This window comes from Bacteroidales bacterium (assembly GCA_026418905.1).
In the GTDB taxonomy this organism is placed as follows: domain Bacteria; phylum Bacteroidota; class Bacteroidia; order Bacteroidales; family DTU049; genus JAOAAK01.
On sequence record JAOAAK010000036.1, the window covers coordinates 1 to 57,671 of the forward strand.

53 protein-coding genes and 1 tRNA gene (1 of these 54 running past the window's edge) are annotated in these 57,671 nt (G+C 36.1%); 17 read left to right on the plus strand and 37 right to left on the minus strand.

Features of this window, described 5'->3' with window-relative positions:
• Positions 1-1,559, plus strand: a 1,559-nt coding sequence (locus N2Z72_07140; protein MCX7697450.1) for a C10 family peptidase, incomplete at its 5' end; no start/stop codon positions are given.
• Here the strand turns inward: N2Z72_07140 and N2Z72_07145 are convergent.
• Positions 1,543-2,736: an aminotransferase class I/II-fold pyridoxal phosphate-dependent enzyme gene (locus N2Z72_07145; protein ID MCX7697451.1), complete on the minus strand. Its 1,194-nt coding sequence runs from the start codon at positions 2,734-2,736 to the stop codon at positions 1,543-1,545. The two genes, N2Z72_07140 and N2Z72_07145, sit on opposite strands and share 17 nt — an antisense overlap.
• 61 nt (positions 2,737-2,797) lie before the next feature.
• Between N2Z72_07145 and N2Z72_07150 the strand changes: the two genes are divergently transcribed.
• The 3 genes from N2Z72_07150 to N2Z72_07160 are packed head-to-tail and all read left to right on the plus strand — an operon-like array spanning position 2,798 to position 5,205.
• Positions 2,798-3,265, plus strand: a complete 468-nt coding sequence (locus tag N2Z72_07150; protein MCX7697452.1) for a PaaI family thioesterase — start codon at positions 2,798-2,800, stop codon at positions 3,263-3,265.
• Between the two features lie 12 nt (positions 3,266-3,277).
• A complete protein-coding gene (coaD, locus tag N2Z72_07155; protein ID MCX7697453.1) occupies positions 3,278-3,763 on the plus strand; it encodes a pantetheine-phosphate adenylyltransferase in 486 nt (161 codons plus the stop codon).
• Positions 3,760-5,205: a redoxin domain-containing protein gene (locus tag N2Z72_07160; protein ID MCX7697454.1), complete on the plus strand. Its 1,446-nt coding sequence runs from the start codon at positions 3,760-3,762 to the stop codon at positions 5,203-5,205. The genes coaD and N2Z72_07160 overlap by 4 nt, the downstream gene beginning before the upstream one ends.
• A 3-nt stretch (positions 5,206-5,208) precedes the next feature.
• On the opposite strand, the gene mltG is transcribed toward N2Z72_07160, so the two are convergent.
• From mltG to N2Z72_07175, 3 genes are read right to left on the minus strand one after another with little or no spacing between them, the layout of a single operon-like run.
• Positions 5,209-6,228, minus strand: coding sequence for an endolytic transglycosylase MltG (gene mltG / locus N2Z72_07165; GenBank protein MCX7697455.1), 1,020 nt, complete (start codon positions 6,226-6,228; stop codon positions 5,209-5,211).
• A complete protein-coding gene (gene dapF, locus N2Z72_07170) occupies positions 6,225-7,022 on the minus strand; it encodes a diaminopimelate epimerase (GenBank protein ID MCX7697456.1) in 798 nt (265 codons plus the stop codon). The genes mltG and dapF overlap by 4 nt, the downstream gene beginning before the upstream one ends.
• Before the next feature lie 2 nt (positions 7,023-7,024).
• Positions 7,025-7,744, minus strand: coding sequence for a hypothetical protein (locus N2Z72_07175; protein MCX7697457.1), 720 nt, complete (start codon positions 7,742-7,744; stop codon positions 7,025-7,027).
• Between the two features lie 99 nt (positions 7,745-7,843).
• On the opposite strand from N2Z72_07175, the gene N2Z72_07180 reads away from it, so the two are divergent.
• Both N2Z72_07180 and N2Z72_07185 read left to right on the plus strand, forming a co-directional pair.
• Complete coding sequence (locus N2Z72_07180) at positions 7,844-9,289, plus strand: Do family serine endopeptidase (GenBank protein ID MCX7697458.1); 1,446 nt, start codon at positions 7,844-7,846, stop codon at positions 9,287-9,289.
• Between the two features lie 71 nt (positions 9,290-9,360).
• Entirely contained in the window at positions 9,361-10,224 is an 864-nt protein-coding gene (locus N2Z72_07185) for an RNA polymerase sigma factor RpoD/SigA (GenBank protein MCX7697459.1), read from the plus strand.
• On the opposite strand, the gene murB is transcribed toward N2Z72_07185, so the two are convergent.
• The 8 genes from murB to N2Z72_07225 are packed head-to-tail and all read right to left on the minus strand — an operon-like array spanning position 10,216 to position 18,831.
• Positions 10,216-11,232, minus strand: coding sequence for a UDP-N-acetylmuramate dehydrogenase (gene murB / locus N2Z72_07190; protein ID MCX7697460.1), 1,017 nt, complete (start codon positions 11,230-11,232; stop codon positions 10,216-10,218). The two genes, N2Z72_07185 and murB, sit on opposite strands and share 9 nt — an antisense overlap.
• On the minus strand, positions 11,216-11,644 hold the full coding sequence (locus tag N2Z72_07195) for a SoxR reducing system RseC family protein (GenBank protein MCX7697461.1): 429 nt from the start codon (positions 11,642-11,644) through the stop codon (positions 11,216-11,218). Before N2Z72_07195 ends, murB begins: the two co-directional genes overlap by 17 nt.
• On the minus strand, positions 11,637-12,347 hold the full coding sequence (locus tag N2Z72_07200) for an SDR family oxidoreductase (protein MCX7697462.1): 711 nt from the start codon (positions 12,345-12,347) through the stop codon (positions 11,637-11,639). The genes N2Z72_07195 and N2Z72_07200 overlap by 8 nt, the downstream gene beginning before the upstream one ends.
• The gene (locus N2Z72_07205; protein ID MCX7697463.1) at positions 12,347-12,931 is read right to left on the minus strand and encodes a TetR/AcrR family transcriptional regulator; all 585 of its coding nucleotides are present in this window, start codon (positions 12,929-12,931) and stop codon (positions 12,347-12,349) included. The genes N2Z72_07200 and N2Z72_07205 overlap by 1 nt, the downstream gene beginning before the upstream one ends.
• A complete protein-coding gene (locus N2Z72_07210; GenBank protein MCX7697464.1) occupies positions 12,928-13,233 on the minus strand; it encodes a hypothetical protein in 306 nt (101 codons plus the stop codon). Before N2Z72_07210 ends, N2Z72_07205 begins: the two co-directional genes overlap by 4 nt.
• Before the next feature lie 4 nt (positions 13,234-13,237).
• Positions 13,238-16,312: an efflux RND transporter permease subunit gene (locus tag N2Z72_07215; protein MCX7697465.1), complete on the minus strand. Its 3,075-nt coding sequence runs from the start codon at positions 16,310-16,312 to the stop codon at positions 13,238-13,240.
• Positions 16,309-17,361 carry an efflux RND transporter periplasmic adaptor subunit gene (locus tag N2Z72_07220; GenBank protein ID MCX7697466.1) on the minus strand — a complete coding sequence of 351 codons (1,053 nt, stop codon included), beginning with the start codon at positions 17,359-17,361 and terminating at the stop codon, positions 16,309-16,311. Before N2Z72_07220 ends, N2Z72_07215 begins: the two co-directional genes overlap by 4 nt.
• A gap of 3 nt (positions 17,362-17,364) precedes the next feature.
• Positions 17,365-18,831, minus strand: a complete 1,467-nt coding sequence (locus tag N2Z72_07225) for a TolC family protein (GenBank protein MCX7697467.1) — start codon at positions 18,829-18,831, stop codon at positions 17,365-17,367.
• Positions 18,832-18,899: 68 nt separating this feature from the next.
• On the opposite strand from N2Z72_07225, the gene N2Z72_07230 reads away from it, so the two are divergent.
• Complete coding sequence (locus N2Z72_07230) at positions 18,900-19,484, plus strand: gamma-glutamyl-gamma-aminobutyrate hydrolase family protein (GenBank protein MCX7697468.1); 585 nt, start codon at positions 18,900-18,902, stop codon at positions 19,482-19,484.
• Here N2Z72_07230 and N2Z72_07235 read toward each other — a convergent pair.
• From N2Z72_07235 to N2Z72_07245, 3 genes are all read right to left on the minus strand, one after another.
• The gene (locus tag N2Z72_07235; GenBank protein ID MCX7697469.1) at positions 19,462-20,907 is read right to left on the minus strand and encodes a radical SAM protein; all 1,446 of its coding nucleotides are present in this window, start codon (positions 20,905-20,907) and stop codon (positions 19,462-19,464) included. The two genes, N2Z72_07230 and N2Z72_07235, sit on opposite strands and share 23 nt — an antisense overlap.
• A gap of 72 nt (positions 20,908-20,979) precedes the next feature.
• The gene (locus N2Z72_07240; protein MCX7697470.1) at positions 20,980-21,567 is read right to left on the minus strand and encodes a TetR/AcrR family transcriptional regulator; all 588 of its coding nucleotides are present in this window, start codon (positions 21,565-21,567) and stop codon (positions 20,980-20,982) included.
• Positions 21,568-21,591: 24 nt separating this feature from the next.
• Entirely contained in the window at positions 21,592-22,722 is a 1,131-nt protein-coding gene (locus tag N2Z72_07245; GenBank protein ID MCX7697471.1) for an aminotransferase class I/II-fold pyridoxal phosphate-dependent enzyme, read from the minus strand.
• 59 nt (positions 22,723-22,781) lie between these two features.
• Between N2Z72_07245 and rplS the strand changes: the two genes are divergently transcribed.
• The gene (rplS, locus tag N2Z72_07250) at positions 22,782-23,138 is read left to right on the plus strand and encodes a 50S ribosomal protein L19 (protein MCX7697472.1); all 357 of its coding nucleotides are present in this window, start codon (positions 22,782-22,784) and stop codon (positions 23,136-23,138) included.
• Here rplS and N2Z72_07255 read toward each other — a convergent pair.
• The 3 genes from N2Z72_07255 to N2Z72_07265 form a co-directional block, all read right to left on the minus strand.
• Entirely contained in the window at positions 23,135-24,184 is a 1,050-nt protein-coding gene (locus N2Z72_07255) for a DUF6340 family protein (protein ID MCX7697473.1), read from the minus strand. The genes rplS and N2Z72_07255 overlap by 4 nt on opposite strands.
• A gap of 404 nt (positions 24,185-24,588) precedes the next feature.
• The gene (gene priA / locus N2Z72_07260) at positions 24,589-27,027 is read right to left on the minus strand and encodes a primosomal protein N' (GenBank protein MCX7697474.1); all 2,439 of its coding nucleotides are present in this window, start codon (positions 27,025-27,027) and stop codon (positions 24,589-24,591) included.
• Positions 27,027-27,617 (minus strand): TIGR00730 family Rossman fold protein, encoded by a 591-nt coding sequence (locus N2Z72_07265; GenBank protein MCX7697475.1) that lies wholly within the window; start codon positions 27,615-27,617, stop codon positions 27,027-27,029. The genes priA and N2Z72_07265 overlap by 1 nt, the downstream gene beginning before the upstream one ends.
• 94 nt (positions 27,618-27,711) lie before the next feature.
• Between N2Z72_07265 and N2Z72_07270 the strand changes: the two genes are divergently transcribed.
• Positions 27,712-28,443: a class I SAM-dependent methyltransferase gene (locus N2Z72_07270; protein ID MCX7697476.1), complete on the plus strand. Its 732-nt coding sequence runs from the start codon at positions 27,712-27,714 to the stop codon at positions 28,441-28,443.
• A 4-nt stretch (positions 28,444-28,447) separates the two neighbouring features.
• Here N2Z72_07270 and lepB read toward each other — a convergent pair whose 3' ends face one another.
• From lepB to N2Z72_07335, 13 genes are all read right to left on the minus strand, one after another.
• The gene (lepB, locus tag N2Z72_07275) at positions 28,448-30,040 is read right to left on the minus strand and encodes a signal peptidase I (GenBank protein ID MCX7697477.1); all 1,593 of its coding nucleotides are present in this window, start codon (positions 30,038-30,040) and stop codon (positions 28,448-28,450) included.
• A 19-nt stretch (positions 30,041-30,059) separates the two neighbouring features.
• Positions 30,060-30,785, minus strand: coding sequence for a 4-hydroxy-tetrahydrodipicolinate reductase (locus N2Z72_07280; protein MCX7697478.1), 726 nt, complete (start codon positions 30,783-30,785; stop codon positions 30,060-30,062).
• Positions 30,786-30,797: 12 nt separating this feature from the next.
• Positions 30,798-31,235, minus strand: coding sequence for a DUF5683 domain-containing protein (locus N2Z72_07285; protein ID MCX7697479.1), 438 nt, complete (start codon positions 31,233-31,235; stop codon positions 30,798-30,800).
• Between the two features lie 64 nt (positions 31,236-31,299).
• Positions 31,300-32,169, minus strand: a complete 870-nt coding sequence (locus tag N2Z72_07290; protein ID MCX7697480.1) for a ParB/RepB/Spo0J family partition protein — start codon at positions 32,167-32,169, stop codon at positions 31,300-31,302.
• On the minus strand, positions 32,166-32,948 hold the full coding sequence (locus N2Z72_07295) for an AAA family ATPase (protein ID MCX7697481.1): 783 nt from the start codon (positions 32,946-32,948) through the stop codon (positions 32,166-32,168). The genes N2Z72_07290 and N2Z72_07295 overlap by 4 nt, the downstream gene beginning before the upstream one ends.
• Positions 32,949-32,954: 6 nt before the next feature.
• Complete coding sequence (locus N2Z72_07300) at positions 32,955-33,305, minus strand: PUR family DNA/RNA-binding protein (GenBank protein ID MCX7697482.1); 351 nt, start codon at positions 33,303-33,305, stop codon at positions 32,955-32,957.
• 36 nt (positions 33,306-33,341) lie between these two features.
• Positions 33,342-33,815: a nucleoside deaminase gene (locus N2Z72_07305; GenBank protein MCX7697483.1), complete on the minus strand. Its 474-nt coding sequence runs from the start codon at positions 33,813-33,815 to the stop codon at positions 33,342-33,344.
• Entirely contained in the window at positions 33,808-35,004 is a 1,197-nt protein-coding gene (locus tag N2Z72_07310; protein MCX7697484.1) for an aspartate aminotransferase family protein, read from the minus strand. Before N2Z72_07310 ends, N2Z72_07305 begins: the two co-directional genes overlap by 8 nt.
• Before the next feature lie 15 nt (positions 35,005-35,019).
• Positions 35,020-35,092, minus strand: a tRNA-Gln gene (locus tag N2Z72_07315).
• 17 nt (positions 35,093-35,109) lie between these two features.
• Positions 35,110-37,020: a DUF349 domain-containing protein gene (locus N2Z72_07320; protein ID MCX7697485.1), complete on the minus strand. Its 1,911-nt coding sequence runs from the start codon at positions 37,018-37,020 to the stop codon at positions 35,110-35,112.
• A 36-nt stretch (positions 37,021-37,056) separates the two neighbouring features.
• Entirely contained in the window at positions 37,057-37,521 is a 465-nt protein-coding gene (gene smpB, locus N2Z72_07325; protein MCX7697486.1) for an SsrA-binding protein SmpB, read from the minus strand.
• A gap of 44 nt (positions 37,522-37,565) precedes the next feature.
• Positions 37,566-39,509, minus strand: a complete 1,944-nt coding sequence (gene dnaG / locus N2Z72_07330) for a DNA primase (protein MCX7697487.1) — start codon at positions 39,507-39,509, stop codon at positions 37,566-37,568.
• Entirely contained in the window at positions 39,509-40,183 is a 675-nt protein-coding gene (locus N2Z72_07335; GenBank protein ID MCX7697488.1) for a protein-L-isoaspartate(D-aspartate) O-methyltransferase, read from the minus strand. The genes dnaG and N2Z72_07335 overlap by 1 nt, the downstream gene beginning before the upstream one ends.
• Positions 40,184-40,243: 60 nt before the next feature.
• Here N2Z72_07335 and N2Z72_07340 point away from each other — a divergent pair, with 60 nt between their 5' ends.
• Together N2Z72_07340 and sucD are read left to right on the plus strand one after the other, a co-directional pair.
• Positions 40,244-41,230, plus strand: a complete 987-nt coding sequence (locus N2Z72_07340) for an acyltransferase (protein ID MCX7697489.1) — start codon at positions 40,244-40,246, stop codon at positions 41,228-41,230.
• A 37-nt stretch (positions 41,231-41,267) separates the two neighbouring features.
• Complete coding sequence (gene sucD, locus N2Z72_07345; protein ID MCX7697490.1) at positions 41,268-42,143, plus strand: succinate--CoA ligase subunit alpha; 876 nt, start codon at positions 41,268-41,270, stop codon at positions 42,141-42,143.
• A gap of 16 nt (positions 42,144-42,159) precedes the next feature.
• Here sucD and N2Z72_07350 read toward each other — a convergent pair whose 3' ends face one another.
• The 3 genes from N2Z72_07350 to N2Z72_07360 all read right to left on the minus strand — a co-directional run bounded on the left by N2Z72_07350 (position 42,160) and on the right by N2Z72_07360 (position 47,519).
• On the minus strand, positions 42,160-44,592 hold the full coding sequence (locus tag N2Z72_07350; protein MCX7697491.1) for a hypothetical protein: 2,433 nt from the start codon (positions 44,590-44,592) through the stop codon (positions 42,160-42,162).
• Positions 44,593-44,815: 223 nt separating this feature from the next.
• Positions 44,816-46,486 carry a sodium-dependent transporter gene (locus tag N2Z72_07355; protein MCX7697492.1) on the minus strand — a complete coding sequence of 557 codons (1,671 nt, stop codon included), beginning with the start codon at positions 46,484-46,486 and terminating at the stop codon, positions 44,816-44,818.
• Positions 46,470-47,519 carry a DUF2851 family protein gene (locus N2Z72_07360; GenBank protein ID MCX7697493.1) on the minus strand — a complete coding sequence of 350 codons (1,050 nt, stop codon included), beginning with the start codon at positions 47,517-47,519 and terminating at the stop codon, positions 46,470-46,472. Before N2Z72_07360 ends, N2Z72_07355 begins: the two co-directional genes overlap by 17 nt.
• A 63-nt stretch (positions 47,520-47,582) precedes the next feature.
• Here N2Z72_07360 and N2Z72_07365 point away from each other — a divergent pair, with 63 nt between their 5' ends.
• The 3 genes from N2Z72_07365 (at position 47,583) to atpC (ending at position 49,847) form a co-directional block, all read left to right on the plus strand.
• Positions 47,583-47,960, plus strand: coding sequence for a hypothetical protein (locus N2Z72_07365; GenBank protein MCX7697494.1), 378 nt, complete (start codon positions 47,583-47,585; stop codon positions 47,958-47,960).
• Positions 47,961-48,088: 128 nt separating this feature from the next.
• A complete protein-coding gene (gene atpD / locus N2Z72_07370; GenBank protein MCX7697495.1) occupies positions 48,089-49,597 on the plus strand; it encodes a F0F1 ATP synthase subunit beta in 1,509 nt (502 codons plus the stop codon).
• A gap of 4 nt (positions 49,598-49,601) precedes the next feature.
• The gene (atpC, locus tag N2Z72_07375) at positions 49,602-49,847 is read left to right on the plus strand and encodes an ATP synthase F1 subunit epsilon (protein MCX7697496.1); all 246 of its coding nucleotides are present in this window, start codon (positions 49,602-49,604) and stop codon (positions 49,845-49,847) included.
• On the opposite strand, the gene N2Z72_07380 is transcribed toward atpC, so the two are convergent.
• On the minus strand, positions 49,837-50,835 hold the full coding sequence (locus N2Z72_07380; protein MCX7697497.1) for a hypothetical protein: 999 nt from the start codon (positions 50,833-50,835) through the stop codon (positions 49,837-49,839). The genes atpC and N2Z72_07380 overlap by 11 nt on opposite strands.
• The gene (locus tag N2Z72_07385) at positions 50,832-53,165 is read right to left on the minus strand and encodes a TonB-dependent receptor (protein ID MCX7697498.1); all 2,334 of its coding nucleotides are present in this window, start codon (positions 53,163-53,165) and stop codon (positions 50,832-50,834) included. Before N2Z72_07385 ends, N2Z72_07380 begins: the two co-directional genes overlap by 4 nt.
• 34 nt (positions 53,166-53,199) lie before the next feature.
• Here N2Z72_07385 and dprA point away from each other — a divergent pair, with 34 nt between their 5' ends.
• From dprA to N2Z72_07400, 3 genes are read left to right on the plus strand one after another with little or no spacing between them, the layout of a single operon-like run.
• Entirely contained in the window at positions 53,200-54,306 is a 1,107-nt protein-coding gene (gene dprA / locus N2Z72_07390; GenBank protein MCX7697499.1) for a DNA-processing protein DprA, read from the plus strand.
• Between the two features lie 28 nt (positions 54,307-54,334).
• Positions 54,335-56,671 carry a T9SS type A sorting domain-containing protein gene (locus N2Z72_07395; protein MCX7697500.1) on the plus strand — a complete coding sequence of 779 codons (2,337 nt, stop codon included), beginning with the start codon at positions 54,335-54,337 and terminating at the stop codon, positions 56,669-56,671.
• 2 nt (positions 56,672-56,673) lie between these two features.
• The gene (locus tag N2Z72_07400) at positions 56,674-57,387 is read left to right on the plus strand and encodes a recombination protein O N-terminal domain-containing protein (GenBank protein ID MCX7697501.1); all 714 of its coding nucleotides are present in this window, start codon (positions 56,674-56,676) and stop codon (positions 57,385-57,387) included.
• On the opposite strand, the gene N2Z72_07405 is transcribed toward N2Z72_07400, so the two are convergent.
• A protein-coding gene (locus tag N2Z72_07405) for a hypothetical protein (protein ID MCX7697502.1) crosses the window boundary here: on the minus strand, positions 57,358-57,671 show its 3' portion. It continues 1,699 nt past the right edge of the window; the window shows 314 of its 2,013 coding nt (coding positions 1,700-2,013); its start codon lies beyond the right edge, outside the window; it ends in the stop codon at positions 57,358-57,360. The two genes, N2Z72_07400 and N2Z72_07405, sit on opposite strands and share 30 nt — an antisense overlap.

Sequence of the window (57,671 nt, forward strand, 5' to 3'; positions counted from 1 at the left end):
AGATGTGTATAAGAGACAGTGTCTATGCGGGTTGTGTTGCTACGATGATGGGAATGATTATGTATTATTACCGATATCCTACACAACCCACTGGTTTTCATAGCTATCAAAGCCCTTACGGTACACTTTCAATAAATTTCAATCAACATCAATACAAGTACGAAGAAATGCCTTATAAACTGCAAGGTGAAAATTTGATGGTAGCTAAACTCCTTTTCCACTGTGGTGTATCGGTTAACATGAATTACAGTCCACATGGTTCAGGAGCATACATGGACGATGTGGTTGAAGCTATGAAAACCTATTTTGGTTATCATTCAAGCATATATCTAGACTATAAGGACTATTATTCAGACAACGGGTGGATTAACAAGCTTAAAACAGAACTAAATGCTTTTCGCCCCATTCCTTATGCAGGATTTGATACAACTTCAGGTCATGCTTTTGTTTGCGATGGCTACGACGAAATGAATTTATTTCATTTCAACTGGGGGTGGAGTGGTTATTTTAATGGATACTATGCTATTAACAATTTGAACCCTGCTAGTAATTTTAGTTTAGGACAGCAAGCGATTTTTAATTGTTACCCGGCCAGCCAATATAATACTGGAAGTTGTGCTCACTATTCCATGCAGGAAAAATCGGGGAGTCTACAGGTAGGATTCCCTTTTTCTAATTATGGTAATAATTTACAATGTAGCTGGCTCATTGATCCTAATGATACTCTCACGGGAATAGATCTCTATCCTGCCTATTTTGCTACCGAATCGGCCAACGATATTTTGACCATTTACAAAGGTTCAGACGCAAATGCTCCTCTTTTTGCCACTTACAGCGGTAATTCCATGCCATCCCACATCTTCATCCCAACTCAAAAATTGTATGTTACTTTCACATCCAATAGCAGCGTAACAGATAAAGGCTTTCACATTGACTACTATTGTTCTTCTCCACTTTTTTGTACAACGAATAATATTCTTACCCAAGAAAGTGGCTATATTTCCGATGGAAGTGGATCTTACCCATATCGAGAAAATACTAGATGTCGTTGGATTCTCAAACCTATTGGAGCAGATGGAATTTTCTTGCATTTCATTAATTTTAATCTAGATTATCCTAGCGATATTTTGTCTGTATATAAATATCCTGAGAATATTCTATTAGAAACTTTTTCTGGCTACATGCAAAACCAAATTTTTTATTTTCCTTACCCACAATTAAACCTCATCTTTAAAACAAATGATGCAGTTAACAAGGATGGTTTTCTGATATATTATTCTGCTTCCTTCGCTGGAATGAATGAAAAAGAACCTTGGTCCATACGCTATTGGTTTAGTGACCATCAAACAATTGAAGTTTTTTTGAAGAACCTTCCTTCAGGACCATATCAACTTTACATTTGTGATGTTACAGGAAGAACAACAGGCAATTTCTTTCTCCATATAAATTCTCCTGAATCTCATTATAGTTTCCCTTCTAACCTGAAACCAGGAGTTTATTTTATGCGCCTAGAAAATGAAAATTTTAGGTGGGATACAAAAATTATGATTGCACGTTAACTACTGAAAGTGCTTGATCGAGGTCAGAAATTAGGTCGTCCACATCTTCAATACCTACTGAAAGGCGCACTAAGCCATCGGTGATAAAGGCAGCTTTTTTGGCTTCAGGAGAAACAGATGCATGGGTCATCGAAGCAGGATGTTGTATTAGACTTTCTACCCCTCCTAACGACACAGCAAGCAAAATAAGCTTCACAGAGTTCATGAGTTGAACACCAGCCTCGTAGCCTCCTTTTAATTCAAAGCTAATCATACTTCCGGGGCCTTTCATTTGCTTTCTGGCTAGTTCATACTGTGGATGTGAGGTCAAACCTGGATACATAACTTTTTCAACTTTGGGGTGATTGTTAAGATATTCGGCAATTTTGATGGCATTTTCTTGTGCTTTTTCCATGCGTAATTTAAGAGTTTTTAAGCCACGGATGATTAAAAAAGCTTGATGAGGATCCATATTAAAACCGAGAGTTACCATAGTTTTTCGAAGTTTTTCATAGAGTTCTTGGGTCTTTGTTACGATAACTCCTCCCACCACATCGGCATGACCATTAATATATTTGGTTAAAGAGTGTAACACCACATCAGCACCAAGTTCCAAAGGTGTTTGTAAAATTGGGCTGCAAAAAGTATTATCGACCACCAAAATCAATTTTTTCTTTCTAGTGATTTCTGATATTGCTTCAATATCACTTATTTCCATTGTTGGATTTGCTGGGGTTTCAAGATATATGAGCTTTGTGTTAGGTCGAATAGCTTGTTCGATAGCATCCAATTGTGAAGTATTTACAAAAGTGCCTTCAATTCCCCACCTAGAAAGATAACTTTCCATTAAAACACGAGAAGCACCATATAAAGCTGAAGTGCTTACAAAATGATCGCCTTGCGATAACAAACTCAGCATGACAGTTGAAACAGCTCCCATACCAGAACTGCAAGCAATTCCACCATAACCCTTTTCAAGCAAAGCCATCTGTCGCTCAAAAGTCTCTATAGTTGGATTTCCAATTCTAGTATATATAAAACCTTTTTCTTTGCCAGCAAAAAGGTCAGCACCATGCTGGGCATCTCTAAATCGAAAAGTTGATGTCTGATAAATAGGTGTGACAGCACTACCAAAGGTATCATCTAGCTCAGCTCCGTGAATGAGCTGGGTATCAACTTTGAATTTTGCTGCATCCATTTTTTCAACAAAACTACAATTTTACATGGATTCAAATTATGTACCTTTGTAAAAAAACAACATGAAATTTATTCGAAATCCTTTTGTTGAACTAAGCGGATATAACTGTTTTGGCTGCTCACCAACGAATCCGATGGGCTTAAAAATGCAATTCCACTTGGATGGAGATTATGTCATAAGTAAATGGACGCCTCATTCACATTATCAGGGGTGGTACCATATTCTTCACGGAGGCATACAAGCCTCCTTGATGGATGAAATTGCCAGCTGGGTGGTATTTGTCAAAGTAGGCTCCTCAGGAGTTACACAACATATGGAAATAGAATACAAAAAACCTGTGCCGATCAAGCATCCCATTGTTCTTAAAGCCACATTAAAATATTTTGAAAATCCCAGAGCCGTCATCCAAGTTGAGTTATATTCTCAAGAAGAATTGTGTACCACTGGAATTTTTACCTATTTTGTATATCCTTTCGAATTTGCTAAGAAAAAATTTTATTACCCAGGAATAGAAGCTTTTTTCGAATGAAATTTATTTAACATGGATAGAATAGCCGTTTTTCCAGGTACGTTTGATCCCATCACAATTGGCCATGAAGCAACCATTCGTCAGTTTCTGCCCCTCTTTGATAAAATATACGTAGCCATAGGCAATAATCCGGAGAAAAAAACATATTTTCCGTTAAAAAAGCGCCTAGAGTGGCTTAAGATCGTTTTCGAAGACGAACCTAAAATTGAAGTAGACTATTACAACGGACTGACAGTGGATTTTTGCAAACAAAAAAACGCACGTTATATTTTACGTGGTTTACGAACCTCAGAAGACTTTGAATACGAACGAAGAATTGCTCAAGTCAACCGTATGCTTTCCCCTGAAGTGGAAGTCCTTTTTATTCTTACAAAACCCGAACATACATCCATCAATTCAGGTGTTGTTAGGGAAATTCACCGCAGCGGAGGTGATATATCACAATTTGTCCCAGCAAAAATTGTTCATTTAATTCAGACATATAAGGAAGAGAAATGAAAAAACTTTTCAACCTGATTATTTTCTCATTCTTGATTATATCGCATTTGCATGGGGCAAAAACTACCATCGAAGGATATGCCCCAGGGGGTGAAGGCTTGCAAATCCGTCTATATGAATACGAAGACTTGATTTCTTTTAAGGAAAAATTGCTAGGTATCTGCACCATCGACTCGTTGGGAAATTTTTCTTTTTCTGTTCAACTTTTTCAGAACGAAGTCAAGATGGTTTTTTTTCGTATCATGTATTTTCAAACCATTTATTTTTTTATAGAAGCTAACAAAAACTATCAAATAAAATTAGATAGTTTCTATTACCGAGACCCCTTGCGGATTCACATTCCTATACACTCAAAAATTGAATTATCTCTACAAATTGAAAATATTCCAGATACAGACATTAACATTTTGATAGCTTCACTTCAGATGGATTACGAAAAATACGTCGAACAAATTTTATCAGCAGGAAGAGATCTAAAATACAATTATTCATTCAAGCATTCTCAACCTTCAGATGTCAAAAAAATCGCTGATTCACTAATCTATAAATACAGTTCATATGCTAACCCCTATTTCAAAAATTTTCTTACTTATACCATTGCAAATCTCTATCTTGTTTCACGTATATACAATAAAAAATCTCTTTACACTGAATTTCTGTACAACAAACCCTTCCTCTATAACCACCCTGCCTATATGGATTTCTTTTCTAATATGTTTGAAGATTACTTAGTCAATGAATCCAAAAAAGTACGTTTTTCTGATCTCGACAAGCACGTTAACAAAAAAGTAAATTATCTTGCTTTGTTAGATTCGATTGGCCGAGATACTCTTTTAAAAAATGAGATCATCAGGGAGATGGTTCTCATACTTAATTCAAAAAAATGGTATACTTCCCCTGGCCTTTATTTCAAGCAGGATTCCGTATTAAAACTCCTTAAGCTTCAAGCTAAATTAACGAGGTTTGATATTCATACTCGTATTATTCAAAACCTTATTTTTATGCTTACACGCTACAACGAAGGTAAAGACCTACCACCTTTTAAGTTTATGTCACTCAACAAAAAACCATTTACGAATGATTCATTATTGGGAAAATACAATTATTTCATATTCTTTGTTACTTGGAGCAAAGCATGTTTGCAACACTTGAAAGCAGCTGAAGCTATACAAAAAAAATGGCAAGATAGTTTACAAGTCATACCCGTTAGTGTCGATTTGGAACCTATTACCGTACACTTTTTTGCAAAGGATAAAAAATTAAATCTCAATTTTTACCATTTTAATGACGATTATTTAGCCCTTGAACAACTTTCGGTCAAATCTTACCCACAATGCATGTTCATCGATAAAGACGGTAAAATTATTCGTCACGCTGCCCCATGTCCAGGTGATGGTTTTGAATTGTATCTGAATAAATTTTTTGAAAAGAAAAATAAATAAGGATTATTTCTTTTTAAGCACCTGTTTAAGAGCTTGTTGATATTTTCTTGCATTGACGGCATGTTCTGCAGCTGTTCTAGCAAAGCGGTGATAACCCGAAAAATCTTCACGAGCACAGAAAAACAAATAATCATGTTTCTCATAGTTTAATACAGCTTCAATAGCTGAAAATGAAGGCTGACGAATAGGTCCTGGTGGTAATCCGTAATTCAAATATGTGTTGTACGGACTATTAATCTCTAAATGTCTCTTTAAAACACGTTTCATTGAAAAATCTCCCCAAGCATAAACGACAGTTGGATCAGCTTCAAGTTTCATTCCTTTGTGAAGGCGATTGATATAAACGCCAGCAATTTTGGCCATTTCATCGGTTTGTGATGTTTCTGCATCAACAATAGATGCCAAAATCATAACTTCCACAGGACTTAAACCAATTGCTTTGGCTTTGTTAGTTCTTTCTTGATTCCAAAATTGAAAAAATTCTTTTCTTAACCTCTCGAAAAAAGCTTTCACGGATATCGTCCAATAAAATTCATAGGTAAATGGCAAAAAAATAACACGGATGTTTTCAGTCGTGAAACCCAATCTTGTACAAAAAGTATCATTCCTTAACATCAGCAATAATGAATCCTTACCAAAAAGAAATTTATGACCAATTTTAGCAACTAAGTCTTCATTGGTTCTAAAGATTGGTATAGTAAATTGAAATGGTTCTTGATTACCTGACACAAACATGTTTATAAGCTCATTAATGCTCATTCCATTACGAATCGCATACCTACCTACTTTGATCCTAGCAGAAAATTTTTTGTATTTAGCAACCAAATCAAAAATTTGCACATGCTTTAAATGACATTTTTTAATGAGAGTATCTCGAATGGATGAATAATCTTGGCCAGGATAAACGTAAACGATTTTTTTTTCTTCGACGTCAACAGCAGAACTAATAAAAACGATATAATAAGCATAAAAAACAAACCCCATCAAAAGAAAAACAAGAAATAACAAGTAATATCTTTTCATAGGTTATTGCTTTCACTTTCAAATAATTCAATCATTCCAACCAATTCTACAGGACCCTTAAGCATGAGTTTTGTGGGAAAGCAAGTTACTTCAAATTCTCCTCCAGGTGCATGAATCCTTATTTGGTTCTCAGAATACCACCCAAGTTCATGAGCAAGCCATGCAGCAGCTGATACACCCGTCCCACACGAAAGGGTTTCCCCTTCCACACCCCGCTCATAAGTACGTATTCTTATTTTGTCGAACTGAATGTCAACAAAATTGACATTTACACCACCTGGTGCCAAATCCTCTCTAAAACGATACTTCAAAGCTTCTTCTTTAATGTTCACTTTAGAAACATCCTCAACCCTCAAAATTATGTGAGGAACACCAGTATCTATTAACCATGAATTCGAATCAATCTCCCGTATGGAGGAATGAATATAAATATCAACCTCTATTTGATACTCTGGAAAAGTAATTGCTCTCAAAAATCCTTCATGAAGTCCGTCATCGGTCTCGAATGAACACCTTTGTCCATTAAATAATCGGTAATAATGGGCAAAAGCTACTGCGCATCGTGCTCCATTCGCGCACATAATAGCACGACTACCATCAGAATTGAAATATTCCATCTTAAAATCTGCTACTTCTGATGGTCTTATTACAATCAACCCATCTGCACCAACACCCTTATGCCTATCACAAAGTTTTTTAATTGTTTTTTCATCCCACCAAATGCAATTATTCCTATCATCCAACAAAATAAAATCATTTCCTGCCCCATGAGCTTTGATAAGTCTAATCGTCATGATTATTGAATTTCATTAAGCCAATTTGCTTGAAAAGGCAGATCGAAATTTCTAAATTGAGGTGAAGGTTTTACGTAAACCCACTGGTTACTTATCTTAAGTAAGATTCCATTTTCAAAGAAAAACATTTTGTTCACATAATTTTTCTGAATTCCATACAGCATTAAAATTGGTGGAATATACTTATAGCCCGTCAAATTAAAAGGTGATTGCCAAAATTCCAGATAAGTAGCATTCCTGACAGGATCTTTAATGATTTTTACTAGTGTATCTTGAGAACTTTTGACATCTAGAACCAGCGTGGGAGTTTCAACTTTTTCTCTCTCAATCAACTTTTCTTGAAGAATGTGAAAAGTATCCTGTGATGCTATTTTCAATTTTACATATTCCATTTTGATGAGAGAGTCGATCCATCCGGAGTCCATTTCTCTATATGCGGGATTGGAAATGATTCTTTGCCACATTTCCCAATAGAAGGCGGAATCGACTTTTATGTTTTTTGCCAAAATGAGAAGTGAATCCTGATCATATCTTAAGCTATCTTTTGCAACAGGCTTAATAAAATTACCCGATGGATGAGACTTGTTTTCAATCATATAAAAACGCGGGATAAGTTCGATTACCATGTTTTTCTCTTCCACAATCAGCAAATACAAGAATTCGGCTGATAAAACCAATGCTATCCCGAGCACTAGGCCAGCCCAGAATCTACCCTTTTTCATACATCACGACAAAATGTCATTTTTTTCTACAAAAATATCATTTTCACAATTTTTGTAATAAAATACCAATGAAATCGTTAATGAGAAAAAATTATCACTATGAAAGCAGTCAAATTTATTGCATTCAGTATATTGGCTGGCTTCATTGGTGGATTCATCGCATATCATATTTTTACACATCAAAGTAAAATTCCAGCTTTAAATCCCAGCATTCCTGTTCAACCGGTACAATATTCAGAAGAAAGCAGAATTTCTACATTACCAGATTTCACTTATGCAGCCGAAATTGCTTTGCCTGCTGTTGTACACATTAAAACATCATTTACAAAGACATTTACGTTTCAAGATGACTTTTTCTCACCTTTTTTTGATTATTTTGACATATCACCCAAATTACAGAGAGAGTTTCCCGCTCAGGGTACTGGTAGTGGAGTCATCATAACCAATGATGGATACATTCTTACCAATCACCATGTCATCAATAATGCTGAAAAAATTCTTGTCACACTCAATGATAAGAGAGAATTTGAGGCTCGACTAATAGGTTCAGATCCCAATACAGACCTGGCTTTACTAAAGATTGATGCCACCAATCTTCCATTCCTTACGTTCGGCAATTCGGACCATGTGAAAGTTGGTCAATGGGTTTTAGCTGTAGGTAATCCTTTTAATCTTACATCTACCGTAACAGCCGGTATTGTCAGTGCTAAAGCTCGCAATATTAACATTTTAAAATCCGCTTCTGCTATTGAATCATTCATTCAGACTGATGCTGCTGTTAATCCAGGCAACAGTGGTGGAGCCCTAGTAAATCCCAACGGAGAACTTATAGGAATTATTACTGCTATTGCCACTCCTACAGGTGCATACGCTGGTTATTCTTTTGCTATTCCATCGAACATCGCAAGAAAAATTGCCCAAGATTTGATGGAATACGGCGTCGTTCAACGAGCATATTTTGGTGCCTCTATTGTCGAAGTCAACGCCGAATTAGCTAAAAAATTCGGACTTTCTAGCACACAAGGTGTATACATCCAAGAAGTTTTTCCTGATGGTGCCGCTTATGATGCTGGTATAGATGCTGGTGACGTTATTCTGCAGGTCGATTCTGTCCAAATAAATAATACATCTCAATTTCTGGAAATTATAGCCGAAAAAAGACCAGGTGATCGAATCAACGTGACGATATCACGGGGAAACAAAATTCTTCAAAAAAGTGTTACCCTTAAAAACCGTACAGGTCAAACTTCATATCTCAACAAAAATGCTGTCAACTCCATTTCATTGCTTGGAGCCACATTTGAACCAGCATCTCAAGAAGAGCTTAAGAAACTAAGACTCAATCATGGCATTCAGATTACAAAACTCAAGGATGGCATTCTCAAACGTATTGGCATTAAAGAAGGATTTATTATTACTAAAATTAATCAAAAAGATATCATAACACTCGAGGATCTCGAACAATCACTTTCTCGATCTGGCGGTATCTTTATTGAAGGAGTTTATCCAAATGGAATGAGAGCATATTACGGTTTTGGATTATAATATATATCATTACTTTTCTATTAAACTTTTTTCACTTTTTATCGTTTAATGTAATATAAAGCCACCCTGCCATGAGACAATTAAAAATATCACGTTCCATTACCAACCGCGACGCTACGAGCATAGATCTTTATTTACAAGAGATAGGGAAAGAAGAACTTCTTTCTGTCGAAGAAGAAGTTCAACTTGCACAACGTATCCGACAAGGAGATATACAAGCTTTAAACAGACTTGTTAGAGCAAATCTTAGATTTGTAGTCTCCGTAGCAAAGCAATATCAAAATCAGGGTTTAAGTTTACAAGATCTTATTAATGAAGGTAACATTGGCCTAATTAAAGCAGCTTATAAATTTGATGAAACCAGAGGTTTTAAGTTCATTTCTTATGCTGTTTGGTGGATTCGCCAATCTATTCTTCAAGCTCTAGCGGAACAATCACGAATCGTCCGCATACCACTTAATCAAGTAAGTTCACTCAACAAGCTCATTAAAGAAGCTTCTTATCTTGAACAAGCTTTCGAACGAAGTCCTTCAATTTCTGAACTTGCTGAATACCTTAAAATGCCCGAAGAAAGAGTCGCAGAAACAATTCGTTTAAGTGGTAAACATGTTTCTGTCGACGCTCCATTGCCTGAAGATGAAGAAACTACCATGATTGATCTCATGGAAAGCCAAGATTATGCCAAAACTGATCAAAGTCTCGATGAAGAAAGTTTAAAACTTGATATTGAACGGGCCCTTTCTACCTTAACAGAAAAAGAAAAGACGGTAATTAAAATGTTTTACGGAATTGACTATACTCATGCTCATACTCTTGAGGAAATTGCTGTAAAAATGAAAATCACCAAAGAGGGAGTCCGCCAAATTAAAGAACGTGCAATTAAAAGGCTTAAGCAAAATCAACGAAGCAAAATTCTTAAAACATATCTAGGCTAAGTCTCCAATAATTCTAACTTCAGGTTCCAATTCTACCTGAAACATTGTGAAAATTTTTTCTTGTATAAATTTTCCAAGTGAAAGTATTTCGCTTCCTGTAGCTTCGCCCAAATTTACAATCACTAAGGGTTGATCCTGATGAATTTTAGCTCTTCCCATCGTATAGCCTTTTAATCCTGCTTTTTCAATAAGCCATGCAGCAGAAATTTTCACTTGGTTTAGCCTATCGTCGACAAAACCCTGTAAATCAGGGTGTCTTTCCTTAAGCTGTTCAAATTTACTTCTATCAACCATTGGGTTTTTAAAAAAACTTCCAGCATTACCTAACACGTCGGGATCTGGCAATTTATTTTTCCTAATCTCTATTACTGTATTTCTAACATCCATCGGTTCTGGCTTGACGATGTTCCTACGTAATAAAAAAGATTTCAAGGAAGGATAGTCCAAATTGGGATGAAAATTTTTGTTCAGTCGGAAAACAACTTTTGTTATGATCCACTCGGGATGTTGCTGAAAAATACTTTGCCTGTAGGAAAATACAAGTTCATGACTATTCAGTTCCTTAAATGATTTTGAGTATACGTCGAAAAATCTAACCTTATGAATAAAAGGTCCTACTTCTACGCCGTAGGCACCAATGTTCTGAATTGGTGCTGCCCCAACAGTACCAGGAATGAAAGAAAGATTTTCAAGACCATACCATCCAGAATACAGCGAGGTCAAAACCCATTTATCCCAATCATAACCTGCATCTACACTAACTAAAACCTCTTCGTCTAATTCAGCCTCTACCGTATAAGAATTCGTTTTAAAATGAACGATCGTACCATCATAATCACCAACAAAAAGAACATTACTTCCTTTTCCCAAAACCATCCAGCGATCGAACGTTTTTTCGAGTACGTCAGGTAATTCTTGTTCATTTTCAAGGATTATTAATTCTCGTGCTCTGGAAGAAACACGAAAAGTCGTGTATTCCTTTAAATCTACATCATTCAACCGAATCATTCTTTCGTATAGTAAAATGAAATGTTTTCTTCAATCCTGACCTTACAAAGTATAAAAATAAATAATATACTGTTGTAATGCCAACTGCTATTAACGCGGACATACCCTCATTAAAATAAAAGTGTTGCAAGAGGAAAAAAAACAACAATAAGAGCACCACAGGTATAATAAAAGACAAAACGACAGCCAGCAATGCCTTCCCTTCTGAGATAACTACCTCTACCTTATCACCCGTTTTATAATTAACGGGGGCTTGTATTGGTATTTCTATATCCTGAACATTTCCATTCATGTTATGACAAGCATTTTTCACCTGACAGGTACCACAAGCCTCAGTTCTGATTAGGGAAACCACCACTTTTTCCGAGTCAACATATTTTATCACACCCGACTTACAAACTTCATTATTCATCGTCAGGATCATTTAAAGACACAGGTATGATTTTCCCATTAATTACTTGATGGGCGTTTTTAAGAAAATAATAAATGAAATCACCTATTTTGTGGGGAGTAATTTTTGCTTGATAAGCTGGAAAAGCCTGATGAAGCATATCAGTGTCGACAGCACCAGGGCATAAACTATTGACTTTAATACCCTTCTGGGCGAGCTCAACAGACAAAGATTCTACCAAATTTACTATTGCAGCTTTAGAAGCTGTGTATAACGCCATACCTGGAAATTTTTTACTTCCTTGAAAACCTCCCATACTACTTATGAAAACGACATGGGAATTTTCAAGTAAGTAAGGTAAAATCAATTGAGTCAGATGCAAAGGAGACCAAAAATTAACATCAAACACAGTTCGATAATCTTCGTAGGTGTACTCAAACCACTGCTTACAAATAATTGTAGCTGCATTATGTAAGACATGAGTCAAGCCTACGTTTTTCTTAGAAATAACGTCGGCAACTTTCTTTCTACCATCTTCTGTACTTAAATCTGCTTGAATCCATATCCATTCGGAACTATTTTTACTAGCTAATTGTGCTAATTCTTGAGGAGGATGGGATCGACTTACACCGAAAACCATGTTCTCTGACTCAGACAAAGCACGCTCTACCAAAGCCAATCCAATCCCTCGCGAACATCCTGTGATTAAAAAAATATTTTTCATTATTTCCTCAATCCGGCTACAAAAATATCAATTAAAATCATCATCTCTTGCTCCATACTAAAATGTAGATCTTCAATAAAATGAGGAATTTCTATTCCTCTGATCAATTTTGCCAATGCTTCCGTTACTTTCTCCACATCAAAATCTTTAAAAACACCTTGTTTTATGCCCTGGCTGAGAATGGAAGATAAAATTTCCTTTTCTATTTTTTCGTATCTCTCTCTGATTTTTTCAATCAAAGGCAGATGTTCTAGAACGTCTTTTTTTAAAAAAGCATAATACGATGTAGCTTCTTTCAAATGATTAAGTCTAAACTGAAAATAAAATTTAACCTTTTCAATCGGATCATCTATCACCGAAAGTTTTTGTTCCAGATCTTTTATAACCTTCTTAGCTTCTTGTTCTATAATATTTTGAAAAATATCACTCTTACTGCGAAAATAGTAATATATGCCAGTCTTTGCACGTCGAGCAGCTTGGGCTATATCTGCAAGCGATGTTTTTTTATAACCTAAAGAAAAAAAAACTTTCCTTGCTACTTCTAAGTAATATTCTTTGTTTTTATAAGATTTCGCTTTTTTCATGTGCTCACTACCTCCTTTGCATCGATTTCATATACTTCTACTTTTTCCTCTTCAAACGCACATTGCTGGTTATAGCTCGAAATTTCCTGAATAAGCTGACGAATTTTTTCATCGTCAGCCTCAAAAATAAGAAATGAAACATTATATCCTGGCCAAATGGATGTGTCTAATCGTGGATTTAGCTTGGCTGAGTAAAACAATACTTGAGGAATAAGATCATAACGGACATTCCCTATCTTTTCCAATATTTGTTCTATTTCTGATCTTGCAACAACGTTGCATGCAACATACAAAATTTTCATATTTCTATCGATTTCTAAAAAAAATCTCGTACATCATGGGCATGAGAATGAGTGTAATGAAGGTAGAAAAAAGCAAGCCACCAATCATTGTAATTCCAAGTGGTGACCAGACTTCGGATGCCAATCCCTTACTCAATGCCATAGGCAACATACCCAAGATGGTTGTCAGTGAAGTCATCAAAACTGGTCGCAATCGGCTTTTCCCGGCCGAAACAATAGCTTCACGAAGTTTCATCCGTCGAGAGATCAGTAAATTGGTATAGTCGACCAATACGATTCCGTTGTTTACCACAACCCCCAAAAGCATAATAATACCCACAAAAGTAACAAGACTTAAGGTAATTCCCGTCACGAAAAAAGCCCAAATCACACCAACGAGTGCCAATGGAATGGTAAATAAAATAATAAAAGGAGCTTTTAGTGACTTAAACTGAGCCACCATGATCATATAAACCAGCATTATACCAATGAAAAAAATTAATAACAAATTCGAAAAGCTTTCCATTTGTTCGTCACGCTGTCCACTTAAATACACTAATACCCCGGGTATGTGCCGATAAGAACGAATTATTTTATCTACTCTTCTTGTTGCCTCGCTAAGTGAAACATGGGCTTCTATGTCAGCAGTGACTCGGGCTACTCTTTCCTGGCCTAGATGTTCTATTTCAATAGGTGCACTCACTTTTTCTATTCTTGCTATTTCATTGAGAGGAACCATTTTTCCAGTTGGTGTAGATATGTATAAATTCATCAATTGTTCCATGTTAGATCTAAAGGAACTATCATAACGAACGAAAATGTCGTATTCCAGCCCTGATTGCTTAAAAACACCTGCATTAATTCCATAAATAGACTGCCTAAGTTGCATGGCAATTAATAAAGGTGTCAAGCCATGTATGATCGCTTTGTCCTTATCAATAATAATTTGATAAACAGGTCTAGATACACTCATAGAATTGGTTACATTTCTCAAAAAAGGTAGTTGTTTCAAGCTATCTTCTAGTTCATGGGCAATTCGATAAAGTTCTTTCATGTTACTTCCTTTGATAATGATGTCAATTGGTCTGACATTTCCTAGAAGCGCTGTACCAAGAATACTTCCCCCCGAAACATGATACGACTCAATTTGTGGATATTTTTTAAGTTCTTCCGTCAACAGGTGTGCAATTTCATGCGATGATCTTTTACGTTTTTCAGGAGGTAAGAGATGTATGGCAATCGTAGCAATGTTTTTCCCTTCTTTGAATCCCACAGAGCTTAAAATACCTCGTTCTGTCTGACCTATCACTGTGAATCCATAAACCATTTCAGGAACCAATTCTTTCACCCTCTGCTCTAAAAGTATGGCAAGTTTTTCCGTTTCATCTGTTCGCATACCCTCAGGTAAACGTATTTCCATCATAATATCTCCACTGTCAATATCTGGAATGTAGTCCATTCCAATTCTCAATGTTAGCAATATGGTTAAAGCCGACAACAAAGTGACAATTACAAATACAGTTACTTTGTTATTCAAAGCTAGTTCAAGCAATCTACCATAAATGTTCTCTAACCATTGAAATATTTTTTCGGTTTTGGCATAAAGAGGTATTTTTCTTTGTTCATGGACAGGTCTAATCAAAAGAGAAGTCAAAGTAGGAGAAAGAGTAATACTAACCAGAAGCGAAGCTAGTAATGCTGTCGTGGTAACAATCGCCATTTGTTTAAACATTACCCCTACAATACCTCCAGCAAAAACTAGTGGTACAAGGACAACAATGGTTGTAAATGTCGATGCAGTAATGGCCAAACTCATTTCATTCGTTCCAAATAAAGATGCTTCCCTTGGTCGCACACCTCGTTCTATGTGACGTGTTATATTTTCCAAAACTACTATCGTATTATCTACCACCATTCCTATGGCTATGACAAGACTCATTAGCGTAAATATATTGACTGTGTAATCCAGTAAGTATATGACTATGTAAGATATGATGAGTGAAAAAGGAATGGTCATGGCAACAATAAAACTACTTCGCCAGCGCCGAAGAAAAAGCCAAACTACTAGTACAACAAAAATTGCTCCATATAAAAGTGTTTGCTGCAAATTTTTTAGAGATGCATCAATTGCCTCAGTGGTATTGAAAACTTCAGTGATAGTAACATCTTGTGGCAATTGCTTCTGTATGTAGGGGATTGCTTTTTTGACATTTTGATAAACTTGTAGAGAATTAGCATCGGACTGTTTTTGAATCATGAGAGCTACAGCTCGTCTTCCTTCTGTGCGAGTGATTTCATCTTTATCCTTATACTTCCACCTAATTCGAGCTATGTTTTTCAAGTATATATGGCCGCCCGCAGAGAGAGGAATGGACATGTTTTCGATTTCTTCAAGTGAAGTAAACTCAGCTGGAACCTCCAAAGAAATATCCCATCGATGGGTTTTTATATTTCCGGCAGGAATAGAAGCATTATTTAACTGGAGAAAAGTCTGAATCTGAGAAAGTGAAAGTTTATATTGAGCCATTTTGTATGGATCCAACACAATTTCAATAATTTTTGTAGGCTCTGCAATCGTTAATACTGTCCCAACACCATCGATTCTTCTAAGTTCAGGAACAATGGTATTTTCAACCAATTCACCAAGTTTTTCATAGCTTTCAACAGCCCCCACCCCAAGAATGGCTATGGGAAACATGTTGTTTCTGATTTTCATGATTAAAGGTTTGTAAGCCTGGTCAGGCAAATCATTTTTTACAAACTCTATCAAATCGCGTGCTTCTGCAGCAGCTTCTGTAATATTTGTTCCCCATTCAAATTGAAGAGATATGACGGAAACATTTTCTCGACTAAAAGATTGAATTTTTTTTAGATGAGTAGTATTAGCAAGCACTCTTTCTAATGGCCTTGTGACTTGTTGTTCAACGTTTTCTGACGATGCCCCAGGATAGATCGTCATGACGGTGATGGCTGGTAACTCGATATCTGGAAACAAATCACGTGGAAGATAATAGTTTGCTAAGAGGCCAAATAAGAGCAAAGCTAAGAAAGCCATTATCACTCCCAGAGGATTACGAATGGATATTTCAGTTATTTTCATAGTGTACGATTTTCAATAACACGAACCTTTTGTCCATCCTTTAATTGCTTAACTTTTGTCTTTATTACCCTTACGTCTGCTGGTATATCTTCTATAAGCACCGAATCACCAGTGGTGGCCGATACCTTAACTGACAATTTTCTAGCTATGCCATCCTTTTCAATAAAAACAAAACTTTTATTATTCTCTTCCATGATAGTTTCCAACGGCAACGCCATGCATTCTTTCTCTGGAGTTTTAATTTTCACTTTTCCTCCCATACCAGGCATAAGCCCAAGTTGATTAGGGACCACCACATGCATCCGGACCATCCTGTCTAGGGATGAAACAATAGGTTCAAAACGAATAATCCTACCTAGTAAAGTAACATGAGGATAAGCAAAAGGCACTACCTCAACTTGCTGACCCACTTTAAACATCGGAAAATCCATTTCCCCAATATCAACCACACATATAAGTGGATTTACTTGCATTAATTTTACGATGCCTGAGGTCATACTGTAAGAAGGATCCAGCGAAAAAGAGAAGAAATAATTTTCTCCTTCCTTAATAAGATGTTTAACTACAACACCGGAAAAGGGAGCTCGGATCTCGGTATTTTTTTTCATGAGTTCGTACTTTGCCTGCGCTGCCTCAAATCGTGCTTTAACATGATCATAATCCTGCTGTGAAATACTATTCTTCTGCAAAAGATTTGAAACTCGATCAAAATCTTTTTTCAAGGTCATATACTCGATCTCAGCTTGAATGAGCATTTCAGACGACATTCGGGCAATAATTTCGCCTTCTTTTACATAATCACCCTCTAAAACAAAAATCTTTTCTACTTTTCCAGGAATGGAACTTCCTACATTTGCCTCCTTATATGGCTTAAACACACCCTGATACTCACGCACCGCAGCATATTTTTGGAGTGTAGGATTTACAACATCAACCAGTATAATGTCTTCTCTTTCTGAATTTTTCTTATCATTCTTGTCGTCTCGCTTGCAACCTAAGAACAAAAGAAATAACAACGAAAAAAAACATATAAGTTTTGGAGTTTTCATATATCAATAATTTAACTTTCCCATAGCTTTCAACAATTGATAATATGCTGTCCAAGCTTGTGAAACTGCCTCTAGATGATCTACCTTAGCATGAAACCATTCAGTCTGAGCCTGAATCACATCACTTACTTTAACCATCCCTTCATCGAATCTATCTTTTTTCTGCTTAAGCTGTACTTCTTTGTGTTTGAGACCTTCTTCTTTAAAACGTACATTCTGAAGGGCTTCAATATAACTAAAATATTTGTTCTGAACATCAATCCGTATTAAATCTTCAACCTCTTTCTTAAGAAGTAAATCGTTTTGATAAGCAAGACGAGACATTTTTATCTTTTGCCAACGTTCACCAGCATGAAAAAGAGGAATAGTTATACTAACTCCTATCTGATAGTCATGATCAAAGACATCCTTCATCCCTTGAAAAGGCGAAGGTCGCATGATGAGGTAATTAGCTATAAAAGCAATCTGAGGAAGCATTTCACCATAAGACATTTTTTGTTGATAGCTAGAAATATTTACTTTTTCTTCTAAAATCTTCATCTCATGTCGGTTATGAAGAGCTTCGTCCATAAGTTTTGACGTATCCAGCAATACTTCGGGTAAGATTAATGTTGTATCTGACGGAATCCATGGTGAATAAAGTGGCAAGCCCATTTTCTGACATAAAGCCATACGCATAAGATCAAAACCATGCGTGGCCTTCATTTCATTTAATACAGCTTCATTGTAATGTACCTTGACTTCTTGAACTTCTGCATCAGTTACAATTCCCTCCTCCCTGTAATTTTGCACATCATGAAATAAAGCATCAACAAGTGACTTATATTGTTGTGTAAGTTTTCTTTTATGAAATAGCATAACCAATTGCATGTATTTTTCCATCACTTCGTATCCTACTTCTTCACGTGTCTGCAGAACTTGTTCCTGAATTAGTTTTTCGTAGCTTTTTGATATTTGATAACCATACCATATTTTTCCTCCGGTAAATATGGGCTGTTTCAAAGTAAACTGAAAAAGATAGTTATTCTTTTCTCCAACTTTGGCTTTATCAGCTGGTAACCATGCATAATTTCTAAAAATAGGATTACCATCTTTATCTAAGACTGGTTGCATGGTGTTGGGATCAATTACTAGATATGTGGCTGCAATAAGAGGATCTTTAAATTTCTCAGGATCAACTTGACCTGTCTGCTGATCAATCACCATGTAAGGCACAAGTGGAAGAAGCACATCCTGTTCAAATAAACTCATCTGTTTATTCATTCTTAAATAAGTGCCACTTGCATCAATCGATGGAAAAAAATAAGTTAAAACAGACCGCTTAAATGCCTTAGCTGAATCAAGAACATTAGCTTTACGCTGCAAACTTATGTTGTTCTCTAATGCCATTTCCACACACTGTTTCAGACTGTAAGACTGTCCACTTAGCATCAAAGGAAACAACACATAAATATGAAAATTTCGAAGCATTTTATTTTTTGAACAAAATTATAAAATATTCAAAAAATGAGAGAATTTTTTTCACTTAAATTTGAACCATGAAACAAATCTTGTTGATCGACAATCATGATTCTTTTACCTATATTCTTAAAGCATACTTAAAGCAACTTCCACAAGTTTCAAGGGTTGATGTGCATTTCCCAGAAAATGCTATGTCGTTAAATCTAAATTCTTATCATGCTATTGTTATTTCGCCTGGGCCTGGCTTACCTCAAGAAACGTTACTTCAAGAAATCATTCACAGAGCTTATGGTAGAATTCCTTTGCTTGGTGTATGCTTAGGAATGCAAGCTATTATTGTATATGAAAATGGTCAGCTCATGCAACTGGAGCAACCCTTACATGGAGCACAAGTAAAAATTCATATCATTGAAAACTACCCTTTTTTCAATGCCGATTGGCATGAAATTTACGTAGGCCTATACCATTCGTGGGGTATGTCTATCAATGCTGTTCCCTCTTCCTTAAAGGTCACCTCCTATCACAATAATACTACTATTGCTCAATCTCTTATCCACATTAAATTTCCTTTGGCGGGTGTTCAATTTCACCCTGAGTCACACCTGACTCAGGAAGGAATGACTATTCTAAAAAACTGGTTTAATTCAACGATTCTTTCTTAACTTTTTCCACCATTTCCTTCCAAATAGGATCTGTCAGTTGTGCCAAGTTTTTACCATATTTAGTCATAAATTCCTTATACTCTTGAGTATCTAGTGCTTTTACAGCATCATCGTTTTCAGCTTTTACACCAACTTCTTTAGCTATTTTATAAAAATCCTCATAGTGATCCCTATAAAAGCAAGGTCTAATGAGATTTCCCGGATTATCTTTCAAGCCTATATAACGATGTTGCCAATCTCGACCTTTTTTAAACAAAGGAGAAAACAAAGCATCTTCTAACTTCTTTCCTTGACTATACAAATCTTCAATATTGTCAGTATAATAGGGTATGAAGACACATGGCATGATGTTTCCATCCCAATTTATGTAAAAGTAACCACCCGATCTTCCACATGAAATACAACCATTTGACATAGGAGCACTATTCCAGAAATCAGCTAAAAAATAGTTTTTCTCTAGCAGCAATTTTTCTTGTATTCTGAACAATTCAACTCGCTGCTCACATGTAAGCATTAAGTCCTTGGAAAAATTTCGCCCAATAGGCATATATTGAAAAATCCACAGATATGTTGCCCCTAATTCTTCATATAACTTATCATAAAAATCCATCTGAAGCAAAAGATTAATATTTTTACTCGTAGCAGTGATGGAAAACCCAAATGGTATACCTTCTTGAATGAGATAATCTTTAGCTTTAAGAATTTTATCAAAAACATCTCTCCCTCGCCTATCATTGGTTTCTTTCTCTAGTCCTTCCAGCGAAATAGCTGGAGTTATGTTACCTAATTGGGCCATTCGCTTTGCCACTTGTAAATTAATTAAAGTTCCGTTTGTGTACATCAGAAAGTAAGAATCATTCCATTTTTCTACTAGATCGAGAATGGTTTTGCCTTCATCATTATACATTAAAGGTTCACCTCCAGAGATAACAAAAAAACGCATTCCCAAGTTGTCGTGTCCGTCTGCTATAACTCTATTGAGTAAATCCCATTTCATGATGTTCTTTGTTTGAAAAGATGAAGCTGCATAACATCCTTCGCAGTGAAGATTACAAAGCTTTGTAGGAGAAATAGTGAAAAAAGTTGGAGGTCTCATACCATATTTTTTTTCAAAATTTTCTCGTGCTTCTTTTGAAGAAGAACTGAGAAGAACATTATTAAGAAAAACTTGCACGATCTTTTGTAATACTATGGGTGAAATAAGGTTTTTATCGAAATTTCTCAAAATAGATTTGTACATAGCCCAGAAAGCAAGAGCTTGATATTCTTTGGTTACATCCGAAAAACATGGATCATCGTTCTCAAGAACACTAGACTTGATTTTTTTTCGAACATAAAAATCAATAAGAGATCTCGTCAATTTCCCGCGTATCAATTTACCTCCAATGTAGGAAGATACGGGAAAAACTGATATCGGAATCATATTTTTAGACTTTTTTTGTTTTATAGTGCAAAAATAGATAAAAATAACATAAAATAAATAGTATTAAAATTTTTATTCTTTAAAATTTTTTAAACCTGCAATCACAAGATGTATCTCGTTATATAAATTCGCGTTTTCAGATCGAGAATTTCTGAATAAAAATAAAGATATTTCCAGGCCAAGAATAATGTGAATGATAGCGGAAACAACTGCTTGAGGATTTTTAAAAGCAGGAAATATTTTAGAATCGATTCCTTCTTGAATAATTTGACTAATAACATTTTTTTCCCAATCAATAAATTGAATACGCAAGTCTTCTATTAAACTCACATCTTTATCAAAATCAGCCCGTATTCCTTCCAAGTAATTGATAGCTTTAACAACCATTTCACAATGTACAAGAAGAAACTTTTTCAACTTCTCATCTGCATTTATATTCTCGCTTAGTAACATTTCTAGTTGATTTTTTATTTCGTTAATTTCTTTCTGAACCACTTCCCGAAACAGATCTTCCTTACTTGAGAAATGATAATATAGCGAACCTTTAGCTTTTCTGGATACACGAGCTATTTCATCCATCGATGTCTTACTAAAACCGAAACGAGCAAAAAGTTTTTGAGCAGTTTGGACAATCACATCTCTCGTTTTTTCTATGCCCATCTTTTTTTTCAAAATTACTACGAATTATTCAAGTGTAAAGATTTTTAATCCTTGCTCCAAATCTTGTATTAATTCATCTGAATTTTCTAAACCTATGCTTAATCTGACCATCCCGTCCCACTCTGTTTCTTTCCACATCGTGTAAGGCAAAACAAGAGATTCATAACCACCCCAACTAACGGCCATCCTAAAAAAACGAAGCTTCTCGCAAAAAGCATTAATCAAACCAGGATCTTTTCTCTTAAATTGGATAGAAAACAAGCCCGTTATTCCTCGCATTTGTTTATGGTATATTTTATTTTGCTCATCCGAGATGCTACCGGGATAGTATATTTTTTCAATTGCTGGATGATGCTGGAGAAAATTAATAATTTTCCATGTACTCTGCTCGATGCGATCTAGTCGAACAGGTAATGTCCTTAATCCTCGCAAAAAAAGCCAAGCATCGAGAGGACTCATGATACCACCAAAGGTGAGGTATTCGTGATTGAAAATACGAGAATAAAGTTTTTCATCGCAAGTGAGATATCCTCCGACTAAGTCACTATGCCCTCCCGTATACTTTGAAGCACTGTATACAACCACATCTATTCCAAAATCCGCCGGTCTTTGACGTAGAGGAGTTGAGTAGGTATTGTCAATGATGACCACAGCTCCAACATCATGAGCCCGTCTAGAAATCTCCTCCAGATCAACCACTTCAAACGTACGAGTAAGGGGACTTTCTACATATATGAGACTATAATGTTCATTAATGCTTTCTACTATGTTATAATAAGGTACAAAATGAGTTTCAACCCCAAATCGAGATAAAATATTCTTCAAAAGATGTTGAGTCCAAGAGTAAACTCCTTCCATACACAAAACTTTATCACCCTCTTTAACAAGAGAAATTACAGCCGTCGAGATTGCTGCCATACCTGATGAAAATAAAAGTGCTTTCTGCTTACCATCAAGAGCTGCAAGCTTTTCTGCAAGTACTGTTAATGTTGGATTATTTCCACGTGAATAAATGAGTGAATTTTCTTCGTCATCAATAGCTAATTTGAACTCTTTGACACTTGAAAACTTAAAATTGCTTGTCTGAAAAATAGGAAAAGATATAGAAGGGTAAGAATTCTCACCTAGTAAAAATAAAATTTCACTTTCTTTCATGATTTTTTGCAAAAATAAAAATTACGTATCTTTGCACTCCAATTTAAACACTCATTACCATGAATAAAGGTGAGTTGCTCAGATACGTTGAAGAGCAGGTGATGCCAGGACGTCAGTTCCCAGTATTTAAAGCTGGCGATACTATTACTGTGAACTATAAAATTGTCGAAGGTAACAAGGAACGTATACAGGCTTTTACGGGAGTCGTTATTCAAATCAGTGGAAAAGGGAAAAACAAGACGTTTACAGTCCGAAAAATTTCCAACAATGTCGGCGTTGAAAGAATATTTCCAATTGCCAGTCCATTTATCGAAGATATTACAATTGTCAAGAAAGGTAAAGTTAGAAGGGCAAGAATTTTTTACTTACGTAAGTTGACAGGGAAAAAAGCAAAAATTAAAGAAAAAAGAATTTAATTTCCTCCTTGCTTATAGTTAGGTAGTTGCTCAGATAGTCTTTGGAGTTGCATTTTTCTATTATGTAATTGGTTAATGTATCTTCTTTCACGATCTGTTTTTTGGTTTTTATAAGCCGTATTTGCCCAATCCAGTGCAATGTCGATTCTACCCTCTTTTTCTGCTGCTACAGCCATATTATGAGCTGCGCGAGAAGCAATTTTGGGATTGGAACTTTTAGTCAACTGAGACCATATGGAGACAGCTTCTTTCCAATTACCGACCTTTACATATTGTTTAGCTTCCTTAAATTTCGGGTGTCCTTTTACATAATAAAACCTACTGATGGTTACCCAACTTGGAGAAATTCGAAAAGCCATCATCTGGCCAGCAAAAAAACCACTTTCATCGAGCACTTGACGTTTGGAAGGTAAACTTTCCTTAGCTTTTTCTGGAGTATCACCTTCACCATGAAAACCTTTTTCATCTGTAAAAACTTGTTGATCAATGATATTTTTGGTAACGTTATCGTAAATTCTCCAACCAGCATTGACTCTAACACGTAAATCGGCATAATGAACTGGCACTTTTCGAATAACACCTCCTACCACTTTTTCTACTTCTTCCATACTCAAATGAAGTCTCATATCACTGTCAAAGGTTTCCAATGTCACCAAAGCATCTACATTGTATTTTTTACATAACCTGTCTACTTCATCCCAAGTTAGTGGTAAGGGAAATTCCTTAGTTCCAGTTCCCCGATATTCTTCACCCTCTAGCAAAACAGCTTTGAATCGTGGTGATGAATTTACGCGATTTACAAGACCACGGCAAGCATTAAAAGAAGCTGATCGATCTCCAAAAATGGTTTCTCCACTTAAAAAACCTTCTAAAATATTCAACAATCGATCATCTTTGGCCGGTAAACTTCGGTTAAGTACACCTATGGTTTGTACATGTTGAGGAATGTTGATTTCAGCTGGAACCAAAACAGGTTGATAGATATTTCGAGTTGCACAACCCACTAATAATAAACTCAAAACATAAAATAATTTTACTTTTTTCATATTGCTTCTCTTTGTTTTCAGACATTAAAAATTATGCCAAATGTAAAAAATTTCTAGGCTTTCTTTAGTTTTTAAATAAAATAACAGGGTCATCGCCATCATTGAGAGTTGTATTTTTGTTTTGACATGAACATTTAAATTCGCTAACCATATAACGACCTATTCATAACCATTCATGATTGTTATCAAACATAAAGAAATTTTTCTTCAATATTGCTTAAGAATAGGATTTATTTCAATTAGTAAAATTTAGACTACCATCTAGATCCAAATCAATACAATTAATCATATGTATCAAAACTCGATATTGTATAAGCGATAGGATAGGCGAAACTTGCGTTGTCTTTTAATAAAAAGTAATTTAACAGATCCTATTTATTGCACTATTCCTATCTACGTAAACTCTATATAGGATCAACATCAACAATTATTTTAAGATTTGAGGGATATTTGTCATGAATATGTGCAATTAAGTCGTTGATGGTTTGTTTTGTGCGTAAAAGATTATTATCTTTAGGTAGCTTTATTAGTAGCTGAAAAATGTATTGATCCTGAATTTTAGACAGGGGTGCAAGATCAGGACCTAAAAGAGAGTAAGAGAATTTATTTTTAAAAAATTGAGCAAAATCGTTGGATGCTTTATTTGCTATTTCTTTTTCGTTATGGAGGAAAAGAAGCTTGATAAGCCGAACAAATGGTGGATAACGAAACTTCTGGCGAAAAAGAATCTCGTCGAACATAAAGTCATCATATGTAAACTGAGTGATGTACTTGATAAGAGGGCTGCGCGAAGTTTGGGTTTGAATGATGACAGTGCCCTGGTGATCGCGACGTCCTGCTCTCCCAGCTACTTGAAGCATAAGTTGGAGAGCATGTTCATAAGAACGAAAATCAGGATAAGGATAAAGCAAATCGGCATTGAGAATACCAACCAAATCGACATGGGAAAAGTCTAAACCCTTGGTGACCATTTGCGTACCCACAAGGATATCGATCTCTCGCCGCTCAAATTGATCAAATAGAGCTTGTAATTGCCCAGTCTGACGAACTATATCGTGATCTAAGCGAGCTATTCGAGCATGAGGAAAAAAGGTAAATAGCTCTTCTTCAATACGTTGAGTGCCAACTCCACGCATCAAAATTTTTGGGGAATGACACTGAGGACAAAAACCAGGAATATTTTGCGCATAACCGCAATGATGACAAATAAGTGCGTGTTCATCTCTATGATACGTTAAGTTGGCATCGCAATGCTGGCATGTAGGAGACCAGCCACAAGAGTCACATTCTACCCAAGTGCTATAGCCACGCCTATTTTGAAAAAGAATGATTTGCTTTTCTCGTTGTAATGTTTGTTTGATTTGTTGAAAAAGCAAAGGAGTCAACGACCCTCGCATTTCCTTCCGCGCAATATGCGGACGCATGTTTACGATATGTATCACCGGAGGGATAGCATCTCCATAGCGTTGCCTGAGGTGAACTAACGTTATTTTGCCAGTTTTAGCAAGATGATAAGCATCAAGCGATGGTGTAGCAGAACCAAGGATGACCGGCACATGTGTTATCTTACCAAGCATGAGAGCTGTGTCGCGAGCATGATAACGAGGAGCTTCTGTTTGTTTATAGCTTGTATCATGTTCTTCGTCCACAACTATAAGTCCCAATGAATCAAAAGGAAGAAAAATCGCTGAGCGCGCTCCCACAACTACTCCCACTCGACCTTCCAACATTTCTTTCCATATTTTTGTTCGTTCTCGGTTAGTTGTACGTGAATGATACATCCAAACTGGCACATCATTTCCCAACCAGTTTTGAATTCGTTTCACCATAAATTCCGTCAACGAAATTTCAGGTAGAAGGAATAAAACCTGTTTTCTTTGTTTTAAAGCTTCCTGAATAAGATGAATGTAAATGATTGTCTTCCCACTTCCTGTTGGGCCGTAAAGTAATACGTTTTTCCCACTTGAAAAAGATTTATGAATTTGCTCAATAGCACGTTGTTGATCATCTGTCAATTGAACAGAAGGAAAAGAAAATCCCTTGCATTGAGAAGCAGGAGATTTATTTTCAGTTTTAAAAAATTCTATAATTCCTTTCTTTTCCAGTGCTTTCAAGGCAGTACTACTAAAAGATTTCTGAACAATTTTTTTCTCAGGATAATGCCCTTCATTTAAAGATTCAATAATCTTCAGAAGTACATGGTATTGGTTTGGACTCTTACGTTCGAGTTGCTGTAGAACAAGAGAAAGTTGATTTTCATCTTCGTAGTGAGCAGTTAATCGTATACATATTGTTTGATGAGGAAGTATATTGTCTTTCATATATTCTTCCCTTAACAATATCTTTTTTTCAAGCATTATTTGGAGTAGTGAGCGAATTTTAGATTTTCCAAGTAAAGATGAAATTTTACCCTCTCGAATTTTTTTATGTTGTTCCAAATAATAAACCAATTTCTTTTCATTTGGGGTCAAGGGTAAATTTTTGTTCCACTCTGGGTTAAGCGTGAAAACACTTTCGCTTTCCAAGCGAAGATTACTGGGAAAAGCAGCGTTTATGATTTCTCCAAGAGTGCACATGTAATATTCGGCTATCCATTTCCAAAAACTTAGTTGCCAGCCGGTTATTACAGGTTTCATATCCACAACCGATTCAATAGATTTTACGACGTAACTTACTTGCGGAGGGGTAGTAATAATTTCAGAAATCAAGGCTGTGTATTTTCGACGCTTACCAAACGAAACTATTACTCTTTTTCCGATGGAAACTTCATGTTCCAAATTCTTAGGCACAAAATAAAGATACGAACCATCAACGCGAAGAGGAAGGATAACTTTAACCCACATCAAAGCATGTTATATTTCAAAAGATCACATATCCACTGCTTATCTGGCTGATGGATTGGGGTTTTTAAATATTCAAGTAAACGTTCTGGATCATCATCGGTTACTACAGAAACATGTTCCAATCGAACAAAACGATGATCAGTCAAGTGATGCAGCAAGCGCAAAAGTGGATCAAAGAAATGATTGATGTTGAACAAACCAATTGGTTTTAAATGAGTGCCTAACTGCACGGCTGTGAGTACTTCGAAAAATTCATCCATGGTTCCAATTCCACCAGGAAGAACAACAAAAGCATCAGCATTGTCAAGTATGAACTTTTTTCTTTCCTGCATGTTTTCTACTACATGCAAATCTATATTTTGGTGTACAACTCCCATGGAAAGCATAAAAGAAGGAACAACGCCCAGAATTGGAATATGATGCTTTAGAGCACTTTCAGCTACAACACCCATGAGGCCAGTATTCCCCCCCCCGTAAATTATTCTTATATTTTTCTGTGCTAAAAGTTTAATCAGTTCTTTTGTTTGCTTTTCAAATCTCGAGTCGTCTCCAAGAGAAGCCCCACAAAAAATGCCCAAATTCCTAAACATGAATGTTTTTTTACAAATATAAAAATTCTCATTTGCTTCCTAAATACCTTGTACTTTACTTTAATGATGTTAACTTTGTATTAAAATAAACAATATGACTAAAAACCACATTACTACTGAAAAAATTGAGCAATTTTACGACGATTACGTTGAAAGGCAAATCAAGGCAGGAATCAATGAAAGACATATTTCTATATTTGAAAAGCTTATTAAGGCTGGTTTAAAAAAACATCATACAGTTTTGGAGGTAGGTTGTGGAATAGGTACTCTTACGAGCTTATTAGCACCTTTTTTAAAGAATGGATATCTTTTATCCATGGATTTAAGTAAGAAAAGTATTGCTGAAGCAAAAAAATTTCTAGGTCATTTTAAAAATCTAACTTTAATACATGGTGATTTTTTGAATTATTCATTTCATGAGACTTTCGATGTGATTGTTTTTCCTGATGTTATAGAACATATTCCTTTAGAATTTCATGAGAAGCTTTTTCAAAAATGCACTCAGTTATTACGTCCTAAAGGATTTATTTTTATTCATATTCCCAATCCCTATTACATTGAATGGCTTCACATACATCAACCAGAGTCGTTGCAAATAATTGATCAACCAATACATCTCAGTACCCTTCTTAAGTTTACTGAGCCACATCATTTGATTATAACCAAATATGAAACTTATTCTATTTGGTTCAAAGACGGAGATTACCAGTACATTATCCTTCAAAAAAAAGATGCCTTTGATTTTACTGTTCAAAAAAAAGAAAAAACTAACATTATTCAACGAATAAAGAGAAAAATTAGCTTTCTTAAATTTTTTTCTTTCTAAGAATTTATCTTACCGCACTACTGAACATTCGCCTGAAACGTATTTTCCCTCCAAACAAGGGTTTATCTTTGTCGAGGCTTAGCCAGATAAAAAGAGGTCTACCCACAATGTGATCTTCTGGAACAAAGCCCCAAAAACGACTATCAGCAGAATTATGACGATTATCTCCCATCATGAAGTAGTAATCCATTTTGAAGGTATATGTATTGGTTTGTTGACCATTGATATAAATCTTGCCATCACGAATTTGAAGCTCATTTCCTTCGTAGATCGAAATAATTCTTTTATAAAGATGAATGTTTATGGTATCGAGTTGAACAGTTTCACCAGCTTTGGGTATACGAAGTGGCCCAAAGTTATCCTTGTTCCATGGATAGGCAGGATGGTGTGGAAAAATTCGCGGATCCCATTTATTGCTATCAAATAACGGACGTGGTGGTTCTTTAAGATATGAACCCATATTTGCCACAACCTGATCGTACATATCACGAGTTAGCGGAACTACAATAGCATTGGAAAAATTGTAATACTGAGCAAGTCTTAATCCATCTGAAAAATCCTTCTGACTTACCCCCATTTTCTTGATCATCCTAATCTTTGGAAAATCTTCTTCTTTAAAAAGGAGAGCATAATTTACTTCCTTATTTTCAGGATCAGGTATAAGTTGGCCATTTACGTAAAGAATCTGATTTTTCAATTGAATAACATCTCCTGGTAATCCTACACAACGTTTCACATAATTATCTCTCTTGTCGGAAGGGTGGACTCGAATAGGACTTTGTTGAAGTAAGTAAAGACGTGCCTGATTAAGAAATTGAAAATAATTACTATCACTTAATCCAGCCTGTCGTGCCATTTCAACAGCTACTTCGATTTGCAATCCATAGTAGGTAGCAGCAGGATTGTTTAACCATACCGTATCTCCCCCGGGGAAATTAAACACCACAATATCGTAACGCTCAATAGGTTTGAGACGTGGATACCGATAAAAAGGCAAACGAATAAAATCCCAATATGATTTCCCTCCCAAAAAAGAATTATGTGTTAGTGGTATGGTCAGAAAAGTCTGGGGAATGCGACTACCAAAAGTAAACTTATCCACAAATAAAAAATCACCAACAAGCAAGGTCTTTTCCATTGAGGGAGTAGGAATGGTATAAGCTTCGATAAAAAACATGCGTATGATACTTGCAGCAACTACAGCCCATATGAGATCTTCAATGCCCGTGAGAAATTTGCTTCTTTTAACTTTGATCTGCTGATCAGGTGGAGTGAAAGAAAGTTTAGGATTAAAACCTAAATAAGGTAAATACACGAAAGGAAAAATAATAGAAAGCAATTGATGCCAAAAGGAATATTTATTAAAAGCTTTTAGTGTTTCGACAATGAGCAGCATGATCATAAAAATGTTGATTGCAGGAACTAAGCAAAAAACAAACCACCACCAACGCTTGTCCACCAATCTTACCCAATACCAACAATTTACAACTGGTATGATGGCTTTCCAAATAGGTTCTCCAGCTTTTTTGAAAATTCCAATCAAGCCAACCCACGCAAGAAGAAATAAGAAAATGGTAAATAACAAAACAAAATCCATAATGATATTTTTTCCAAAGTTAGATTTTTATTGCGTATATTTTTTCAAAAATATCCATAAAATGAAAAAAACCAACAGGTCTTGTTTGATCAAGCCATTCAAGGGCATCTAGGGCACCACATACAAATCCCTCACGACTTTGTGCTTTATGTTCAATTACGATTTCATCAAAAGAGCTGGTGAAAGAAAGTCGATGCTTTCCAATCACTTGTTCTTCACGAAAAGATTCAATCCATAAGTGTTTTTCTTTGGGTATTGAAGACCAACCTAACAATTCTGAATAAGACGAAAGCAACAATTCAGCCATAGTAATAGCCGTACCACTAGGGGCATCTTTCTTGGTGATATGATGAGTTTCTTCAATCTTCACATCATAGCGGTGCAAAGAGGAAAAAATTTTTGCAGCCAAAAGGGTTAGCTTAAATAAAGCATTAACACCTGGACTGTAATTACTTCCATATACGATACAACCACGATGTTTCAAGCAATAATCTTTAACTTCCTGCAAGCTATGATACCAACCGGTAGTACCACACACAACTGGTAGAGATAAATCTACACAACGTTTTAGGTTCACCACAGCAGAAGTGGGCTCAGTGAATTCTAAGGCAATCACATCATCGTCGACTTTCTGGGGCCAGGGGTCATCTTTATCAATGATGGTTAAAATTTCTATCCCCTTTTTTCGACAAGCATTCTCCAATTCACGTCCCATTTTTCCATAACCAATAATGACTACTTTCATACTTCTATCATTTCAAAAACAAAACCTCAACATTAAACCTTTTGCTTTCGTATTTATGACTGGATATATCGAAATTTTCCTTACATCATCGATTTGAATTGAAAAATCAAAGAAATGGGCATACACATATGCATCAAGTATGTTCAGTGCATAGAACAAGGAAAAACCTATAATAGAGAGTTCTGTATTTCTGCGGTAAAAAGACATGATATCGAGTAAATTTTGTTCGGAGTAATAAGGAAAAGGATCCATTGTCAGTGAATCATTGTCTGTTCTCGCTAGATATGCTTTTTTGTAATCTTTATAATACTGATAATTCGTGTAAGCTAAATAACCCGTTGCAACTAAACCACCTATATACAATGGTGCTTTCCAGTACTGACGGTTATAAACCTGACCACTACCCGGTAAAAAGGCAGACAAGATAAGAGCTTTTTGGGGTGAATGCATGCCTTTCTCTTCTTGGGAAAAAGAATATGAAAAAGTAAACCAAATGAAACTGAGAAAAAATAATTTATGAAACATTTTCAAAAAAGTGAATCAATGAGAGAAGTTCTTCTTCATTTCTGAAATGTATAATAATCGATCCGCTTTTTTTCTTTTGAACTATTTTTACTTTGAATCCCTTTTGTTGAAATTTCTGTTGAAGCTCATCTAAATATGGATGTTTCGGTTGATGAGTAGTTTTCTTCTTCGATGAAGAAGATTGCTGAATTTTTCTTACCCATTCTTCAACTTGACGTACTGAAAGACCTTTTTCTAGTATTTTTTGAGTAATCTCCAACTGTAAGTTTTCATTAGGCAAGGTAATAATAGCGCGTGCATGACCCATGGAAATTTTGCCTTCTTTAATAGCGGCCTGAACTTCAATGGGAAGCTTTAGCAGACGTAAGTAGTTAGCTATAGTAGACCGATTTTTCCCAATTTTTTCGCTTAACTGTTCTTGAGTGAGATGATATTCTTCAATGAGTTTCTCAAAGGAAAGAGCAATATCAATAGCATTGAGATCTTCACGTTGAATGTTCTCGATAAGTGCCATCTGAAGTAGATCTGTTTCGGAAGCATCACGTATAAAAACAGGTATGGTTTTTAATCCCACCATTTTAGCAGCTTTGAGTCGACGTTCACCAGAAATAAGTTGATAGGTTCCATCCGGCATCTTTCTAACCGTAAGTGGTTGAATAATACCAAAGCTTTTGATTGATTCGGCTAATTCTTTTAATTTTTCTTCTTCAAATGTATTACGTGGCTGATAGGGATTAGCAATAATTAGATCAATATCTATGAAAGGAAAAGCTAAGGATGTAATACTTTCATCCACATCTAGCAAAGCCCCCAGGCCTCTTCCTAAAGCTTTCCTCTTTTGTGGATTGGTTGCATTCATAAATTAAGTTCTTTGTTTTGATTTCGGCTTAAAATTTCCTTCGCCAAATTTAGATAAGCAATGGCACCTTTACTTTCAATATCGTAAGTAATTACACTTTCACCAAAAGAAGGAGCTTCTCCCAATTTGGTATTACGAGGAATGATGGTCTGAAAAACCATGTACTGAAAATGGTTTCTGACCTCATCTACAACCTGATTTGAAAGACGTAATCTTGCATCATACATGGTGAGAAGTATGCCTTCGATCGTTAATGCTTGATTGAGTTTTGTCTGTACGAGTTTGATGGTGTTCAGCAATTTACCAAGCCCTTCTAAAGCAAAATATTCACATTGAACCGGTATAAGCACAGAATCGGCAGCTGTAAGAGCATTAACAGTAATCAAACCCAATGAAGGTGAACAATCGATAAAAATAAAATCATATTGGTCAGCTACAGGGCGCAAAACTCGACGCATCATTAACTCGCGCTGTTCCAGATCAATCATTTCAATTTCAGCACCAACCAGATCAATATGAGCTGGAACCAGATCTAGATTAGGCACTTTGGTAGTTAAAATGGTGTTCCCTATAGGTACATTTTCTATAATAGATTCATAAATACTGATCTTTATATTTTTGGGATCGAAACCTAGTCCAGAAGTAGCATTAGCCTGCGGATCAGCATCAACAAGTAAAACTTTTTTTTCCAAAACAGCCAAAGCAGCACAAACATTTATCGCTGTTGTTGTTTTTCCTACACCCCCTTTCTGATTGGCGATGGCTATGATTTTTCCCATAGTTCTCTAAAAATTATCTTCTACATCTTGATCATTTAAATGATCCCTAAGCTCAAAATCATCAATGTTATCAAAAATCTTGCTTTCTTCTTCTGTAAGTCGACCTGTTTTTATAAAATTTAACGCTGCAAGTAATCCTGCAGTAAATTTATCGAAGTCTTCTTTATAAAGAAAAATTTTATGTTTTTCATAATAGAATTGCCCACTCAATTGGTTAACCTTTCTCTTTCTTTCTGTCACAGTCAAATATTTATCCCCGTTACGAGTAACCTTTACATCAAAGAAATATGTTCGCTTTCCAGCACGAACTGCTTTGGTAAAAATCTCTTCCTTCTCTCTCCTGCCATACTGTTCCATGACAAACTTGTTTTACGTGCAAAACTATGATTTTTATCAATATGGTATCTTATTCGGATAAGCATTCCATTCATCGAAAGGTATCATATAATCATCCACCTGAATGTGTTGGGTTGGAATTTTCCTATCTTGATAGGATGTTATAAGTTCACGGTAAATAAAATCATCATCAAATCCTGCACTAGCAGCATCTTTTCTTGTTGCAGCAAAGACTATTCTGTCTGGTCGAGCCCAATAAATGGCACCCAAGCACATAGGACATGGTTCGCAACTACAATAAATGGTACAACCAGTAAGTTGAAAAGATTTGAGTTTTTCAGTAGCTCGTCTAATGGCTACGATTTCAGCATGAGCCGTAGGATCATTCAATGAAGTGACAAGATTGGTACCTTCAGCTATAACCTGTCCTTCTTTAACAATAATAGCTCCAAAGGGCCCACCTTTACCCATTTTTACATTCATCCGAGCAAGGTCAATGGCTCTCTTTAAAAAAACTACATCATCATGCATAAGCTTCAAGATGTTTTACCAAAACATTTAATACATTACAAACATATATGATCATTTCAGAATCGATAATAAGAGGTGGAGCTATTCGTAATGTGTTCGGAGAAAACAAAAACCAATCAGTTAGAATACGATGTTCCAGTAATAAATGAATCATTTGCCTTGTGATCCTTTCATTTTCAAACTCCACTCCAATAAGCAAACCAGATACTCTTACGTCTTTTATAAACGGATGTTGTTTGATAAGGTATTGAAAAAGAAGTCCTTTTTCTTTAATTTTTAATTCAGGCAATTTACTAAGAATTAATTTAAAAGCAGCTAATCCAGCAGCACATGAAAGTGGATGCCCTCCAAACGTTGTAATGTGCCCCAAGGGAGGGTTAAAAGTAAGCTTTTCCATGATTTGACGGCTTGCAATAAAAGCACCTAAGGGCAAACCACCTCCCAGAGCTTTACCAAGCAAAAGAATATCAGGAACAACACCGTACTGTTCAAAAGCAAACAATGTTCCAGTACGTCCAAATCCTGTTTGAATTTCGTCGAAAATAAGTAAAGTTTCTGTTTCATTGCATCTTTCCCTAAGAGCTTTCAAAAATGTAGGAGTGGCTATCCTTACTCCAGCTTCTGCTTGAATTGGTTCAATAATAACTGCAGCAGTCTGACGTGAGATTTCACTCAAGTCTTCTATATAATTAAATCGTAATTTCTTAATGGATGGCAATAAAGGTCTAAAAGGTCTCGTGTAAGTTTCATCACTGATAAGACTGAGTGCTCCTTGCGTTGAACCATGATAAGCACCTTCAAAACAAACAATCTCGTGCCGACCAGTAAAACGCTTAGATAGTTTAAGAGCACCCTCAACTGCTTCTGAACCACTGTTTACAAAAAACACTTGTTGGAAACTATCCGGCAAATGCTCGATAAGCAACCTAGCATACTCCACCTGACTTTGTTGGATAAATTCTCCGTAAACCATTAAATGCGTGTAATCTTCCAATTGTTTCGCAATAGCTGCCTTAATCTCCGGGACATGATGACCGAGATTGCTGACGGAAATACCAGAAATGAGATCAATGTATTTACGACCTCGATTATCGATTATTTTTAAACCCTGTGCTTTTATAACTTCCAACCCTAAAGGTTCTCTTGAGGTTTGAGCAAGATATGAAAAGAAATCTCCTCGCAGACTCATCCCACGAAATAATTGTTGTCCTGCCAGGGCTCGAACCTGGACTCTTCTGATCCAGAGTCAGACGTGTTGCCAATTACACCACAGGACAAAATGTACATTACAAAATTAATTTGTTTTTTCGTTCAAAATGGCAGTTAGAAATTTTTCTTTCTCTTTAAGAACTTTTATTTCATTTCGTGCTCGCTCGATTTTTTCATTGAATTCCTTAAGTAATACATCGGCATTCTTGCTATTTGAAAAAAATGAAAGATTATTTTCCCAGAGTTGTACATCGTGCTGAAGCTTGGCAAGTTGAAAACGTAATTTTTTCAATTCTTGCCAAATTTTATCTTTCCCACCTGGGAGATTGGTCCACGATTTAATTTTATCCTGATACGTTTCAAAATCAAAATCGTTCTGCTGTAGATTTAACTTTGAATAAAGATCATTTAACAACTTTTTCCATTCATCCTGAAGTTTATTTTTTTCTTCAATAGGGACACGTCCTATTTCATACCATTTTCTTTGGTATTCCTGTAGAATAGAAAGATTTTTTTTCTTATCATCGGTAAATTGAAAAGATTTGAGCTCATCGATTAAACGACGCTTTTTTTCCAAATTTTGTCTCTCTTCTTCATAGATTGACTCATAAAATTGTTTTTTTCGAGTAAAAAATTCATCACAAGCTGCCCTAAAACGCTTCCATATAACATCACTGACTGCAGTTGGAACTGGTCCTATTTTTTTCCATTCCTCTTGCAAACGCAGGAGTTCGTTAGTAGCATTTTTCCAATCCGTACTATTTTTGATTGCCTCAGCTGCCAAACAAATATTTAACTTTTTATGATAATTGGCATTTAATTCTTCCTGATACATTTCAAAAAACTGCTTTCTCGACCTTTGGAAGCTTTCAAGAATAGATCGAAATTCTTGCCAAATACGTTCACTTTGTTCGCGTGGTACGGGTCCTACGTTTTTATACAGTTCAATAAGTTCATTTATTTTTTTGTTTGCATCATTCCATTCTTTCAGTGTAGTGTAACCTCCAGAAGCTATAGCTTTTGCTTGTTGGACAATAGCTTGTTTGGCTTCAAGATTAGCATGATATTTTTTTTCAATTTCCTGGTAGTATTGTAATCTCTTTTCTCTTAGTTTTTCACCAGCAAGCTTGAATCTTTCCCAAATTTCATCCCTTTTATCAGCAGGCACAGGTCCTATTTCTTTCCAGTGTTGAAAATATTCTTGGTATTTCTTAAAAGCTACATGAATATTAGATTCAAAAAGCAATTGTTCAGCCATCTCACAAAGTTCGATTTTTTGCTCGAGGTTTTTCTTCATGTCAAGATCTCGTAGTTCTTTATACTGCTTGATTTTATCCATGAAAAGAGCAACATAGTGATTATAACTCAACCAAAGCTCATTATTTTTGGATGGCGGTACTTTTCCAATTTCTTGCCATTTATCCCTTATTTTGTTGAAAGCATCATAAGTAACCTTAAAGGGTTCATTAGAATCTATAAGTTGTTTCAATTCATCCAGCAAGGCTAATTTTTTCTTGTAATTTTCTTCTTGTTCACGTGCAAGTTCTTCCAGATATTGTTTACGTTTTTCCTTATAAATGCTCCACACAGCCTCGAAAGCTTCAAGTTGTTTCTCTATTGCATCTTTACGGTTTTCGTACTCTTCCTTATCAGTAATTTCAGCAAGTTTTCCAATTTCTTGCTGAGCTTTGGTCTTGTGAAGCTCTTTCAATTTGAGTATAGCATCACGAATTTCTAAAATGTTAGGGGAGTTTTGAACAAGTTGTAAAGCTGTTTCGTAAAGCTTGTCCATGTCATAATCATCCCAGACTTTTTCAATGTATTCATTGTCTTCAGAAAATTCAGTTGAATCATCTTTATCTATATCGTGTTCTGCTTCAAGGGAAAACTTGCTTTCTCCTGCTGCATAATAACTATCCACAATGGAATCAACTTTTTCTTCTGCTTCGAAACTGATTTTAGCGCCCTCCTGATTTAAGAAATTCTTTTCTTCCATGCTTCGAAAAATAAGTTAGCAAATTTACATACTTTTTTAAAAATCATCATGACTTCGTGCCAAGTACCTTTCTTCGTCTCTTCGACGAATTGTTTCACGTTTATCATAAGCTTTCTTACCACGAACAAGAGCTATTTCAAGCTTAGCTAGTCCTTTTTCATTGATAAAAAGTGATAAAGGTACGATGGTTAGACCTGCTTCTAGAACTTTACTTTGCAGCCGAGCAAGTTCTCTTCTGGTCAATAGCAACTTCCTATCCCTAATAGGCAAATGATTGTTATAAGATCCTTGCTCATAAGGGTTAATATTCATGTTTTTAACAAACAATTCTCCCTTTTCAAAAGTACAATAAGCTTCATTGATACTAACCTTTCCTTGTCGAATACTTTTAATTTCAGTTCCTTTCAATACAATGCCAGCTATATATTTTTCGAGAATGATATATTCATATGATGCCTTTTTGTTCTTTATAAATATTCGATGATCTTTTTGTTTTTTCATGAATATGTGAATGCAAGTCAAAAGCGAAAATACGCAAATTTTTCTTAAAGTAAGAGTTCTAGGTTTCCTCCTGGCGAAATATTCCGGTGTCGTAGTCTTGCCTCAATGGTGATTTCATAAGATTTCCACTTCTGAAACTCTCTCATTAAATTTGTCTGTTCGTTCTCATCGGTAGACTGTGCAATTTGTTTAATTAGCTCATAAATTTGTTGCTGAATAATGACAAGTTTGAATTCAAGAATGGCATTATCAATTTCATTTTTCAGTAGCAACTGATTATTAAGTGTCGATTCAACATTAATATCTTTTTTCCTCCAATTGGGAGAAAGTTGGCCTTCTTCTTGAATTAGAGAGGAAAGAGTGGATGTTTCTTCGGGATCGAGCTTACTTAGAAGCACCGTCCACGAAAAATTATTTTCTTGATATAAAGCTTCAATTTTAGAAAAAATAGACTGAAATGCCTGATTTTCAAAAACTAGCTCATCTTCCTTTATTTCTCTCAGAATGTAATCCATCGCTAAAATTTTTGAAGTTTGAGTTTTTTCAGACGGAAATTCCAACATGCGTTCTCCATAAAGTAGGAGGTTTCTAATAATGTTTGCTTCAACTCGAAAACGACGTTGTTCCAAATAGGACATTGAATAAAAAGGAGGTAATGTCGACTGAACAGGAACACCTAAGTTGTTTTGTTGCGAACGATGACTAAGATTCTTATTAAGCTCATGCATCAGGATGTTTTCATCTAACTGATGTTTTCGAGCAATTTCCATTATCATATGATTTCGAACGAGTGGATAAGGAATCAAAGCTATGGATTGTATAATGTTGGTAATAGCAGAAGCTTTCTTGATAGGATCTTTATTTGCTTCATTTAATAAAACCTGTGTTTTGAATTCAATGAATGTTTGCTTTTCTTGGTCAAAATAATTAAGGATTTCTTGTGGATCATGTTTCTGTGCAAATGAATCCGGGTCTTCTTGAAATGGAAGTGATATTATGCGCACATTTAATCCGGCTTCCAACAACATATCTACAGCTCGCATCGTTGCTTTTTGTCCTGCCACGTCACCATCATACACCAATGTGATGTTTTGTGTATAACGCGAAAGTATTTTGATTTGTTCTTCTGTAAGACTCGTACCACTGCTTGCAACGACATTTTCTATTCCTTGCTGATAAAGGGAAATAAAATCCATATAACCCTCTACCAAAAAGCATTCATCTTTTTGAATGATCTTATTTTTCGCAACATGTAAACCATATAAAACCTTACTTTTCTGATAAATAATGGTTTCTGGAGAATTCACATATTTAGGGGAAGAAGAATTGTTTTGAAGGATTCTTCCTGCAAAAGCTATGACCCTTCCAGCAACACTGTAGATAGGAAAAATGATACGACCTGCAAAACGGTCTTTTCCGCTCTCTGAAATTAAACCATTTTCTCGTAACAACTCTATCCCATAACCAGCTTTTAAAGCGTATTGCAGAAAAGCATCTTTTTGCAAAGGTGAATAGCCTAGACCAAAAAGCTTTATGGTTGCATCACGCAATCCTCTTTTTCTCAAATATTCAAGTCCTACGCTATTACCTTCGCCCGTTTTCCATAACTGATCAACAAACCATTGATGCGCAAAACTGTGGAGATGAAAAGATTGTTCCTCTTTAGTCTTGGAAATGAAGTGATCTTCCTTTTCTTCTGATTCGATTAGATCAATGCCATACTTTTGAGCCAAAAAACGAATGGCTTCTTGGTAAGAAAATTTTTCATGTTCGATGAGAAAATTAACAACACTTCCTCCTTTACCACAACCAAAACATTTAAACATTCCTTTCGCCGGTGAAACATAAAATGAGGGCGTTTTTTCAGTATGAAATGGGCACAAACCACGCAAGTTACTCCCCACTTTTTTTAACTTCACAAATTCCCCAATCACTTCTTCGATTCTTGCAGCTTCCAAAACCTTGGCAATATCTTCCCGTCTTATCATCAGCCCTTATTTTTTAATAGTGGTACGAACCTGAAATATCCAAAATCTTGAACCATAATCTGACCATTTTTTTCTTTTACAATCTTCTTCATTACCTGAACTCCTGGTCCATCATCCACTGGCACGACTAAGATACCACCTTCTACTAGCTGATCTACAAGTTTGTCAGGAATACTGCTTGCAGCTGCTGTCACAATAATCCGATCGAAGGGAGCATAGGTAGATAATCCTTCTGTTCCATCTCTATAAAAACATCGTATGGCATGATAACCCATGGCAGCAAGAAGTTCTTTAGCTTTGAGATATAGTTTCTGTATTCGTTCGATCGTAAAAACTCGTGCTCCCATTTCAGCCAGTATAGCAGCCTGATAGCCAGAACCTGTTCCTATTTCCAAAACTTTCATCCCAGGTTTTACTTCGAGCAATTCCGTCTGATAAGCAACAGTATATGGCTGACTGATGGTTTGACCCTCCCCAATAGAAAAAGGATGATCTCCATAAGCAAATTCTATGAAACTACTATCTAGGAAAAAATGTCGAGGTACTTTTTCCATAGCCTCAAGCACTTTCTCATCCTTTATTCCTTTCGAACGAATTTCCTCTATAAGCTTTCGCCTTAATCCTTTTGTTCTATATGTATCCTCTAAAACTAAACCGCGAAAAAATACTTTCATACATTGCAAAAGTAACGAATCTGCATATTAATTTTAAGCAATTTTTCAAATGCCTTTTCGATGTTAAAAAATTTAGAAAGTAGGATTTTTCTTATTCAAAACATGGTTCAATTCGAAGAACTGGCGCTTATTCTTTTTCATATTCACTATCAATATAACCCTGTTTACAGAACTTTTTGTGACAACATTGGTATTGATCCGTCGCATGTTGGAAATTCATTTCAAATCCCTTGTCTTCCTGTATCGTTATTCAAATATCATAAAATATTACCGTCCTTCTGCAAGGAAAAATTAATTTTCGAAACAAGCGGCACAACTTCTCAACAAAAAGGTTCTCATTTCATTGCAAAGCCTTCTCTATACGAGCAATCCATTCTAAGGTGTTTTGAATTTTTTTACGGCCATCCATCACGATATCATTTTTTAGCATTAATTCCTAATTACTTAGAAAGACCAAACTCGTCGTTGGTGTATATGATAAAAACTCTAATAAATATTTCACAATCTTCTGAAAGTGGTTTTTACTTGGATAATTTTTCTGCGCTTTATAAAAAAATGAAAAAACTTGAAAACGATTCAAAAAGAACCACCTTTTTAATAGGAACCACTTTTGCTTTAATTGATTTTCTAACGATTTATCCAAACAATTACCATGCTGCTATTATCATGGAGACAGGTGGGATGAAAGGCAGAAGAGAAGAATGGCCTCGTTTTTATTTACACGAATTTATCAAACAAAAGTCCCAAGTAAACGACGTTCACAGTGAGTACGGAATGACTGAGCTACTATCTCAGGCTTATTCTCTACGAAATGGGCTATTTCAAACACCACCCTGGATGAAAATTTTTTTGCGAGATCCTCATGAACCACGTTTTTTTGGCCCGTCCCTTAAACAAGGGGTCATCCATATCATCGATTTAGCCAATATGTATTCATGTCCATTCATAGCCACCGAAGATGTGGGTAGATGGCATAGTGAAGGACTTGAAATTATTGGAAGAATGGATTTCAGCGATCTACGTGGATGTTCTATTATGACAATTTAAAAAAAATTGCAATCTTTGCATGTTATATTAAAACAAAATGAGTATTTTGGTCAACAAAGAAACACGTGTTATCGTTCAGGGCATTAGTGGCAAAGAAGGTACATTCCATACATCTCAAATGTTGGCCTACGGAACGAAAATTGTCGGAGGAGTTACGCCAGGCAAAGGTGGAACCAAACATTTAGATTTGCCTGTATTTAATACCGTCGAAGAAGCCGTAAAATCAACTCACGCTGATAGCTCAGTCATTTTCGTACCTGCCCAATTTGCTGTAGATGCTATTATTGAAGCTGCTGATGCTGGGATACGACTCATTGTCTGTATCACTGAAGGTATTCCTATTCAAGACATGGTAAAAGTAAAACATCATCTGAGAAACAAGAATGCCCGTCTCATAGGACCCAATTGTCCCGGTATTATCACACCAGGCGAGGCCAAATTGGGCATCATGCCAGGATTTATTCATCGCAAAGGCCATGTGGGTATAGTTTCACGGAGTGGTACCTTATCTTACGAAGCTGTGAATCAGATTAGTGAAGCTGGTTTGGGCCAATCTACCATGGTAGGCATTGGTGGAGATCCTATTGTGGGAACAACAATGAAAGAAGTAGTAGAAATGTTTATGAACGATCCCGAAACAGAAATTATTGTCCTTATTGGTGAAATCGGTGGTACTGCCGAAATCGAAGTAGCAGACTTTTACCAATTACATCCCCACAAACCTATCGTAGCCTTCATTGCCGGAGCTACTGCTCCTCGAGGAAGAACCATGGGACACGCTGGCGCTATCATTAGTGGTAAATGGGATACTGCTCAAGCTAAAAAACAATACCTTTCCGAAAAAGGTATTCATGTGGTAGACCACCCCGCTTATATTGGAAAGACTGTCAAGCAAATCATAAATAGCATCTGACTTCTGCCCTGCATTTTTAAGGCAATACCAGCATTTTCTTTAATTCGTCCATTCCATCTTTATCTCGAAGTATGATAAAGATTGAGCCTTTGTAGGGAATCTCAACAAAAAACACATTGTGGTTCTGGGAAAAGTAAATATCTTTTTCAAAAAGCAATCTTCCAGCTACATCCACTATTTTAAGCGTATAATTCTTTTCATTTTTTCCGACAAATTCGAGGTATAATTGTCCACCTTTTGTTGAAATATGGACAGAAGTTTCAATACTTGGGCTATACCATTTAGAATCTAACAAATGTCGTTTGCCATCATAATCTTCCTGATAAAGCACGAACAAAGTAGGAATGGATGGTTCTTCATCAAGAAGAGAATATGATGTTATTTCATTGGTCGTTCCTGAACCAGGATGATACAAAGTCTTAATGTATTTCCCTCCTTGCCAGGTTTCAATTTCATAATGATCACACTGCATTTCGGAAGCTGTCGCCCAGCTAATTTCAATTAACGAAGGTCGAGCCCATTTAACATCGAACGATATCAGTTCTACAGGAAGGTTGCCCAACGAACTTTTAGCAATAGCAAAATCACTAAAAGCATTCAAATTTCTTCTCTTTGCTGTAACATAAACCCCCGGGACCATAGATTGATCACTGTTAAGATGGGTACCTTGACTTACCCAGTTAGAGGCTGCATTAGGACGTTTGATGACAGCATGTGATGCTGCTGTAGCACCCTCGTTGGTATGTCCTCTTGAAGTAAGAGTAATATCGTAATTGTATGTTCCACCATTAGGCTCAAAAGTCCAGAAACCATAATTTAATAGTTCATTCAATTGAGTTCCATTAACATAAATGTTTTGAGGTGTAATATTAATAGGTGTAGAATGAGGAGAAGTAAAAAAACCATCAATATAGCTCAATCCCGAAGATGAATTAAGGTTAATGTTAGCAAATTCATAGTTGGAAGAAGTTCCAAGTGGGAAATCATAACTGCCTGTAGAAGCCACATATCGTCTTAACCGGCCATTGATATAACTCTGGGTGCTATGATCGACAATTGAAGAGGGAGATGTGTTGTAAATCACAAGAATATTGCTTCCTGTTGATAGAATACCTTTCTTAAGGGAAAGAGAGTTATTTATAGTAATTTGATTAGACAAAGTAAGAGAAGAAGTAGCTGTGTTTTTTTCCAATACGACTTTAAAAAACTGTAAATTACTACCCGATAAGACTGAATTACTTCCTTTAAAATATATAGTTCCATTAGTAAACGACACATTTCCATTGTTGACAAAATTGCCATACACATCCAAGCGACTTGACGCGTTGTTCATAGTTAGTGTTCTGCCATTTTCTATCGAGAGATTTTTAGAATAAGCAGCTGAGTAAGCTACAGGACTTGTTGGAGGAGCTCCAATGATGGGTTCGTTCGTTACACCACTTGAAGGAATAGTTACATCTGTCATAGAATCAGGAACTTGAAGATTTTGCCAGTTTTCGCAATTAAACCAGTTGTTATCCTTGCCCCCTACCCATAAGCCTGGACTATATCCACCTGGAAGAATACTGTAAGTTTGACCGTAATGAATTCGATTGGCAAAATAAGTTGCACAACTTCCTCTGTTGGTCCAATTACTGGGATTGTTTATTCGATCAATCCATTCTCTTTTTGTAGCAGCTGTCGTTGGGCCGGTATATTCGAGGAAATCGGTGGCCACTCCAGGCATCATGCTGAAACATTCCATACCGGGAAATAAACCTGAATGTTGAGTACTACTGGCAAAATTTTGCCACACATTATTAGTGTTAAAAGCAAATAAAAGAGTACCTGGTGTATACGTAGCATCATGACTCCCATTATTAGTACCCCTGTTCCATGTTCCACCTTGGAAGAAGTATATTTGATCACCGCTAGAATTTAAATTAACTGTCGTACCAGGCCAATTTAAATTGGCAACACTCCAGTTGTTATCAGGGTATAAACCTTGAAAAGTAAGAGTGGTAATACCAAAACGAAAAGTAACAACTGTACCAGCTGGAATCGTACTAGTTGTTCTTGTAATTTCGTAAACTCCCTCGGAATTTCCCCATTTTAATGCATTAACTCTTTGATATCCATTATCTGTGATAATAAATTTGTCTCCTGGATCAATATTCTTAAAAGTTATAAAACTTATTTCATCCTCTCCATTGGCTCCACCCACACAATTCGTATTAGAACAGACTGAAATAATTGCAAAATCACCACTTTCAAATATACCTTTAGATTTTAAAAAAGGATTGAACTCTTCTGAACGACCTAGTGAGCTGGTATCAAAACTTTGAGAAGCAGGAACAAAACGAGCGTCTATAATGCTAAATTGATTAACATTAACTAACCCTGAATCTATAGTGGTCTGAGAAATGATATAGCCCTCATAAAGCAAAAATATTATAAAAATTAACCGCATACCTCAATAATTTTTAAGTCAAAAACTACATGCAAATGTAACTATTTATTATCAAAAAAACATGTTCTCGTTAGTTATTTTTGTGTTAATTTATTTTTATCATTTTCTTCCCTCTCATTTTCAACTGAAAAATTCCTTTTGGTCAATACTTTCCAGTAAAAAAACACGCAAGCTCCAATCACCAATAACCAGATCAAAAGCATCAAAACCAATGCTGATGTATTCATGATATCCACCTATTTTCTTTTTTACGTTTCTTAAATGCTCGATATACTAAGTAACCTATTGCGACAAAGGTCACAAGAAGAATAATACGACTAGCATTAATAAGCCATATACGTCGTTTGATATCTGCAATCATATTAGCATCTGATGCTTGCTGCAATTCGTGGTGTAATTCTAAATTCATCATTTTTCCCACCAAACTGTCAAAAGCAAATGGCCAACCTTCTCCACTGAACAATTGCTGAAAAGCCAATACCCAATTGTTATCCATCGGTTTGAAAATAGCCCCAATAAGAATTATGATCAATATGATAGGCGTTACAAAACCAATAATGTATTTGTAAATGCCAGGAATTTTAATTTCTGCACCTCTAATAATCTCTTCCCATCCTCTTTTGTAGCCAAAAAACCATGCAAACAATACAGCTTCAAACGCAGCAAAAATAAAAAGTGTAAACGAACCAGTCCAGTAATCGTATTCATCAAACACTCCCTCATTAAAAAACAAAACAGTTGGCATACCTAGAACAAGAATGATTCCTCCAAAAAGATATGCTGAGGATCTGGTAGATAAGCCAAATTCGTCTTTCATAAATGCTTGTACCGGCACACCCATCGCTAATGATGAGGTGATACCAGCAAAAAACAACAAAGTAAACCAAACAATGCTAACAATCGTACCCATTACATCCCCCCATTGATAAAAAAGAAATGGCAAAGTTTTAAAACCAAGTCCTAAACCTCCTAATTGCGTTATTTCAAAAACCTTATCTAATCCTAAAAAACCAATAGAAATAGGTATAACAATAGCTCCACCTAAAACAACTTCCACAAATTCGTTTGTCCAGCCAGCAGTCATGGCATTCAAGGCTATGTCATCATTTTTTCTTAGATATGATGCATATGCCTGAATGGAACCCATACCCAACGATAAGGTAAAAAAGATTTGACTTGCTGCAGCAAACCATACTTTTGGATTCCATATGGAATCAAAATGAGGAGTCCAAAGAAAATTAAGCCCTGCTATGCCATTTTCTACTGCCCCATCCACTCCAGCCTGAATAGTAATAGCTTTAAATGCTAAAAAAAAGCCAAATAAAATCAGCATAGGCATGGCAAACATTGCTACTTTCTCAACTCCTCCACACAACCCGCGACTTAATATGTAAACGTTCAAAAACAAGCAAAAAACAAAGAAAAACAAAGATTCAAAAGGGAAAAAAGTAAACTTATCGAGCGAGACGTAATGATTGAAAACTTCCACAACACCATGTTGATCTAAACCCTTGAAAGTACCTATGAGACTGTGAAAAATATATGCCAGCGTCCACGACTCCATGTAAGTATAATAAGCCCCTATACCAATGTTGCTAAAAATGCCAAAAATTCCGACATATTTCCAGAACGAAAGCCTGTTCATGCTCTGGAACATAAAAGGGGTGCTATGAAACCCATACTGTCCCCCATATCTTCCGATAGACCATTCAATGAGTAAAAGTGGTATGCCAAGCAATAGAAAACTCACCAGGTAAGGGATAATAAACGCTCCACCTCCATTCTGAATAGCTTGAACAGGAAATCGCAAAAAATTGCCAAATCCTACCGCATTACCGGCCATGGCAAGAATAAGACCTATACGTGTTCCCCACCCTTCAGTTGTTTTTTTCATGGTGTATCATTTTGATGGTTTGCTGAAATTTCGTTCTACTCTTTTGTTTAATAAACTCCAATATTCCTTGACTTTCCAGCAAATGAATTGGCTTATAATTCCAATCTTTCGTAAAGTTAACAATGATACTATTTCTTTCAGGTGTTAAAAATTCAAGCTCTTTGATTAATTTATCTTCCTCATTTGGAAATAGCACACATAAAATTGGCATGAGTGCATTGACATAGTAACGCAAAATAGTTTGTTTACAAGCAACAATATGTTGGGTCTTGAAAAAATTCCATCTTTCATTCATCATACTTATCAATGAACTTATTTTTTTCAAGTGAAAAAGTTCTTCAAAAAAGCAAATTTTTCTTTCCCAGGACCCGTTCGGTAATGTTTTTTTATGAAGAGGATATGGTGCGCATGAAATCAAACTACGTATAAAAAAAGCCAAACTTGCTTTGTGAAATATTTCTCGTGCTTGAGACCATGAAATTTGATATCCTACCCACTCAAATAAATCCGCATATGTAGGTTTTCCGATACCTATTAAAATATGATGCCAAATCGCATCATAAATCTTATAGTTATGATTTTTACATAAATTCCTGAAAAAATTCTTTCTTTGCTCGAGGCGACTAAAAAAAAAGCTTCGAATGATGTCAGAGATATAAGATGAATCGTGCTCACAGCAAACAAGCCTGTAAGTGTCTAGATGTTGTAATTCTACCACTGGAACAATTCGTCCATGACTAGTATAACAAATTTTGTCATTTTCGTCTACAAGCTGAAATAGCACCTGATCATAAGCTTTTTGCATGTGATGGCCATGAACATACCAATCGGAAGATTTTCTATGAATTTCAATATTTCCCACTAACCAAGCATCATTCGTACGGGCCACACATCCTATAATGTCAGGTCCATCAAAACGGTTTTCCATTCCATGAAAATATATTGTTAAATTCTCACCAGTACTTAAAGTAAGAAAAAAAGGTATTGGGGTAGAAAACCATTTTGACAGAATCTCTTTTTCTTTGCTTAACATTATTAAAACCACACGATAAACTTAAAAATATTTTCAAAAATAGTACATTTGCAAAAATAAAGCATGTCAAAATTAATAGCGATTCTTTGTGTTTTTAACACTTTTTTTCTTTTTTCTCAACAAAACACTTCTATTAATACCATTTACTTAGATGTCGATACGCCTGCCTTATACGTAGAGGGAACTACTGCCCTCCAACGACATATTATTTCCTGCAGTCAAGAATTAAAAAATTTCTTCAAACCTGGTACATTTCTTCTTATTTCTTTTATAGTTGAACAAGATGGAACCATTACACAAGTATCTGCCGTCAACACTCAATTACCCGAAGAAGCTCAAGTTATTATTAACAAAATGTTTTCTTCCATGGGTCCATGGAAACCTGCTGTCGTCAATGGCAAAAAAGTACGCTCTAAAAATTTTATCACGCTTGAATTATAGTTATCATCCAAACAAATTTTTCCTACGCATAATCTCAGTTTTAAAAGTAATTCTATATCATACAAATTTCATATTTCATCATTAAGATTTAAAAATTAATTTACATTTGCTGAAGAAAAAAATTTCGTATGTCGGAAAAAATCGGATACGTTGCTCAAGTAATTGGCCCCGTTGTAGATGTGGTATTTGAGAAGGAGGAGGATCTGCCCAAAATTTACGATGCTTTAGAAATAAAAAAGGAAGACGGTCGAGTTCTTGTACTTGAGACCCAACAAGACATTGGTGAAAATACTGTGAGAACTATTGCCATGGACTCTACGGATGGACTATACCGAGGAATGCCTGTGATTAATACAGGAAAACCTATCTCTATGCCCATTGGTGAAGAAATTAACGGCAGACTTTTTAACGTAGTTGGAGAGCCCATTGATGGTTTGCCCGCCGTAAAAAAAGAAAGAAGTTATGAAATTCACCGAGAGCCTCCAAAATTTGAACAGCTCTCAACTAAAACTGAAGTTCTATATACGGGTATCAAGGTTATTGATCTCATCGAACCTTATGCCAAAGGTGGAAAAATTGGACTATTCGGTGGTGCAGGTGTTGGAAAAACGGTTATCATTCAAGAACTGATCAACAACATTGCAAAGAAATACAATGGCTTTTCTGTATTTGCCGGCGTGGGTGAGCGAACTCGTGAAGGCAATGATTTACTTCGCGAAATGATCGAAGCTGGACTTGTCAATTATGGAAAAGAATTCCTGGAAAGTATGCATAAAGGTGGTTGGGATCTATCCAAAGTTGACTTAGAAAACCTCAAAAAAAGTCTTCTTACGATGGTTTTTGGACAAATGAACGAACCACCAGGAGCACGTGCAAGAGTTGGTCTCAGTGGTTTGACGATTGCTGAATATTACCGAGATGGAGACGAAAAATCGGGCGGACGAGATATTCTGTTTTTCATCGATAACATATTCCGTTTCACGCAAGCTGGTTCTGAAGTATCAGCTCTTCTGGGGCGTATGCCCTCTGCTGTAGGTTACCAACCAACCCTGGCAACAGAAATGGGTATTTTACAGGAACGTATCACTTCTACTAAGCGAGGTTCGATTACTTCCGTACAAGCTATTTACGTACCAGCAGATGATCTTACCGATCCTGCCCCTGCCACTACATTTGCTCATCTCGACGCCACAACTGTTCTCAGTCGTAAAATAGCTGAACTTGGTATCTATCCTGCTGTTGACCCTCTCGATTCCACCTCTCGCATTCTTTCGCCCGATATCGTCGGGCAAGAACATTACGAGACCGCTCAACGAGTTAAAAAAATACTTCAGCGCTACAAAGAACTTCAGGACATCATCGCTATCCTTGGCATGGAAGAACTCTCTGAAGAAGACAAATTGGTTGTTCATCGCGCACGCAGGGTTCAACGATTTCTTTCTCAACCTTTTCACGTAGCAACTCAATTTACAGGTGTACCAGGTGAATTTGTCAACATTGAAGACACTATTAAAGGTTTTAAGATGATTCTTGACGGCGAAGTTGATGAATACCCCGAGGCCGCTTTCCATCTTGTTGGCACCATCGAACAAGCTATCGAAAAAGGTAAAAAATTACTTGCCCAAGCTAAAGCATAATCACATGATGTTGTACATTAAAATCATACATCCAGAAGGCAAGTTGTTTGAAGGGGAGATAAGCATGGCTCAATTTCCTGGAAGTATGGGATCATTTCAAGTGCTTCCTAACCATGCTCCTCTGGTTTCTTCTCTCGAAGCTGGTAATATTCGTGTTCGAACCTCCCAAAACGAAGAAAAACTTTTCTCTATCAAAGGAGGTTTTGTTGAGGTTTTCAAAAACACCATTATAGCTCTCGTCACTGTTTGATTTTCTTCAGTTCTAGTTTTAAACACTCAAGTAAAGTTCTAACATTTTTAAATACATGGTGTTTTTTGGCATGTAATTGGGCTAGATATATTTGCTCGCTTTGCCCACTGGTAGGAAAAAGCCATCCCTTTTTGTTCAACTTCTCAAGATCCATCAACACACTATACCCTGTATGAGATATTAGATATCGCGCATTCATGATGAGTTCATCTACAGCAGGATTTGTTAATGTATATGTTTTAATATGAGGTGGCAGCTGAATCGTGCCTTCTGTCCCAACAATATGTAAAGGAAAATCAATGTCTTTCCAAAAACTAACAATTTGGTTCAACATCCACTCCCTATGAAGAGAAGGCCCTGATAAAACCCATACTGCATATTCTTCCTCGACGTTTGACCTTCTATTTTCGAAGCGCGAAAGTGGGCCAATGTACCAGTGATTTAATCTTCTAAGCACAGGTGTATGACTGAGTTTTCCAGCTAGACCAGGGTATTCATGAACATCGGGAATCCACAGTTGAAAAAAATGCTTATATTTATTAAGCATTATACGCATAAGCAAGGGCTTGAAAGGAAACGCCCACCAAGGGAAAGCAGGTCTAACCTGATGAGTAATCAAAATCGATGGGATAGTTTCGTCAAACCAACCATAACGATTGTCAGAAATAATCAGATCGGGTTCGTGTTTTAAAACAAGCTCCTTTACTTTTTTTCTTTCATGGAAGTACATTTTTTGTAACCAAAAGACTACGAAAAACAGATGAAATAAGGAAAAATTCTTTCGATAAAGAAAAGGTGTTTCTTCTTCTACTTCTGAGATGATTTCAGGTACGTATTGTTTAACATAGTCTAGAAGTTCTTGAGTAGTAAACACAATTACTTTGTTGTGTCGTACGTATTGCCTTAAAAGCGGTATCATGCGTGCAACATGTCCTAGTCCCCACGGCAAAGGAGACACGAGAATAGTCTTGTTATAAATTGGTATCATACGCGCACTTGCAGTTGAAATATAAAAGTACGTGGTGGCTGGACATCACCAGGACGTATCATGTATTCTTTATTTAAAGCATTACGCACGTTAAAGATAAAATTGACTTCCTTGGATACTTCATACTTCAAACGTAGATCTACCACCACAAAACCATTATGCTTTTCTCTGTATTCTTTCAATCCAGGAAGAATCATGGCCGGTTCCATAGAGGGAGGAATAAGAATAGGTGCACCATTTGGATAACGAATAGTATCTTCAAAAACTTTATCTATATTAAAAATTTTACTTTGATATTCAACATTGACACCTATAAAAAGTTTTTTAAATCCAATTTCTACATCACCCTTGAAATTATGAAAAAACCTGTATTTAAGAATTTTTGTTTCCAATGAACTTTTCATTGTATCTTGTTGTTTACTCAGATCAATAGGATATGTATATGTGTAACCTATAAACCATTGAAGCGGCAATTTCCATAAGGAAGTATTACCAGCAATGTTAATTTCTGTTCCAGTGATCTGAGCTTTTTCAACATTAAATGCTTTAAATCCTAACCAATTTTGAAAGTAGTTGGGATCGGTTGGAGGAAAGGCCACCAACACAACACTGTCAGGGTTAAAATAACCGAACTGGAACTCAATCATATCTCTATACCTCATAAAAAAACCTGAAATATCCACATAGCCATGCCATTTTTTCCATTGATACCCATGCCTAAACCCTACTTCAGCACTGTAACCTGATTCGGATTTCAGGGATGGATTCGGAAAAATACGAATGGTGCCAGTAGAAGTGGCTGTGTATCTCTCGGCAATAGTAGGATAACGGTAGCCCTGACCAAACGAAGCTCGTAGAAAGGTTTGTTCTAGGAGCATATATGTTAATCCCATTCTAAAAACAGGTTTAAAAGTAGCTGGATCCTTGTCTATTTGATGACCTTCCAGACGTCCCCCTAACGTTAGGTTAAACTTTCCAGTTTTTTTATCTGCCTGTGTATATAATGCTAGGCTACGTCCGTAATGAAGCCTTTTACCAAAAATATCAGCTTCGCTTTCATTGTATGTACCAACTAGACCACTACTCCAAACTAAACCTTTATCATTCTGAAATTTTTGGAATAAATATTCACCGTACCAAAGATCATCGTAGTTATTTTGGTTGGTATTGTTTTCATTATTGACTTCATACCATAAAAGTTTAAGCAGGTGGCGAGTTCGTTTATTTACCCAGTATTCTGCCGAACCAGCTATGTCGAAAAGACGATTATTGATTTCCTGTTGAAAAGTTTCATTTTTTCTATACACACCGGAATCTGCGTCACGCCAAAGCAAGAATTTATTACCTTGTCGATAAAGATAACTCATACGCAAGGAAACCACTAGACCTTCTACTTTAGGAAACTTATATCGAAAAGTAGATTGCACAATACCCCGTTGTTCGTTGTCGCTTTCCCTGTAACCATCGTCGGAGAAAAATTGACCTGTCAATGTATAGCCAAAATTTTTGATGGTTTGACCATGAAAAATCCGAAAACTGGAAAAAGTGGGATTAAAACTCTTCCACCATTTAATTTCTTCGCGAAGTGGATTACCATACACACCAAGTTGAGTTGTAAACTGGGTGTAAGGCTTCAATGGTGGTGACATGGTCCGATAATGAATAATACCATTCAGTGCCGATGATCCATATAAAGTTGAGCTAGGACCTTTAAAAATTTCTATTTGTTTGATGTTTTCCATAGGTAAAAATTCCCATCTAATCTCACCCGTTGCGCCCGTGAGGAGAGGCATATCGTCTACCAAGAAAAGAACTCGACTCCCAGCACCATACGAGTAACCACTACCTCCTCGAATGGTTGCTTGATCATCAAATATGACTATCCCAGAAACCTTTTGTAATGCGTTCTCTAGGGAACTTATAGCATTAGCTTCCAAAAAAGAAGGTTTAATCAAATCCATAGATACAGAAACATCGGAAAGCTTTTGATCAAATTTTCCTGCCGAAACCACAACTTCGTTTAAAAGAGTAGACATAACCTCCAGATCAACATCTAGTCTCAGGACTTCTGCTGGTTTTAAACTTATCTGTCTTTTTACTTCGTAGTACCCCATAAGCTTAAAAACAACAACATAAGATCCAGGTGGTAAAGTAAGCTTAAAACCGCCCATTGAGTCTGAAACAATTCCCAGCTTAAGCTCAGAGACATAAATCTGAACACCCCACAACGGATTGCCTGTTCCTTTCTCTTTAACAAATCCTTCAATCACTGCTTGCTGTGAAAACATAAAATAAGGAAGAAACAATAACAATACCTGAAGGATTCTCATGAATTGTCTATTTTTGCAAATGTAAGCACAAAAAATGGATGAAAAATTCTTACTCATTGCACTTAAATACATACCTCAAATCGGCGATATTCTGGCGCGTAAAATTCTTCATCAGCTTTCCTTGACCGACATTTTTTTTTCTTCTGAATCATGGCTCATTAAATCAGGCAAGCTACCTCCTCGCCTAGCTAAAAATATTGTCAGATTCAAAGAAGAAGCATTAAAACGAACAGAACATGAAATTAAAATCCTCCAACAACAAAATATTGGCTTTTTATCCATCCTAGATGATTTTTACCCTTCCCGTCTCCGCAACTGTGAAGATGCCCCTCTTTACCTTTTCTATAAAGGCAATCTCGATGTTTTACAAATGAAATATCAGCTTTCAGTTGTTGGTACGCGTAATATTACCAGTTATGGTAAAAAATTAACAGAGCAACTGATTCAATCACTATCTGCACTTCCTATATGTATTATCAGTGGATTGGCAGCTGGTGTTGACACCATTGCTCATGAAGAAGCTTTACGGAACAATTTGCCTACCGTTGCCGTGCTTGGACATGGTTTCTCCTATATTTATCCTGCCGAAAATAAAAGTCTTGCCCTTCGAATTGTGGAACGTGGTCTTCTTCTTACAGAGTATCTCTCAGACGTAAAACCTGAAAAAATAAACTTTCCTCAAAGAAATCGAATTATTGCTGGATTGAGTGATGCTGTCGTTGTCGTAGAATCTGGAAAAAAGGGTGGAGCTCTCATTACTGCTGATCTTGCTTTCAACTATGACAGAGACGTTTTTGCCTTTCCTGGCAATGTATCGCATGAAAAAAGCCAAGGTTGCCATTGGCTCATCAAAACTCAACGAGCTAGTCTTATAGAATGTGGCGAGGATTTGATCAAAGCCATGAAATGGGATGGAAAAGTTAATTCATTTCCATCGTTTCAATCCATTCTCCCCTTGGCTAGTCTTACAGAACAAGCTCGTCAGGTATTGCAATTTATCGAGCAAAATCAACCTTGTACATTGGATGATTTATATAAAAAATTTTCTATCCTTCCTTCTGAATTATCTTCTATTTTGCTTGAACTGGAATTGGAAGGTTTGATTCGTTCTTTGCCTGGTAAACATTACGTCGTTAGCTAATCTTATTAAAATAACCTAAATTTGAATCATGGAAAAAATACTTGTTTGGTTCTTTTCTTTTATTTTCTCTTATGTTTCTTTTTCCCAGGGTATTATTCGTGGCATGTGGAGAGACCATTTTCCTTACTTTAATCTAAAACACATAGAAGTCTCCCCATTTGGTGTTTGGGCAGCTAGTGATCATGCATTGTTTTTGCTTGACAAAAAAACCGAAGAAATACAACGCTTTTCAAGGATTAATGGTCTTCATGAGGCTCTCGTAACAGCAATAGCTTGGGATTCGTTGTATCAACTTCTTGTTATAGGTTACCAAAACGGTAATATCGATTTCCTCTATCCTGATGGCAAAATTTATAACATACCCGACATTAAAATCAGTCATGCCATCGGAAGCAAAAAAATAAATCGCATTTTACCTAGGGGTTCACTTGCTTATCTCTCGACAGATTTTGGTATTGTCGTATTAAACTTAGCAAAAAAAGAAATCAAAGAAACATATATACTCTCAAATGATGGCAGTAACAATCCGGTTTATGATATTCATATTACAAGTGATAGTATTTTTGCCGTTACACAAAAAGGAGTCTTCGCTGCAAGTCTTCAATCTCCCAATCTTTCTTACTTCAACTATTGGAGAACTGTTCTCTCTCAACCCCCATCAAATGAAAAATACTCTTTCATTGAGCCCTCACGTGACTATCTCTTAATAGTTTTAAGCAAAAAAGATACCCAACCTGATGTAATCTTAAAATATAGAAATGGAGTACTTGATACATTTTACATTCAAAGTGTAGGATTAAAAAAAATAACAAATATAAGATTATCGAGGGGGAAACTCATTTTTTGTCATCCTAACAACATTACCGTTTACGATGACCAACTTCAATACATTGATCAGATTTATGTTTACAATACAACTCAAGGGTTTGCCTCCTACCCTACACCACGCGATGCTCAATATGCTTCCGATGGCTTTATGTACATAGCAGATGAAACTCAAGGACTTGTCAAAAACTGGCAAATATGGACCAATTACTTTTTCAAACCCGAAAGCCCATATTTGGCTACTTGCTTTTCCCTAAACATGTGTGGAACCACCTTAACTGTTACTGGTGGCGGATTTGACGAATCATTTAACAATTTCTATTCTCAGCCTTTTATTGCATCGTTCGCTGAAGAAAAATGGTTTAACTTACATCCATCTATAGATACTAATTTAATTGGTTTTTTTGATCCTACCACTGTTTATGCAGATCCCAAAGATCCTAAACATCTCTGGATTGGTTTTTACAATCAAGGTTTAATGGAGTATCGTGCAGGTGAGATCGTGAAAGTATGGAATTCGTACAATTCAACATTACCTGGAGCTGAAGGCACAGATTTAGTTAGAATTACTGGCATCACTGTTGATCAAAATAACAATCTCTGGATCGTACATCCATGGAGCAACAAAATGCTTAGTGTTCTAACTTCCAAAAACGAATTAATTACATTCAATTTACCGCCAAGCTTTAAAGCTAATGGAGCTAAAAAAATTGCTATCGATGCTTACAATAACAAATGGATACCTCTTCCCAGAAATGAAGGTATTATTGTTTTCAATGAAAACGGAACTCTCAACAACTTCTCCGACGATAAATTTATCAAATTGAATACTTCGCCTAATACTGGTAATTTACCCAGTCTCAGTGTTAATGCTATAGTCGCCGATAAAGAAAATCAGATCTGGATTGGTACAGACAAAGGCATAGCTATTATTGATAATCCAGCGAATATTTTTTCTGATCAAAGTATCAATGCCCGGCAGATCTTAGTCGAAGTTGGAGGTTACGTTCAACCCCTGCTTGGTTCCGAAAATGTAACTTGCATAGCAGTGGATGGGGGTAATAGAAAATGGGTGGGGACTGAAAAAGCTGGCGTCTTTTTACTCTCCCCCGACGGCACCATAGAAATAGCCCATTATACCACAGATAATTCTCCTCTTCCTTCCAACACCATTATGGACATCGTTATTCAACCGCTATCAGGAGAAGTTTTTATAGCAACTTCTGCTGGTTTAGTCTCTTATGGTGGCGAAGCTTCCGAACCATTCAACACTTATGATTCAATCATGATTTATCCCAATCCGGTCCCATCCGATTTTCAAGGTCTTTTGACCATATCCAATCTTGTTTCCGAGTCTACAGTCACCATTACAGATGTTTATGGAAACCTGATCTATCAAACTACCTCACAAGGAGGTATGGCTGTATGGAACTGCAAAGACATTAAAGGCAACCGCCCCGCTACAGGCATATACTTGATACTCATAGCCAACTCCGATGGAACTTTACGAAAAACTGCAAAATTTCTTTTTTATCATTAATTATGATCGAACAGACTGAATTTATTCCACTGCGAGTTGTCAAATACAAAGAAAGATCTCTTGTACTAACGGGCATTACACCTCAAGGAAGGAAAGATTTTTTTCTTAACTCCTACATTAAAAACAAAAAAAATAAATACCCGTTTTTAGCTTACCCCCTTCCTATTTTAGAAATCACTTATTTTCGTCGCTCCCATTTCAATCTTCCTATTGTCAGCGATATGCAATTAGTTAAATACTCTCCCCATGTTCTTTTTTCTCCTCCGACTCAAATACTTTTAACTTTTCTAGCAGAAATATATTATGCTTTTCTTCGACACGTAGACTCAGCAATCTATGCTTTTATTCGATCAAAATTATTTGAGATTTTCAATTTTCAGCATCTCAACCCAACATGGGTTTTCGTGCATCTTGTCAACTTGTTAGAACAACTAGGTTTTGGTTTACAAAAATGGATGAATTGGGATAAAGATCTAGAGTTATCGAATACTTTCGCCGACACTCCTATTGGAAAAATTCATGTTCGTTTTCTAAGATTACTCTACCATTTAACCCAATCAGATCATCATTTGAACATTCCTCCTGCCGATCAAATGCCTTTGCTAGAAACGATAATCAAAATTTTCCATTCGCATTTTTCTTCAACAAGAGAAATTCAGTCAATGCGACAGATGGAACTTTTCTTTTCATTTTTCGAAAATAAGACGCCCTCCTGAATGAGTGACTATCCGAGCTCTTTTTTCTCGCCGAATATCAACCCCTTTCTCTATCACTAACCTGCTATCATTTTTCAGAATAATTTTCGAGCCTTTTTCCATCAGTATTTTTGTTCCTGATGAAAAAATCAACGTCGTTGGAGGATTCCAATATTTCTTCGAAAACATAGTATCAGTTGTCGGCGTCATAGAACGATCTATAACAAGTCTAACTTTTTTTCGTATAATCAAATCATAAGGAGAAGCCACATGTTGTTTTGGCAAAATGATATGTGGAGCTGCCC

What these genes read in the sequence shown, in the direction of transcription:
- N2Z72_07240 (MCX7697470.1), bottom strand. Translation starts at nt 21,567, where the DNA reads ATGGGCATAGAAAAAACGAGAGATGTGATTGTCCAAACTGCTCAAAAA.
- N2Z72_07385 (MCX7697498.1), bottom strand. Translation starts at nt 53,165, where the DNA reads ATGAGAATCCTTCAGGTATTGTTATTGTTTCTTCCTTATTTTATGTTT.
- N2Z72_07340 (MCX7697489.1), top strand. Translation starts at nt 40,244, where the DNA reads ATGTTAAAAAATTTAGAAAGTAGGATTTTTCTTATTCAAAACATGGTT.
- dnaG (MCX7697487.1), bottom strand. Translation starts at nt 39,509, where the DNA reads ATGATAAGACGGGAAGATATTGCCAAGGTTTTGGAAGCTGCAAGAATC.
- N2Z72_07235 (MCX7697469.1), bottom strand. Translation starts at nt 20,907, where the DNA reads ATGATTCCGATATCAGTTTTTCCCGTATCTTCCTACATTGGAGGTAAA.
- N2Z72_07395 (MCX7697500.1), top strand. Translation starts at nt 54,335, where the DNA reads ATGGAAAAAATACTTGTTTGGTTCTTTTCTTTTATTTTCTCTTATGTT.
- N2Z72_07400 (MCX7697501.1), top strand. Translation starts at nt 56,674, where the DNA reads ATGATCGAACAGACTGAATTTATTCCACTGCGAGTTGTCAAATACAAA.
- N2Z72_07335 (MCX7697488.1), bottom strand. Translation starts at nt 40,183, where the DNA reads ATGAAAGTATTTTTTCGCGGTTTAGTTTTAGAGGATACATATAGAACA.
- N2Z72_07360 (MCX7697493.1), bottom strand. Translation starts at nt 47,519, where the DNA reads ATGTTAAGCAAAGAAAAAGAGATTCTGTCAAAATGGTTTTCTACCCCA.
- atpD (MCX7697495.1), top strand. Translation starts at nt 48,089, where the DNA reads ATGTCGGAAAAAATCGGATACGTTGCTCAAGTAATTGGCCCCGTTGTA.
- N2Z72_07210 (MCX7697464.1), bottom strand. Translation starts at nt 13,233, where the DNA reads ATGAAAATTTTGTATGTTGCATGCAACGTTGTTGCAAGATCAGAAATA.
- coaD (MCX7697453.1), top strand. Translation starts at nt 3,278, where the DNA reads ATGGATAGAATAGCCGTTTTTCCAGGTACGTTTGATCCCATCACAATT.
- rplS (MCX7697472.1), top strand. Translation starts at nt 22,782, where the DNA reads ATGAATAAAGGTGAGTTGCTCAGATACGTTGAAGAGCAGGTGATGCCA.
- N2Z72_07300 (MCX7697482.1), bottom strand. Translation starts at nt 33,305, where the DNA reads ATGGAACAGTATGGCAGGAGAGAGAAGGAAGAGATTTTTACCAAAGCA.
- N2Z72_07230 (MCX7697468.1), top strand. Translation starts at nt 18,900, where the DNA reads ATGAAACAAATCTTGTTGATCGACAATCATGATTCTTTTACCTATATT.
- N2Z72_07200 (MCX7697462.1), bottom strand. Translation starts at nt 12,347, where the DNA reads ATGAAAAATATTTTTTTAATCACAGGATGTTCGCGAGGGATTGGATTG.
- N2Z72_07175 (MCX7697457.1), bottom strand. Translation starts at nt 7,744, where the DNA reads ATGAAAAAGGGTAGATTCTGGGCTGGCCTAGTGCTCGGGATAGCATTG.
- N2Z72_07280 (MCX7697478.1), bottom strand. Translation starts at nt 30,785, where the DNA reads ATGAAAGTAGTCATTATTGGTTATGGAAAAATGGGACGTGAATTGGAG.
- smpB (MCX7697486.1), bottom strand. Translation starts at nt 37,521, where the DNA reads ATGAAAAAACAAAAAGATCATCGAATATTTATAAAGAACAAAAAGGCA.
- N2Z72_07225 (MCX7697467.1), bottom strand. Translation starts at nt 18,831, where the DNA reads ATGCTTCGAAATTTTCATATTTATGTGTTGTTTCCTTTGATGCTAAGT.
- N2Z72_07265 (MCX7697475.1), bottom strand. Translation starts at nt 27,617, where the DNA reads ATGTTTAGGAATTTGGGCATTTTTTGTGGGGCTTCTCTTGGAGACGAC.
- N2Z72_07145 (MCX7697451.1), bottom strand. Translation starts at nt 2,736, where the DNA reads ATGGATGCAGCAAAATTCAAAGTTGATACCCAGCTCATTCACGGAGCT.
- murB (MCX7697460.1), bottom strand. Translation starts at nt 11,232, where the DNA reads ATGATTCGGTTGAATGATGTAGATTTAAAGGAATACACGACTTTTCGT.
- N2Z72_07160 (MCX7697454.1), top strand. Translation starts at nt 3,760, where the DNA reads ATGAAAAAACTTTTCAACCTGATTATTTTCTCATTCTTGATTATATCG.
- mltG (MCX7697455.1), bottom strand. Translation starts at nt 6,228, where the DNA reads ATGAAAAGATATTACTTGTTATTTCTTGTTTTTCTTTTGATGGGGTTT.
- dapF (MCX7697456.1), bottom strand. Translation starts at nt 7,022, where the DNA reads ATGACGATTAGACTTATCAAAGCTCATGGGGCAGGAAATGATTTTATT.
- N2Z72_07350 (MCX7697491.1), bottom strand. Translation starts at nt 44,592, where the DNA reads ATGCGGTTAATTTTTATAATATTTTTGCTTTATGAGGGCTATATCATT.
- N2Z72_07365 (MCX7697494.1), top strand. Translation starts at nt 47,583, where the DNA reads ATGTCAAAATTAATAGCGATTCTTTGTGTTTTTAACACTTTTTTTCTT.
- N2Z72_07355 (MCX7697492.1), bottom strand. Translation starts at nt 46,486, where the DNA reads ATGAAAAAAACAACTGAAGGGTGGGGAACACGTATAGGTCTTATTCTT.
- N2Z72_07380 (MCX7697497.1), bottom strand. Translation starts at nt 50,835, where the DNA reads ATGATACCAATTTATAACAAGACTATTCTCGTGTCTCCTTTGCCGTGG.
- dprA (MCX7697499.1), top strand. Translation starts at nt 53,200, where the DNA reads ATGGATGAAAAATTCTTACTCATTGCACTTAAATACATACCTCAAATC.
- N2Z72_07205 (MCX7697463.1), bottom strand. Translation starts at nt 12,931, where the DNA reads ATGAAAAAAGCGAAATCTTATAAAAACAAAGAATATTACTTAGAAGTA.
- N2Z72_07285 (MCX7697479.1), bottom strand. Translation starts at nt 31,235, where the DNA reads ATGCATTCACCCCAAAAAGCTCTTATCTTGTCTGCCTTTTTACCGGGT.
- sucD (MCX7697490.1), top strand. Translation starts at nt 41,268, where the DNA reads ATGAGTATTTTGGTCAACAAAGAAACACGTGTTATCGTTCAGGGCATT.
- N2Z72_07195 (MCX7697461.1), bottom strand. Translation starts at nt 11,644, where the DNA reads ATGAATAATGAAGTTTGTAAGTCGGGTGTGATAAAATATGTTGACTCG.
- N2Z72_07320 (MCX7697485.1), bottom strand. Translation starts at nt 37,020, where the DNA reads ATGGAAGAAAAGAATTTCTTAAATCAGGAGGGCGCTAAAATCAGTTTC.
- priA (MCX7697474.1), bottom strand. Translation starts at nt 27,027, where the DNA reads ATGTGGGTTAAAGTTATCCTTCCTCTTCGCGTTGATGGTTCGTATCTT.
- N2Z72_07310 (MCX7697484.1), bottom strand. Translation starts at nt 35,004, where the DNA reads ATGAGTCTGCGAGGAGATTTCTTTTCATATCTTGCTCAAACCTCAAGA.
- N2Z72_07290 (MCX7697480.1), bottom strand. Translation starts at nt 32,169, where the DNA reads ATGAATGCAACCAATCCACAAAAGAGGAAAGCTTTAGGAAGAGGCCTG.
- N2Z72_07215 (MCX7697465.1), bottom strand. Translation starts at nt 16,312, where the DNA reads ATGAAAATAACTGAAATATCCATTCGTAATCCTCTGGGAGTGATAATG.
- N2Z72_07305 (MCX7697483.1), bottom strand. Translation starts at nt 33,815, where the DNA reads ATGCATGATGATGTAGTTTTTTTAAAGAGAGCCATTGACCTTGCTCGG.
- N2Z72_07185 (MCX7697459.1), top strand. Translation starts at nt 9,361, where the DNA reads ATGAGACAATTAAAAATATCACGTTCCATTACCAACCGCGACGCTACG.
- N2Z72_07245 (MCX7697471.1), bottom strand. Translation starts at nt 22,722, where the DNA reads ATGAAAGAAAGTGAAATTTTATTTTTACTAGGTGAGAATTCTTACCCT.
- N2Z72_07150 (MCX7697452.1), top strand. Translation starts at nt 2,798, where the DNA reads ATGAAATTTATTCGAAATCCTTTTGTTGAACTAAGCGGATATAACTGT.
- N2Z72_07180 (MCX7697458.1), top strand. Translation starts at nt 7,844, where the DNA reads ATGAAAGCAGTCAAATTTATTGCATTCAGTATATTGGCTGGCTTCATT.
- N2Z72_07255 (MCX7697473.1), bottom strand. Translation starts at nt 24,184, where the DNA reads ATGAAAAAAGTAAAATTATTTTATGTTTTGAGTTTATTATTAGTGGGT.
- N2Z72_07295 (MCX7697481.1), bottom strand. Translation starts at nt 32,948, where the DNA reads ATGGGAAAAATCATAGCCATCGCCAATCAGAAAGGGGGTGTAGGAAAA.
- atpC (MCX7697496.1), top strand. Translation starts at nt 49,602, where the DNA reads ATGATGTTGTACATTAAAATCATACATCCAGAAGGCAAGTTGTTTGAA.
- lepB (MCX7697477.1), bottom strand. Translation starts at nt 30,040, where the DNA reads ATGGATTTTGTTTTGTTATTTACCATTTTCTTATTTCTTCTTGCGTGG.
- N2Z72_07270 (MCX7697476.1), top strand. Translation starts at nt 27,712, where the DNA reads ATGACTAAAAACCACATTACTACTGAAAAAATTGAGCAATTTTACGAC.
- N2Z72_07220 (MCX7697466.1), bottom strand. Translation starts at nt 17,361, where the DNA reads ATGAAAACTCCAAAACTTATATGTTTTTTTTCGTTGTTATTTCTTTTG.